This is a genomic window from Thalassotalea eurytherma (assembly GCF_030161415.1).
Classification (GTDB): Bacteria; Pseudomonadota; Gammaproteobacteria; order Enterobacterales; family Alteromonadaceae; genus Thalassotalea_G; species Thalassotalea_G eurytherma.
On sequence record NZ_BSSU01000016.1, the window covers coordinates 1 to 57,671 of the forward strand.

At 39.2% G+C, this 57,671-nt stretch carries 57 protein-coding genes and 8 tRNA genes (1 of these 65 running past the window's edge); 18 read left to right on the forward strand and 47 right to left on the reverse strand.

Features of this window, described 5'->3' with window-relative positions; all coding sequences use genetic code 11:
• Window positions 1-165: 165 nt before the first annotated feature.
• From QQK02_RS14935 to QQK02_RS14950, 4 genes are all read right to left on the reverse strand, one after another.
• Window positions 166-242: transfer RNA gene (locus QQK02_RS14935), tRNA-Pro, on the reverse strand.
• A 10-nt stretch (window positions 243-252) separates the two neighbouring features.
• A tRNA-His gene (locus tag QQK02_RS14940) sits at window positions 253-328 on the reverse strand.
• A 25-nt stretch (window positions 329-353) separates the two neighbouring features.
• Window positions 354-430: transfer RNA gene (locus tag QQK02_RS14945), tRNA-Arg, on the reverse strand.
• A 31-nt stretch (window positions 431-461) separates the two neighbouring features.
• Window positions 462-538 (reverse strand) — tRNA-Pro (locus tag QQK02_RS14950).
• Between the two features lie 292 nt (window positions 539-830).
• On the opposite strand from QQK02_RS14950, the gene folD reads away from it, so the two are divergent.
• The gene (gene folD / locus QQK02_RS14955) at window positions 831-1,688 is read left to right on the forward strand and encodes a bifunctional methylenetetrahydrofolate dehydrogenase/methenyltetrahydrofolate cyclohydrolase FolD (RefSeq protein WP_284208916.1); all 858 of its coding nucleotides are present in this window, start codon (window positions 831-833) and stop codon (window positions 1,686-1,688) included.
• 80 nt (window positions 1,689-1,768) lie between these two features.
• Here the strand turns inward: folD and QQK02_RS14960 are convergent, their stop codons facing one another.
• From QQK02_RS14960 to cysS, 7 genes are all read right to left on the reverse strand, one after another.
• Window positions 1,769-2,983, reverse strand: a complete 1,215-nt coding sequence (locus QQK02_RS14960) for an ABC transporter permease (RefSeq protein WP_284208917.1) — start codon at window positions 2,981-2,983, stop codon at window positions 1,769-1,771.
• Between the two features lie 10 nt (window positions 2,984-2,993).
• Window positions 2,994-4,310 carry an ABC transporter permease gene (locus QQK02_RS14965; protein WP_284208918.1) on the reverse strand — a complete coding sequence of 439 codons (1,317 nt, stop codon included), beginning with the start codon at window positions 4,308-4,310 and terminating at the stop codon, window positions 2,994-2,996.
• Window positions 4,311-4,319: 9 nt separating this feature from the next.
• Window positions 4,320-5,018 carry an ABC transporter ATP-binding protein gene (locus QQK02_RS14970; protein ID WP_284208919.1) on the reverse strand — a complete coding sequence of 233 codons (699 nt, stop codon included), beginning with the start codon at window positions 5,016-5,018 and terminating at the stop codon, window positions 4,320-4,322.
• Between the two features lie 35 nt (window positions 5,019-5,053).
• Window positions 5,054-6,343: an efflux RND transporter periplasmic adaptor subunit gene (locus QQK02_RS14975; RefSeq protein WP_284208920.1), complete on the reverse strand. Its 1,290-nt coding sequence runs from the start codon at window positions 6,341-6,343 to the stop codon at window positions 5,054-5,056.
• A 90-nt stretch (window positions 6,344-6,433) separates the two neighbouring features.
• The gene (locus tag QQK02_RS14980) at window positions 6,434-7,342 is read right to left on the reverse strand and encodes a bile acid:sodium symporter family protein (protein ID WP_284208921.1); all 909 of its coding nucleotides are present in this window, start codon (window positions 7,340-7,342) and stop codon (window positions 6,434-6,436) included.
• A gap of 81 nt (window positions 7,343-7,423) precedes the next feature.
• Window positions 7,424-8,380 (reverse strand): S41 family peptidase, encoded by a 957-nt coding sequence (locus tag QQK02_RS14985; RefSeq protein ID WP_284208922.1) that lies wholly within the window; start codon window positions 8,378-8,380, stop codon window positions 7,424-7,426.
• A 128-nt stretch (window positions 8,381-8,508) separates the two neighbouring features.
• Window positions 8,509-9,888 carry a cysteine--tRNA ligase gene (gene cysS, locus QQK02_RS14990; protein ID WP_284208923.1) on the reverse strand — a complete coding sequence of 460 codons (1,380 nt, stop codon included), beginning with the start codon at window positions 9,886-9,888 and terminating at the stop codon, window positions 8,509-8,511.
• 155 nt (window positions 9,889-10,043) lie between these two features.
• On the opposite strand from cysS, the gene QQK02_RS14995 reads away from it, so the two are divergent.
• The 3 genes from QQK02_RS14995 to QQK02_RS15005 all read left to right on the forward strand — a co-directional run bounded on the left by QQK02_RS14995 (window position 10,044) and on the right by QQK02_RS15005 (window position 12,574).
• Window positions 10,044-10,535, forward strand: coding sequence for a peptidylprolyl isomerase (locus QQK02_RS14995; RefSeq protein ID WP_284208924.1), 492 nt, complete (start codon window positions 10,044-10,046; stop codon window positions 10,533-10,535).
• Between the two features lie 18 nt (window positions 10,536-10,553).
• Window positions 10,554-11,300 carry a UDP-2,3-diacylglucosamine diphosphatase gene (gene lpxH / locus QQK02_RS15000; RefSeq protein WP_284208926.1) on the forward strand — a complete coding sequence of 249 codons (747 nt, stop codon included), beginning with the start codon at window positions 10,554-10,556 and terminating at the stop codon, window positions 11,298-11,300.
• 290 nt (window positions 11,301-11,590) lie between these two features.
• Window positions 11,591-12,574 (forward strand): PEP-CTERM sorting domain-containing protein, encoded by a 984-nt coding sequence (locus QQK02_RS15005; RefSeq protein WP_284208928.1) that lies wholly within the window; start codon window positions 11,591-11,593, stop codon window positions 12,572-12,574.
• Window positions 12,575-12,874: 300 nt separating this feature from the next.
• On the opposite strand, the gene QQK02_RS15010 is transcribed toward QQK02_RS15005, so the two are convergent.
• The 12 genes from QQK02_RS15010 to ybgC form a co-directional block, all read right to left on the reverse strand.
• Window positions 12,875-12,962, reverse strand: a tRNA-Ser gene (locus QQK02_RS15010).
• A 119-nt stretch (window positions 12,963-13,081) separates the two neighbouring features.
• A complete protein-coding gene (gene nadA / locus QQK02_RS15015) occupies window positions 13,082-14,122 on the reverse strand; it encodes a quinolinate synthase NadA (RefSeq protein WP_284208930.1) in 1,041 nt (346 codons plus the stop codon).
• A 130-nt stretch (window positions 14,123-14,252) separates the two neighbouring features.
• Window positions 14,253-14,328: transfer RNA gene (locus QQK02_RS15020), tRNA-Lys, on the reverse strand.
• Between the two features lie 33 nt (window positions 14,329-14,361).
• Window positions 14,362-14,437: transfer RNA gene (locus tag QQK02_RS15025), tRNA-Lys, on the reverse strand.
• A 45-nt stretch (window positions 14,438-14,482) separates the two neighbouring features.
• Window positions 14,483-14,558, reverse strand: a tRNA-Lys gene (locus QQK02_RS15030).
• A 154-nt stretch (window positions 14,559-14,712) separates the two neighbouring features.
• Entirely contained in the window at window positions 14,713-15,507 is a 795-nt protein-coding gene (gene ybgF, locus QQK02_RS15035) for a tol-pal system protein YbgF (protein ID WP_284208931.1), read from the reverse strand.
• Window positions 15,508-15,519: 12 nt separating this feature from the next.
• Window positions 15,520-16,071, reverse strand: a complete 552-nt coding sequence (gene pal, locus QQK02_RS15040; RefSeq protein ID WP_284208932.1) for a peptidoglycan-associated lipoprotein Pal — start codon at window positions 16,069-16,071, stop codon at window positions 15,520-15,522.
• 38 nt (window positions 16,072-16,109) lie between these two features.
• Window positions 16,110-17,456, reverse strand: a complete 1,347-nt coding sequence (gene tolB, locus QQK02_RS15045) for a Tol-Pal system beta propeller repeat protein TolB (protein ID WP_284208934.1) — start codon at window positions 17,454-17,456, stop codon at window positions 16,110-16,112.
• A 44-nt stretch (window positions 17,457-17,500) separates the two neighbouring features.
• Window positions 17,501-18,430, reverse strand: coding sequence for a cell envelope integrity protein TolA (gene tolA / locus QQK02_RS15050; protein WP_284208935.1), 930 nt, complete (start codon window positions 18,428-18,430; stop codon window positions 17,501-17,503).
• Between the two features lie 7 nt (window positions 18,431-18,437).
• Window positions 18,438-18,863 (reverse strand): protein TolR, encoded by a 426-nt coding sequence (gene tolR / locus QQK02_RS15055; protein ID WP_284208937.1) that lies wholly within the window; start codon window positions 18,861-18,863, stop codon window positions 18,438-18,440.
• Between the two features lie 10 nt (window positions 18,864-18,873).
• Window positions 18,874-19,551: a protein TolQ gene (gene tolQ, locus QQK02_RS15060; RefSeq protein WP_284208939.1), complete on the reverse strand. Its 678-nt coding sequence runs from the start codon at window positions 19,549-19,551 to the stop codon at window positions 18,874-18,876.
• The gene (gene ybgC, locus QQK02_RS15065) at window positions 19,541-19,951 is read right to left on the reverse strand and encodes a tol-pal system-associated acyl-CoA thioesterase (protein WP_284208940.1); all 411 of its coding nucleotides are present in this window, start codon (window positions 19,949-19,951) and stop codon (window positions 19,541-19,543) included. Before ybgC ends, tolQ begins: the two co-directional genes overlap by 11 nt.
• Window positions 19,952-20,569: 618 nt before the next feature.
• Here ybgC and QQK02_RS15070 point away from each other — a divergent pair.
• The gene (locus QQK02_RS15070) at window positions 20,570-21,109 is read left to right on the forward strand and encodes a tetratricopeptide repeat protein (RefSeq protein ID WP_284208941.1); all 540 of its coding nucleotides are present in this window, start codon (window positions 20,570-20,572) and stop codon (window positions 21,107-21,109) included.
• Window positions 21,106-21,348, forward strand: coding sequence for a hypothetical protein (locus tag QQK02_RS15075; RefSeq protein ID WP_284208942.1), 243 nt, complete (start codon window positions 21,106-21,108; stop codon window positions 21,346-21,348). Before QQK02_RS15070 ends, QQK02_RS15075 begins: the two co-directional genes overlap by 4 nt.
• A 25-nt stretch (window positions 21,349-21,373) precedes the next feature.
• Here QQK02_RS15075 and ruvB read toward each other — a convergent pair whose 3' ends face one another.
• The 5 genes from ruvB to QQK02_RS15100 form a co-directional block, all read right to left on the reverse strand.
• The gene (ruvB, locus tag QQK02_RS15080; protein ID WP_284208943.1) at window positions 21,374-22,378 is read right to left on the reverse strand and encodes a Holliday junction branch migration DNA helicase RuvB; all 1,005 of its coding nucleotides are present in this window, start codon (window positions 22,376-22,378) and stop codon (window positions 21,374-21,376) included.
• Window positions 22,379-22,388: 10 nt separating this feature from the next.
• Window positions 22,389-23,009, reverse strand: coding sequence for a Holliday junction branch migration protein RuvA (ruvA, locus tag QQK02_RS15085; protein ID WP_284208944.1), 621 nt, complete (start codon window positions 23,007-23,009; stop codon window positions 22,389-22,391).
• Window positions 23,010-23,099: 90 nt separating this feature from the next.
• Window positions 23,100-23,627 carry a crossover junction endodeoxyribonuclease RuvC gene (gene ruvC / locus QQK02_RS15090; RefSeq protein WP_284208945.1) on the reverse strand — a complete coding sequence of 176 codons (528 nt, stop codon included), beginning with the start codon at window positions 23,625-23,627 and terminating at the stop codon, window positions 23,100-23,102.
• Between the two features lie 104 nt (window positions 23,628-23,731).
• On the reverse strand, window positions 23,732-25,501 hold the full coding sequence (aspS, locus tag QQK02_RS15095) for an aspartate--tRNA ligase (RefSeq protein WP_284208946.1): 1,770 nt from the start codon (window positions 25,499-25,501) through the stop codon (window positions 23,732-23,734).
• Between the two features lie 120 nt (window positions 25,502-25,621).
• A complete protein-coding gene (locus tag QQK02_RS15100) occupies window positions 25,622-28,459 on the reverse strand; it encodes a transporter substrate-binding domain-containing protein (RefSeq protein ID WP_284208947.1) in 2,838 nt (945 codons plus the stop codon).
• A gap of 133 nt (window positions 28,460-28,592) precedes the next feature.
• On the opposite strand from QQK02_RS15100, the gene cmoA reads away from it, so the two are divergent.
• The gene (gene cmoA, locus QQK02_RS15105) at window positions 28,593-29,327 is read left to right on the forward strand and encodes a carboxy-S-adenosyl-L-methionine synthase CmoA (RefSeq protein WP_284208948.1); all 735 of its coding nucleotides are present in this window, start codon (window positions 28,593-28,595) and stop codon (window positions 29,325-29,327) included.
• Window positions 29,324-30,289, forward strand: a complete 966-nt coding sequence (gene cmoB / locus QQK02_RS15110) for a tRNA 5-methoxyuridine(34)/uridine 5-oxyacetic acid(34) synthase CmoB (protein WP_284208949.1) — start codon at window positions 29,324-29,326, stop codon at window positions 30,287-30,289. Before cmoA ends, cmoB begins: the two co-directional genes overlap by 4 nt.
• Window positions 30,290-30,591: 302 nt before the next feature.
• Here the strand turns inward: cmoB and QQK02_RS15115 are convergent, their stop codons facing one another.
• Window positions 30,592-31,059 carry a hypothetical protein gene (locus tag QQK02_RS15115; RefSeq protein WP_284208951.1) on the reverse strand — a complete coding sequence of 156 codons (468 nt, stop codon included), beginning with the start codon at window positions 31,057-31,059 and terminating at the stop codon, window positions 30,592-30,594.
• 74 nt (window positions 31,060-31,133) lie between these two features.
• The gene (locus tag QQK02_RS15120; RefSeq protein WP_456124062.1) at window positions 31,134-32,279 is read right to left on the reverse strand and encodes an HsdR family type I site-specific deoxyribonuclease; all 1,146 of its coding nucleotides are present in this window, start codon (window positions 32,277-32,279) and stop codon (window positions 31,134-31,136) included.
• 170 nt (window positions 32,280-32,449) lie between these two features.
• Here QQK02_RS15120 and QQK02_RS15125 point away from each other — a divergent pair, with 170 nt between their 5' ends.
• Window positions 32,450-32,794: an arsenate reductase/protein-tyrosine-phosphatase family protein gene (locus QQK02_RS15125; protein WP_284208953.1), complete on the forward strand. Its 345-nt coding sequence runs from the start codon at window positions 32,450-32,452 to the stop codon at window positions 32,792-32,794.
• Here the strand turns inward: QQK02_RS15125 and QQK02_RS15130 are convergent.
• Both QQK02_RS15130 and QQK02_RS15135 read right to left on the reverse strand, forming a co-directional pair.
• Window positions 32,787-33,005 (reverse strand): hypothetical protein, encoded by a 219-nt coding sequence (locus QQK02_RS15130; RefSeq protein ID WP_284208954.1) that lies wholly within the window; start codon window positions 33,003-33,005, stop codon window positions 32,787-32,789. The two genes, QQK02_RS15125 and QQK02_RS15130, sit on opposite strands and share 8 nt — an antisense overlap.
• 163 nt (window positions 33,006-33,168) lie before the next feature.
• Window positions 33,169-34,176, reverse strand: a complete 1,008-nt coding sequence (locus QQK02_RS15135) for a competence protein CoiA family protein (protein WP_284208955.1) — start codon at window positions 34,174-34,176, stop codon at window positions 33,169-33,171.
• Window positions 34,177-34,296: 120 nt separating this feature from the next.
• Between QQK02_RS15135 and QQK02_RS15140 the strand changes: the two genes are divergently transcribed.
• Window positions 34,297-35,241 carry a hypothetical protein gene (locus tag QQK02_RS15140; RefSeq protein WP_284208956.1) on the forward strand — a complete coding sequence of 315 codons (945 nt, stop codon included), beginning with the start codon at window positions 34,297-34,299 and terminating at the stop codon, window positions 35,239-35,241.
• Between the two features lie 62 nt (window positions 35,242-35,303).
• Here QQK02_RS15140 and QQK02_RS15145 read toward each other — a convergent pair whose 3' ends face one another.
• From QQK02_RS15145 to QQK02_RS15155, 3 genes are all read right to left on the reverse strand, one after another.
• Window positions 35,304-36,626, reverse strand: coding sequence for a Fic family protein (locus QQK02_RS15145; RefSeq protein ID WP_284208957.1), 1,323 nt, complete (start codon window positions 36,624-36,626; stop codon window positions 35,304-35,306).
• Between the two features lie 121 nt (window positions 36,627-36,747).
• The gene (locus tag QQK02_RS15150; RefSeq protein ID WP_284208958.1) at window positions 36,748-36,882 is read right to left on the reverse strand and encodes a hypothetical protein; all 135 of its coding nucleotides are present in this window, start codon (window positions 36,880-36,882) and stop codon (window positions 36,748-36,750) included.
• Between the two features lie 311 nt (window positions 36,883-37,193).
• Entirely contained in the window at window positions 37,194-37,931 is a 738-nt protein-coding gene (locus QQK02_RS15155; protein WP_284208959.1) for a substrate-binding periplasmic protein, read from the reverse strand.
• A gap of 169 nt (window positions 37,932-38,100) precedes the next feature.
• On the opposite strand from QQK02_RS15155, the gene QQK02_RS15160 reads away from it, so the two are divergent.
• Entirely contained in the window at window positions 38,101-39,459 is a 1,359-nt protein-coding gene (locus QQK02_RS15160; protein WP_284208960.1) for an anti-phage deoxyguanosine triphosphatase, read from the forward strand.
• A 6-nt stretch (window positions 39,460-39,465) separates the two neighbouring features.
• Here the strand turns inward: QQK02_RS15160 and QQK02_RS15165 are convergent, their stop codons facing one another.
• The 8 genes from QQK02_RS15165 to seqA all read right to left on the reverse strand — a co-directional run bounded on the left by QQK02_RS15165 (window position 39,466) and on the right by seqA (window position 49,666).
• On the reverse strand, window positions 39,466-39,843 hold the full coding sequence (locus QQK02_RS15165; protein WP_284208961.1) for a VOC family protein: 378 nt from the start codon (window positions 39,841-39,843) through the stop codon (window positions 39,466-39,468).
• A 37-nt stretch (window positions 39,844-39,880) separates the two neighbouring features.
• Window positions 39,881-41,704 (reverse strand): protein kinase domain-containing protein, encoded by a 1,824-nt coding sequence (locus QQK02_RS15170; protein ID WP_284208962.1) that lies wholly within the window; start codon window positions 41,702-41,704, stop codon window positions 39,881-39,883.
• 324 nt (window positions 41,705-42,028) lie between these two features.
• A complete protein-coding gene (locus QQK02_RS15175; protein ID WP_284208964.1) occupies window positions 42,029-43,609 on the reverse strand; it encodes a dihydrolipoyllysine-residue acetyltransferase in 1,581 nt (526 codons plus the stop codon).
• Window positions 43,610-43,619: 10 nt separating this feature from the next.
• Window positions 43,620-44,597, reverse strand: coding sequence for an alpha-ketoacid dehydrogenase subunit beta (locus QQK02_RS15180; RefSeq protein WP_284208965.1), 978 nt, complete (start codon window positions 44,595-44,597; stop codon window positions 43,620-43,622).
• A complete protein-coding gene (locus QQK02_RS15185; RefSeq protein ID WP_284208966.1) occupies window positions 44,597-45,781 on the reverse strand; it encodes a thiamine pyrophosphate-dependent dehydrogenase E1 component subunit alpha in 1,185 nt (394 codons plus the stop codon). Before QQK02_RS15185 ends, QQK02_RS15180 begins: the two co-directional genes overlap by 1 nt.
• A gap of 491 nt (window positions 45,782-46,272) precedes the next feature.
• A complete protein-coding gene (gene astE / locus QQK02_RS15190) occupies window positions 46,273-47,322 on the reverse strand; it encodes a succinylglutamate desuccinylase (RefSeq protein WP_284208967.1) in 1,050 nt (349 codons plus the stop codon).
• Window positions 47,323-47,434: 112 nt separating this feature from the next.
• Window positions 47,435-49,081 carry a phosphoglucomutase (alpha-D-glucose-1,6-bisphosphate-dependent) gene (gene pgm, locus QQK02_RS15195; RefSeq protein WP_284208968.1) on the reverse strand — a complete coding sequence of 549 codons (1,647 nt, stop codon included), beginning with the start codon at window positions 49,079-49,081 and terminating at the stop codon, window positions 47,435-47,437.
• Window positions 49,082-49,123: 42 nt separating this feature from the next.
• The gene (seqA, locus tag QQK02_RS15200; RefSeq protein ID WP_284208969.1) at window positions 49,124-49,666 is read right to left on the reverse strand and encodes a replication initiation negative regulator SeqA; all 543 of its coding nucleotides are present in this window, start codon (window positions 49,664-49,666) and stop codon (window positions 49,124-49,126) included.
• 206 nt (window positions 49,667-49,872) lie between these two features.
• Between seqA and QQK02_RS15205 the strand changes: the two genes are divergently transcribed.
• From QQK02_RS15205 to fldA, 4 genes are all read left to right on the forward strand, one after another.
• A complete protein-coding gene (locus tag QQK02_RS15205; RefSeq protein WP_284208970.1) occupies window positions 49,873-50,643 on the forward strand; it encodes an alpha/beta fold hydrolase in 771 nt (256 codons plus the stop codon).
• A 265-nt stretch (window positions 50,644-50,908) separates the two neighbouring features.
• Complete coding sequence (locus QQK02_RS15210) at window positions 50,909-51,130, forward strand: DUF2788 domain-containing protein (RefSeq protein WP_284208971.1); 222 nt, start codon at window positions 50,909-50,911, stop codon at window positions 51,128-51,130.
• 7 nt (window positions 51,131-51,137) lie between these two features.
• Window positions 51,138-51,419 (forward strand): LexA regulated protein, encoded by a 282-nt coding sequence (gene ybfE / locus QQK02_RS15215; RefSeq protein ID WP_284208973.1) that lies wholly within the window; start codon window positions 51,138-51,140, stop codon window positions 51,417-51,419.
• A gap of 28 nt (window positions 51,420-51,447) precedes the next feature.
• Window positions 51,448-51,975 carry a flavodoxin FldA gene (fldA, locus tag QQK02_RS15220; protein WP_284208975.1) on the forward strand — a complete coding sequence of 176 codons (528 nt, stop codon included), beginning with the start codon at window positions 51,448-51,450 and terminating at the stop codon, window positions 51,973-51,975.
• Window positions 51,976-52,040: 65 nt separating this feature from the next.
• Here fldA and QQK02_RS15225 read toward each other — a convergent pair whose 3' ends face one another.
• A complete protein-coding gene (locus tag QQK02_RS15225; RefSeq protein ID WP_284208976.1) occupies window positions 52,041-52,505 on the reverse strand; it encodes a DUF4442 domain-containing protein in 465 nt (154 codons plus the stop codon).
• Window positions 52,506-52,677: 172 nt separating this feature from the next.
• Between QQK02_RS15225 and fur the strand changes: the two genes are divergently transcribed.
• Window positions 52,678-53,121: a ferric iron uptake transcriptional regulator gene (fur, locus tag QQK02_RS15230; protein WP_284208977.1), complete on the forward strand. Its 444-nt coding sequence runs from the start codon at window positions 52,678-52,680 to the stop codon at window positions 53,119-53,121.
• Window positions 53,122-53,187: 66 nt separating this feature from the next.
• Here fur and glnS read toward each other — a convergent pair whose 3' ends face one another.
• Complete coding sequence (glnS, locus tag QQK02_RS15235; protein ID WP_284208978.1) at window positions 53,188-54,861, reverse strand: glutamine--tRNA ligase; 1,674 nt, start codon at window positions 54,859-54,861, stop codon at window positions 53,188-53,190.
• Between the two features lie 186 nt (window positions 54,862-55,047).
• Here glnS and QQK02_RS15240 point away from each other — a divergent pair, with 186 nt between their 5' ends.
• On the forward strand, window positions 55,048-56,085 hold the full coding sequence (locus QQK02_RS15240; protein WP_284208981.1) for an alkaline phosphatase D family protein: 1,038 nt from the start codon (window positions 55,048-55,050) through the stop codon (window positions 56,083-56,085).
• A 27-nt stretch (window positions 56,086-56,112) separates the two neighbouring features.
• Here QQK02_RS15240 and QQK02_RS15245 read toward each other — a convergent pair whose 3' ends face one another.
• Complete coding sequence (locus QQK02_RS15245; protein WP_284208982.1) at window positions 56,113-56,850, reverse strand: substrate-binding periplasmic protein; 738 nt, start codon at window positions 56,848-56,850, stop codon at window positions 56,113-56,115.
• Between the two features lie 131 nt (window positions 56,851-56,981).
• Window positions 56,982-57,245, reverse strand: a complete 264-nt coding sequence (locus QQK02_RS15250) for a DUF2999 family protein (RefSeq protein WP_284208984.1) — start codon at window positions 57,243-57,245, stop codon at window positions 56,982-56,984.
• 392 nt (window positions 57,246-57,637) lie between these two features.
• On the opposite strand from QQK02_RS15250, the gene QQK02_RS15255 reads away from it, so the two are divergent.
• On the forward strand, window positions 57,638-57,671 hold the 5' portion of the coding sequence (locus QQK02_RS15255; protein ID WP_284208985.1) for a DUF3718 domain-containing protein. It continues 356 nt past the right edge of the window; only the first 34 of its 390 coding nucleotides appear in the window; the start codon lies at window positions 57,638-57,640; its stop codon lies off the right edge, out of view.

The window sequence follows — 57,671 nt, forward strand, 5'->3', positions numbered from 1 at the left end:
AAATTAGAGATATAGAGATATAGAGATATAGAGATATATAAAAAGAGAAGTGGTCGGTGATGCAAGATTCTAACTAGCGACCGAGTGAGCAAATAAAAGTACCCAAACCACAGAGCTTGTAATTAGTTACAGATTTAAAGAATTAGAGACATATAGAAAGAGAAGTGGTCGGTGATGCAAGATTCGAACTTGCGACCCCTTGGACCCAAACCAAGTGCGCTACCAAGCTGCGCTAATCACCGACTATAAAATTGGGGTGGCTAATGGGATTTGAACCCACGACAACCGGAATCACAATCCGGGGCTCTACCAACTGAGCTATAGCCACCACAGATGAACATGCCTGTAGTAAATGGCACGCCCTAAAGGATTCGAACCTTTGACCCACGCCTTAGAAGGGCGTTGCTCTATCCAGCTGAGCTAAGGGCGCATTACCTACAAGGCTCACTTTCAAAAGAAAGTGGTCGGTGATGCAAGATTCGAACTTGCGACCCCTTGGACCCAAACCAAGTGCGCTACCAAGCTGCGCTAATCACCGACATATTGTTGAAACAGTACGTCGTTTCAACGGATGCGGATATTACCGAGTTGAATCTTACTCGTCAAACCTTTTTTATAAAAAAATGTTTGTTCGCTCACTTTTACAGCACCTTGATGAAAATAGGTATGATTTGCGTAAAATTCATCCGCATATTTGTAAATAAGATACAGACGAATAAACCGATCACCATCCCTATAATATTTTTAGCAACTTTAGTTGATAAAAGCTACACGCTAGATTGCTTTTATGCGAAAATAAACAAGATTCATTCATAACATTTCTCGAGACTATGACAGCACAACTTATTGATGGCAAGGCAACCGCACAGCAGATTCGTACTTCTGTTAAAGAGCGAGTAGCAAAACGTATAATCGCTGGTAAACGAGCGCCCGGCTTAGCCGTAGTATTAGTAGGCAGTGATCCTGCATCACAAGTATATGTAGGCAGTAAGCGTAAAGCCTGTGAAGAGGTTGGCTTCATTTCAAAGTCATACGACTTACCGGCAGACACCACTGAAACAAAACTCTTATCTTTAATCGATGAACTCAATAATGATGATCAAGTTGATGGTATTTTAGTACAATTACCGCTACCAGAAGGCTTAGATGCAAACTTAGTAATAGAGCATATTGACCCTAAAAAGGATGTAGACGGTTTCCATCCTTCTAATGTAGGTAAATTAGCATTACGTCAGCCTGGCTTAAGACCTTGTACGCCAAAAGGTATTATGTCGCTTATTGAATCTACCGGTGTTAAAACCCACGGTTTAGATGCTTTGGTTGTTGGCGCTTCAAATATTGTTGGCCGCCCAATGACACTCGAATTGTTGTTAGCTGGTTGTACTACCACCACAACGCATCGTTTTACTAAAGACCTAGAAAGTAAAGTTCGCCAAGCTGATTTAATCGTAGTTGCAGTCGGTAAACCGGCATTTATTCCTGGCGATTGGATAAAACCAGGCGCGATTGTTATTGATGTGGGTATTAACCGATTAGATACAGGCAAGCTCGTTGGCGATGTTGAGTTTGACGTAGCAAAAGATAAAGCGAGTTTCATTACACCTGTCCCGGGTGGTGTTGGCCCAATGACCGTAGCAAGCCTAATAGAGAACACATTAATCGCTTGTGAAGAATTCAACGACCTATAGATAGACAAGCTGTTAAAGCAAAGTTTAATTAAAAAAGCCCTCGTAAAAGGGCTTTTTTATTGGCTTAAATTAAAGGGGACTTATACAGTTCTGGTAGCAATCGCAGGCGCAATACCTGTCGCTTTTTTTGCAGGTCCATAGACAGCTAACTGTCCTATTAGACACAGAACAATCATGCCAATTGGGATATAAAACCAATCCATTGGTGTAATAGATAATGCTTTAACTAAAAGCATATTAAGCGCAATGGTTAAACCTGCGCCCAACAAGACACCAACACCGCTGATCATTAGGTTTTCAAGCATAAAATATTTGATAACATCAATCTTTCTCGCACCAAGCGCTCGACGAATGCCTATTTGTTTTTTACGTCGATTAACACTAAAGCTCGCCAAGCCAACGATACCTAAGCTCGTTACAATAGTCAGTGTAATGATTACCGTGGTCAGAATTTTGATCATTGCAGTATGACCACGATAACTTCGCTCTCTGACATACTCGATACTTCTCATGCCATCGACAACTCTTTCTTTATTTTTCGCTAAGAGCTCTTCGACTTGTTTCATAGTCGAATCTCGTTGTCCCGGCGCTGTTCGGATAAAGTAACGTACAGAGTCGGTCTCTTGGTGCTCCGGTGACAACATTGAATTCTCAACATTGTTCCAACCAACCCACGGCGCCTGTAACTTATCAATAATACCAACGATGATCATGGGTTCATTATCATTAATGTAAACCGTTTTACCGACTGACTGCCCATAGTCAATATCAGGAAATAAGCGCTCTGCCATAGCTTTAGTAACAATCACTTTGTCCGGCCATGTGCTTTCTGAGTTTTGTCGCCAGCGTATATCACTAGCAACGAAATTTTCGCCTGCTAGTAATTCTAAACCTAACGCATCAAGGCCATTTTCATTAACCATATAAACTGCTGTTCCGACGCCATCATGCTCTGCGCCCGGCTCAGTTTGAAGACTCATAGACCAACCACCACCACTTACAGGTATCGCATTGATCTGAATAGCGCTGACAACACCTGAAATAGCACGAATATCCGTCAAGTCTTTTTCAATAGTTGCTTTAGCACCAAAATTTTCGCCAAACCCACTGCTGCTAATAAAAAATGAATTTGCTTCATCTAAGCCGCTTGGCCTTTTCGTTTCTTGGCTGCGCTCATAAATTATAAAGACCGAATTAACAATAATCGCCATCGTAAATGCTATTTGCACCGCAATAAGCAAGGCGCCGACTTTGTTTCTTAGTAATGCTCTAAAAATAGGGCCGAGTTCTAACATAGTAACCTCCTTATTGACTCTTCAGTTGATTAGCGGGTGAAATATTGCAAGCTCGCCATGTTGGATATAAACCGGCAAGAATACTGGTTACTAACGCAATTAAAATACCCAGGCTAGCCATAGCGAAATCTAACTGAATAAGGTTATTTACAAAATCGCCATACAAGCTTTTTATCCCTTGTAAGCCGACAAAAGCAAGCAATAGCCCTACTAGGCCACCCAGTAAACCAACGCATGCTGCTTCAATAATGTGTTGCGTAAACACATCCCCTTTGGAGGCGCCTATTGCTCGTCTTAAACCAATCTCTGACGACTTGCCAATAAATTTAGCTAGCAATAGTCCTATGGTGTTCAGTAAACAAACCATTAAAAACATAAACGACATCCACATCATCATTTTTGCGTCGTCTTCAACAACTTCTTCACGTTCCATCCACTCCATCACATCAGATAATTGGTTGTTCATCGGCCTTGGGAATCGTCCAAAAGCTTTTTGATCGGCAACATAGTTATTTAGAAAACTGAAGTAGTCTGCTTTTTCAATGGGGTTATTTAGCTGTACCCACATTTGATAGTTAATACATTCTGATTGCAGGAACGCTTTAAAACCTTCCCCTTCAGGGCTTTTCCAACAGTTAGTATTTCCCCAGCTTGGTAATTCGAATGACTCTTTCAAGAAAAATGGCATAAAAACATCTTCTACCTCGTCAAATGCGCCATTGTTAACATCATAAAACTTCGGAACCGGCTGCCAAGTATCTAAAACACCAACCACCTGAAAATGTTGCCCGGCAATAAGGATGTTACGTCCAACAGAGTTTTCGCCGCCAAAAACTTTTTCGTTAAGTGTTCTTGTCAGTACAACCACTTGTTCATTATTTTGATCAACAGAAAGATCCCAACCTGCGCCATAGAGGAATGGCGTATTGAACATATTGAAGAATTCTCCAGTTGTTAATCGAATTTGTGTTTCAAATGGATTAACGTCTTGATTATCCGGAACGACAATGCCACCTGACTTCGCCATAACTACCTGCTTAGTAGCCTTTTGCGCATTAAACAGGTTACTCGCGTCTGTCCACGTCAATTGGTTAGGTGGCGCACCTGTTTCGTCATTAAATGCATTATGGGGATCCCAACTATCTACTTGTACATAGAAAAGTTGTTCGCTCTTCTCTGGTATAGGGTTTGCTGACATCAAGTAGTTGACGGTAATTGTTGTCATGCTCGCGCCAATTCCCAAGGCAATAGCGAAAACCATTAAACTACTTAGTAGTGGATTTTTCTTGATACTCTTAAAGGCGAGTTTTACGTAATAACCAAACATATTTAGCTCCTACGCATTTGCAACGTGCATTTTCAGCACGTCGTGTACTTCGCTAACCTGCCCGTCTTTAACATATATATTGCGAGCGGCTTGCTGTGCTAATTGCGGATCATGCGTCACCATGACGATAGTGGTGCCTGACTGATTAATGCTTTGCAATAACTCCATCACACTTTGCGCCATCGCTGAATCTAAGTTACCTGTTGGCTCATCGGCTAGTAAAAACCGAGGCTTACCAGCTAGCGCTCTAGCAATCGCAACACGTTGCTGTTGACCGCCTGATAATTGCGATGGCAAATGCTTCATTCGATTCGCTAAACCTACTGTTTCAAGGCTTTCTTCAATACGTTGTTTACGCTCTTTTGCGTCAAAACCTCGATACCTTAATGGCACGTCAACATTATCGAAAAGATTTAAATCAGGAATAAGGTTGTAGCTTTGGAAAATAAAACCAATTTTTTCGTTTCGTAATTTGCTTCGTTGATTATCGTTCAAATGACTCACATCTTGGCCATCAAGTACATAGCTGCCACCATTAAAGGTTTCAAGCATGCCTGCGATATTTAAAAACGTTGTTTTACCCGAACCTGACGGCCCGGTGACAGCAACAAATTCTCCCTCGTTGACCTGTAAATTAAAATCACGTAAAGCGTGTGTTTCGACTAAATCTGTGCGGAAAACTTTTTTCACATTTGTCATGGTTAACATAGCTATGCCCTCTTCCCTTTGTGTTATCTTTTTAATTAGTTTGAAATAATGACGCGCTCAGCATTATTGAATTGATCGGTACTAGAAATAATGATTGTGTCGCCTTGCGCTAAGCCGTCACTGATTTCAACATTCGACAAACTACGAACGCCTGTATTGATAGAAACGCGATGAGCAACATCATCAATGACTTTATAAGCGAATCTACCGCTAGAGCTTTCTAAAAATTGACCACGTTGAACCATTAACACGTCGTTTTTGCTTTCCATCAAAATGCGCGTAGTTAGGCGCTGATTTTGACGTAGACCAGCAGGATGCGCGTTTGCCTCCCCTGTGGTGGCGAAACGCACGCGGCCAGTAACTTGATTGTTCTCAATTTCGGGTGAGATAGTTACTAAATTGGCCGCGTACGTTTGGCCGTTAACACTCACTTGGGCGGACATACCTATCGCTAAGTCATCGGCGTAGCTCTCAGGTATATCGACCTCAAGTTCAAATTCAGACAAATCGACAACACTTAAAATGGGTTGATTTCGGCTAACCTGATTTTTCTGTTTGACGGCTAAATTCCCTGCAATACCGTTAACTGGTGAACGCAAAGTAAGCTCATCTACTTTTCGCTGCAGCTCTTTAACAAGTAGTGATTGGCGTTCGACTTGAAGCAAGCCGGTTTTGATATCAAACGCTAAACTTTCAGCATTTAATAATGCATCCTGCTCGGCATGTTTAAAGACAAGTTCTGCGTTTTGTAGATCATCTTGGGCTTTTTCAAAGTCGATCTGACTGATTGAATGATACTGATAAGCTTTATCTGCTCGGCGCTTTTCACGCTGAGCGGCGACAAGCACAACCTTAGCTAAATCAACTGATTTTTGATTAGCTAACGCTTGTTTTCGTGCTTGAATTTTTTGACGTTCTAACTCGAGTGTTTGACTTTGTAATGACGCCTGCTCTTGTTTAAGTTGGTTGGTAAGCTCAGGGCTTTCAATCACCGCCAATTCTTGATCTTTGGTGACGACATCACCGGCATCAATCATAAACGTTATCGTACCTTGGCCTGTTGCATAAAGCCTAGGGCTAACAGCCGCAACAACCCGTCCTTGAACGGATAAATCTCGAACGAGATCACCGCGAGTCACCGTTGCTAATCGAACCCGTTCTCTTGAAATGCTTGCATCGCCTGAAGACCAACTCGACAGTGCTGGAGCGGCGATGCTAAATAACATGACTAAAACGACTAAAGTAGTTATACCTATCAGCCAACTTTTTTTGGACGAAGGTTTGGCAAGCACGACGTCTTGCCCACTCGTATCTTCAATTTTCACAATACTTTCCCGAATATTTTTTTGAACAATCTTCAGCTAAGTAGTTAATTTGAAGTAAAAGGTTTAAATTTTTCGTTATTTATTTTTAATTTAGTTGTTTGTAACCATGTCTGTGGTGCTCGATTTTTTGCTTTTAAAAATGATAACGCCAGCAATGAGCATTTGAATTCCGCCAAATAACAACGCAGTAAACAACACCATATCGCCAATGTCTTGTAGCAATAATGCAGATGCAGGAAACATAGATGCTTTTATCAGTAGCGCCAAATTGACATTACGTACAACTAATTCAACATCAACCGCGATACGGTCCGGTTTAGATAGCCCTAAAAATTTAGTCAGCAGCACGCTGCCGATAAGCAGTGTAATGATAAAACAGCAGACAATCATGACATTCGTTGAACCAAATACCGATAGATTTAACCTGCCGGCGCTAGCAGAGCCAACAATAATGAATAAGATGCCAAGTAACGCGCCCCTGATACACCATTTAGAAATAGTATCGGCATACTTAGGCATTAATTTTAAAATCAGCATCCCCACGTAAAGCGGTAGTAACAAGGTAAAGCAAATATCAGATATTATTTGTTGGGTTGGCATAACAAAATCGCTTGGTAGGTGCTCAATAATCAGAAGCCCTAAAACAAAAGGGGTGAATACTAAACAACCTAGCGTGGTGATCCCTGTTATCGAAATAGACAGCGGTACGTTGCCACGAGCAAAATAGGTAAATACATTAGACGTTGTCCCGCCAGGAATAGCGGCCAATAGGGCTAAGCCGATAGCCACACCAACATGAAAATCAAAAAGTGAAATAAAACTAAACGCAATCAGTGGAGGTAAAACAAATTGAATACATGTTCCGATAAATACTGCTCGCGGCTCTTTAGCGATATCTTTAAAGTCAGCTAAGGTTAACGTTGCCCCCATACCTATCATCGCCAAAATAAGTTGCCCTGCAGCAAACCAGTATTCGTAGCTTACATATATTTCGCCCACGCCCTACTCCTTTTTATTCTTATTATTATTTATAATAAAGAATTTTATACCACTAAAACGTGGCTAATTAGCAGTATTATTTCAGTTAACTGATGAGTTTGCTAATTGGCTAGCTAAGCTAAGCGCCTCTTCTTTTGATGCAAAATAGTCTGGCGTTACGCCTGTATTTGCCCAACTGCCCTCCTCATGAGCATATTCAAGAACAGCAAAAGGAACCGACAATTCAAATGAACTTCCTATTGCAACTTGATTACTTAACGTTGCGTTGCCCATAGACTCTTCACCGACTATCACGGCATTGCCATATTGCTGCATACCGACAGTAAAAAGCTCCCATGCTTGTTCGTTAAAGGCTGATTGCAATATATAAACAGGGCGATCTGATTTGCTTTTTTCTATAACGTTTACATCGGCTGACAGTATCGGCGTTAACTCACTGAGTGAATCTTGTCTAACATTCGCAATATGAAGTTTTGGCGGCAGAAAAACACTAAGAAAGTGATGAGCAACTTTTAAGCTGGCATGTTGTGCATCAAATAAATCGATAATTAGCGTATTAGCGGAATGTAATTGGTTAATTGCATGATTAAATTGCTCAATACTCGCAGTATTTTGAAAATTTCCCGACAAACGTACATAACCAATATTATTTTCTTTACGTTGGTAATGTATTTCAAAATCAACGTCAGGTTGAACATCCGTTAGCAGTTTGACGCTAGATACCGATTTAGTTGCGCGATTAAGACTTAAAAAACCATCACCACTAACCGAAAAAAGTATGTGATTTAATCGGGTCTCTAATTCATCTTCTCTAAATGTACTGTAAAAGTAATCACCTTTTAGTAAAGCGTTGAGTTTGATAGCGATCTGAGCCCCTTTATCAGCATCGTAATAAGTGGATTGTATTTCTTGAGCGGCGTTTAAGACGATTACATCGACTTGCTCTTTCGTTAATTGAATCGGATTGTCATTGGCAAATGTTGCTCTAGCGAAGAGCACTGTCAGCAATAGCATTAGCAAAACAGATTTGAATCGCAAAATAAGACAACCTTTTTGAATATGAATATTTAGAAGATAACTAAAACATTGAGGCAAATATATTTTTTTCAATAAAAAAGCCCAAGCGTTTAGACTTGAGCTTATTGAATAATAAAAACGTGCTACGGCTATTTTTTACGCCACGTAGTTTTACCAGCGCTGTCTTCAAGGACAATATTCATCGCATTTAATTTATCACGAGCATCGTCAGCTAAGGCCCAGTTTTTATCGGCACGCGCTTGATTACGCTGAGCAATTAACGCCTCTATTTCAGCAACTTCATCATTATCGCCACTGCCTTGTAAGAAGCTTTCAGGATCATTTTGCGCGACACCAAGTACTTCACCAAGTTTGACTAAAATAAACGCTAACTCACCTGCTTGTTTATCATCTGTGCCTTTCAAACGGTTGATTTCTTTAGAAAGCTCAAATAACACTGGCATTGCTTCAGGGCAATTAAAGTCATCATCCATCGCTTTTTCAAAGCGTTCAACATACGGGTTACCCGCTAATGAAACTTCAACCGGCGTAACATCGCGCAGAGCAGTATAAATGCGCTCTAACGACGCACGCGCCTGAGTTAAATTCTCTTGAGAGTAATTTAACTGACTTCTATAGTGGCTTGACGTTAAGAAAAAGCGAACTGTTTCCGCATCATAAGTTTCTAACACACTGCGCAGTGTAAAGAAGTTGTTTAATGACTTAGACATCTTCTCTTTATTCACCTGCACCATACCACCGTGCATCCAGTAGTTAACGTACGGTGTATCGTAGGCACAGCAAGATTGTGCTATTTCATTTTCGTGATGTGGAAACTGTAAATCTGAACCGCCACCATGAATATCGAAATGGTTACCTAAGTGCTTTGAGTTCATTGCTGAACATTCAATATGCCAACCAGGACGACCTGCACCCCACGGTGACTCCCATGAAGGCTCTTCAGGCTTTGCCATTTTCCATAGGACAAAATCTAACGGATTCTTTTTCGCGTTATCAACATCAACGCGAGCGCCAGCTTGCAACATATCTAAATTTTGCAGGCTTAACTTGCCGTAATCTTTGTACGAGCTCACATCAAACATCACGTCGCCGTTGTCAGCAACATAGGCGTGGTTTCGCTCAATCAAACGTTCGACAAGTGCAATGATTTCATCCATATGCCCTGTAACCGTAGGGTCAATGTCTGGACGCATAATATTCAAATCATCAAAGTCTTTGTACATATCGGCTGTCATGCGGGTTGTTAAACTTTCACATGTTTCACCGTTTTCATTCGCACGTTTGATAATTTTATCGTCAACATCGGTAATATTGCGCACATGAGTTAGGTCGTAACCTAAATACTTGAAGTAACGCGCAATAATATCAAAGGCAACATATGTTCTTGCATGGCCAATATGGGCATGATCATAAATCGTAATACCACAGACGTATAAACCAACTTTACCTTCTTTAATTGGCTTAAATACTTCTTTCTTACGTGTCAGGGTATTGTAAATTTGTAACATCAGTGGCTATTCCGTCGACTGGTTGATAAAACTTCGAGAATCTCGAAAAATAAAGCGGGCATTGTACCCGAGATATTGAATTCGGTCACCACTTCCCTTTACAGAATCTTCCTTTAGGTTACAATTCTTGCAACTTCTATCGATGAGAAAATAAAATGATTACTTTTCAAACAAACCTTGGTGATATCAAAATCGAACTAAACTTCGACAAAGCACCAATTACCGCAGAAAACTTTAAGCAATATGCGAGCGATGGCTTTTACAACGGTACTATTTTCCACCGTGTAATTAAGGGCTTTATGGCTCAAGGTGGTGGTTTTTCTTCAGGTATGGAAGAGAAAGAAACACGTGAAACCATTAAAAATGAAGCAAATAACGGTTTAGAAAACAAACGTGGTACGTTAGCAATGGCTCGTACTCAAGCGCCTCATTCTGCTTCTGCACAGTTTTTCATTAACTTAACAGACAATGACTTTTTAAACTTTAAGTCTGAAGATATGCACGGCTGGGGTTACTGTGTATTTGGTGAAGTTGTCGAAGGCATGGATGTTGTGGACAAAATGACTTTAGTTGATACGGGTCGTAACGGTTTCCACGATGATGTTCCTTTAGAAGAAATCATCATTAATAACACCATTGTTGAATAATTGAGTTAATAAAACTAAATGACTACAACGGTTAAAAAGCAAGTTACCTACTTTATTGCTGACTTGCATTTAGCGCAGAACAGGCCTGATATTACGGCCTGTTTTTTATCTTTTTTAGAGACAGACGCAATCGAAGCTGAAAAGCTTTATATTCTTGGTGACCTTTTTGAGCTTTGGTTTGGTGATGATTTTAAATCGCCGCTAAATGATCAAGTCGCTAGCGCATTAACTCAACTTGCTCACTCGGGTACCGAAGTATTCTTTATTCATGGCAATCGAGATTTTGTTCTGGGTAACGACTACGCAAACCGTGCGGCAATGACCTTGCTACCAGAAAAAACCACCGTCGACCTATACGGGCAAAAAGCCTTGATCATGCATGGCGATACCCTGTGCACACGTGATGTTGATTACCAAAAATTTCGTAAAAAATCACGCTCTTGGTGGTGGATGGGCTTAGTTACAAATTTACCACTTTGGTACCGTAAGCGCCTTGCCGAAGGTTATCGAGAGAAAAGTAAAAACGCCCAACAGACAAAATCATTAGACATAATGGACGTTACGCCTAGCGAGGTTGTCACTGAACTTGAAGCTTATCATTGTCAATTGATGATTCATGGCCATACTCACAGGCCTGATGTCCATCATATTGAAGCTAACGGTAAACCCGCAAAACGCATCGTATTAGGTGATTGGTATGAGCAAGGTGCTTGGTTGAAAGTCACTCCAGAAGAAATGACACTAACGAACTCTCCGTTTGTTTGAAGCACCGCGGTTAACTCAGTCAATTTAGTAACCAATTTATCCGTGACGTTTTACTTGCATGATACAAGTACTAATAACTCGAATTTTCACCATCAAACCTTACTTTTTCTATTCTATTTATTCGAAAGCTCAAATTTGTCGAATAATTTTACAGTTAAGCTTTTCTCACATAAACACCAACCAACAAGAAAAATAAAAAAACAATTAAAAACAACAAACTAAACACAACGGCATAATTTGTGCTTTAGATTAACAAAGGCACCTAAAAGCTACGTAAGGCTAATAAAATCATGAAAAACACCTATAAATTACTTATATCATCAATGCTTCTTGCTATGTCTACAGGCAGCCAAGCTGGCTTAATCGATCTTATCGACAATACGACAGCAGCAACAGGCGATTACGGTAATGTTACAGTAACGTTTGGTGGTATCTTTCCAGAATATGATGCATCCGTATTAGATGAAAATGAATCAATGATTCGAACGAGCTACTTACTTGAAGGCGTGACTCAACAAAACCTACGAGATACTGGCCTTAACGGTATTGGTAGTGCTAATCCAGCTGACTTTACGGGCCTATACGTAGAGACATTTGATACAAGAACAACACTTGGCCAAGATTTAGATGATGCTGACCCTCTCAAATTCCCAGGTACTCCTCATTTAGGTAATAATACTCAAGGAGTAAATAGTGGATGTGGTGTCAATGGCGTTTCTTCAGGTGTAACTGTAGCGGGTGATTACGGTGTTACAAACCAAAACATTGGTGGAACCGCCGTGATAGATAGAGGTGTAAACGACAACAACCAAGGTATAAACACTACGTGTTTTGCTTATACACCAACCTCAAGAGCTGCTTTAAACCCAACGTCAGAGGTAGCACTTGATTTTAGCGGTATTTTAGATAGTGCGGGACAAATAACAAATAGCCAGATGTACGTTGACTATTTAGGTTTTTTCTGGGGAACGATAGATAGCTATAATAGCTTCGACTTTTATCGAGACAATGAACTTATCGCGCACATCGACGGCCTTGACTTATTTAATGATTTTGGTGGACTCAACCTTGGTCGCAATGGAGAATATGTAAACTTCATTTTTGACGAAGATGCTGGCTTTGACAAGCTTGTTGTTACCTCATCAGGCATAGCAACAGAGTTTGACAATATTGTAAATAGAATCGTTCCTGTGAATGTACCAGAGCCATCTACACTTGCTATTTTTGCATTAGGTTGCATGGGATTAGCACTTAGGAAGACTAAAAGAATATAGGTAGCTAACGTACCAATTAAGAAAGCACCTCTACATAGGTGCTTTTTTATTATCTGTCACTATCAATGACAGATAGTTAGTATTTTAAAAACAGAGTCTTAAATATCGTTATTTAGCTGCTTACAATTCAAATCATTCAAGCGACATATTCACACTACATGACCTTGTTTAAGGTGAGTTAGTCGTGTCTAAATAAGTTATTACGCAGGTATGCTTTGCATAACCTGAGATCGGAAATATATCCTATTAAGCGCTAGGTCGCACAACGGGCAATATTCAAAGATATCGGGATATTATGGATGGCGGTGACGGAGAGATTCGAACTCTCGATACGTTGCCGTATACACACTTTCCAGGCGTGCTCCTTCAGCCACTCGGACACGTCACCTTTTTGGAATCTTAAAAACGTTACCTTTTCAAGGCGGGCTATGGTAAAAAAAAAGCCTTGGCTAAGCAAGGCTTTATTCTATGTATTTTCAGCAAAATAACTTTTGCATCTAATTTACGTTACTTTTTAAGTGAAGATGTAAAATCTAGCATTCTGTTCGTTGATCTAAGCGCACCTATACGCACTTCATCGCTTACAAACACTTCTTTACCTGATGGGTCAATTAACGCTTCTTCGATTGCCTGAAGGCCATTCATCGCCATCCAAGGGCAATGTGCACAGCTTCTGCAAGTTGCACCTTCACCTGCGGTTGGTGCTTCAAAGAATTCTTTATCAGGGCACAACTGCTGCATCTTATAAAAAATGCCACGATCGGTCGCAACAATAAACTTTTTATTAGGTAAATCTTGCGCTGATTTGATTAGCATAGAGGTTGAACCAACAGCATCGGCTAAATCAACTATTTCACTAGGAGATTCTGGGTGAACTAAAACGGCCGCATCAGGATGCAGCTTTTTCATATCAAAAAGCGCTTTAGTTTTGAATTCATCATGAACAATACAAGCGCCCTGCCACATCAACATATCTGCATCAGTTTGCTTTTGAATATAATTGCCTAAGTGACGATCTGGGCCCCATATAATCTTTTCACCTTGATCATCTAGGTGTTCAACAATTTCAAGGGCGCAAGAAGAAGTTACGATCCAGTCAGCGCGCGCTTTAACAGCAGGTGAAGTATTGGCGTACACCACAACAGTACGATCTGGGTGCTCATTACAAAACGCATCAAATTGATCGATAGGACAACCTAAATCTAGAGAACACGTTGCTTCTAAAGTTGGCATCACTACGGTTTTTTCAGGCGTAAGAACTTTTGCTGTTTCGCCCATGAATTTAACACCGGCAATGATGAGAATGTCAGCTTCATGTTGATTGCCAAAACGAGCCATTTCCAATGAATCAGCAACGCAACCACCGGTTTCTTCAGCTAACGCCTGAATTTCAGGGTCGGTATAGTAATGAGCGATTAGAACCGCGTTTTTTTCTTTTAGCAAAGACTTGATGCGCGCTTTGTATGCTGATTTTTCATCAGCAGATAAGGTCGCGGGTTTCGCTGGAAACTGAAAATCGATATCTACAGCTAAATTGCTTTGGCTCATAATAAAACTAACTACCACTTGGAAATAAAAACGGCGGCAATTATACGTGATCGAGACGACAAAGTGTATAACTTGGTTGCAATTTTATTAAGACTTGATGACAGAATAAATAAGATACCACTTGAAAAAGTGGTCGGTCGTGAAGGATTTGAACCTTCGACAAATTGGTTAAAAGCCAACTGCTCTACCAACTGAGCTAACGACCGATATAGAAAATTTGTAGTAAGAAGTAAAAGGAGTGGTCGGTCGTGAAGGATTTGAACCTTCGACAAATTGGTTAAAAGCCAACTGCTCTACCAACTGAGCTAACGACCGATTACTAATTACTTTTTGATGGAATCCCAACGACTTTGGTGGAAGTGGTCGGTCGTGAAGGATTTGAACCTTCGACAAATTGGTTAAAAGCCAACTGCTCTACCAACTGAGCTAACGACCGATATCCATCATGCTTTGCACTACTCGTTCAAAGCGAGGCATATGATACTCATAATTTTATTCTGTGCAACAAGAAAATTCGCTTTTTTTGAATTTATTATTCTAATTGCACAAAAAGACCACAATACGATTACATTATCAGCAAATATAACTAATTACTGTAAACTTTCTAGTCGTGGTTTCGCTAATTGAGCTGCAGATGAACTCGGATATTCTGCCACTAATTGACGATATAAAACGACTGCGCGTGCGTTATCGTTTTGTTTTTGAGCAACCATACCAAGTTTTAGTAATGCATCACTGCGCTTACTTGACCCTTCATGTTGATTTACAACAATTGAGAATTCTTGTTTTGCTCGCTCTAAGTCGCCTTTATTAAACAATAATTGTCCTAACCAATAATGCGCGTTCGGTGCATATGATGACTCAGGGTACTTTTGATTAAAGGCTTCAAACTCAGGAATAGCTTCATCGTAGCGCTTATCCTTGAGCACCATATTAACTGCGCGATCATAAGCTTCATTTTCAGTAAGATCTGAACTGTAATTGATAGCAGGCGTTGATGGCGAAGTTACGGCGACAACAGACGGCACTGTAGGTGCTGGTTTGATTGCCTCTGTTACTCGTTTATCAAGCTCTTGGTATAGATCACGTTGACGTTCTAGGATTTGACTCAACTTATGAGAGTGTAATTCTGTGACGCCGCGAAGTTCATCAACTTCACTTTGTAATTCATTAAGTTGCTGTTGCATCATCACCTGGTTTTTATTACGCACACTAAGTTGGCGTTCTAAATTTTGTAAACGCTGCTCTACAGAAAGCGACGATAAGGTAGATGATGTCGTTGTCATAGATTGACCACTAGCATCAATAACTGGTGCTGGTGGCGCAGCTAGCGCCTGCGCGCTAACTGCCAATGAAACACCTAATAAAACGTTATTAAGATTCATTGAATAACCTGATTAGTATACTAATACTGCACGACGGTTTTTAGCAAACGCGTTTTCGCTGCGATCTTTAACCATCGGCTTTTCTTCACCATAGCTAACTACGTTAATTTGTGAAGAAGAAACACCTAACGTTTCTAAGTAAGTCGCAACAGCTTTAGCACGACGCTCGCCTAATGCAATGTTGTATTCAGGTGTACCGCGCTCATCAGCATGACCTTCAACTAATACGGTTGTATTTGGGTTAGCAGCTAAGAATTGTGCGTGCGCTTCTAAAACAGCAGCAAACGTTGAGCTTACAGAAGACTTATCAAAGTCGAAGTATACGATATGCTCAGAACGCAATTTAGCTAGTTCTTGACGCTTTTGCTCTTCAATTTCAGCAGCACGTTTTGCAGCAGCAACACGTACAGCTTCTGCTTCACGTTCTGCTTGAGCTTGTGCTTGTGCTTCAGCATTAGTGTCTACAGTGCTTTGTGTTTCAGTTTCGTCATTAGAGCTACAAGCGGCTAATGTGAACATTGGTAATGCGATAGCTAAGGCTTTAACTGTTTTGTTTAAGCGCATTTCATTTTCCTTTTTATTAATTTTAAATTAACTGTTAATTATAAAAATGGCGACCATGATGGTGATTTTACTTGACCATTTAATGCAGGTAAACGCGCTTTAAAGCGACCATCAACAGACACTAAACTCAACACTTGGCGGTTATTATGCATGGTCGAGTAAATAATAATGCCACCATTTGGTGACAAACTCGGCGATTCATCAAGTCTAGTTTTAGTTAACACTTGAAAAACGCCTGTATCAAATTCCTGTTTTGCTAAGTGGTATTGACCACGTGTGCGGTTAACCATAATCAACTGGCGACCATCGGGGGTAATTGAACCACCTAAATTCATTTCACCATCAAAGGTTAAGCGACGAATTTTTCCATCGAGTAAATTTACGCGATATAGCTGTGCTTTTCCACCCCGTTCTGAACTAAATACCAATGATTTTCCATCAGGTGACCAATTCGGCTCTGTATCAATAGCTCTATGACGTGTTACACGACGTAACCTTTTGGTGGCAATATCCATAATATACACTTCAGGGTTGCCATCTTTCGACAGCACCATCGCAAGCTTGGTTCCGTCTGGTGAGAACACGGGTGCTGAATTAATGCCTTTAAAAGAGCTTATTAATTGACGCTGTCCTGTGTAAATATCGATAGTAAAAATTTGGGCTTGATGATTTTCAAAGGTAACATAAGCAAGCTGTTCGCCATTTGGATGCCAGTTTGGTGACATAAGCGGTTCATTTGAACGTAATAATACCTGTTCATTTGCTCCATCATAGTCAGCAATTACTAACTGGTAAGGTCTATCCCCTTCATCACGGACAATGACATAAGCAATTTGCGTTAAAAAGGCACCACGCGTACCCGTTAATTGCTCATAAACTTTATTTGAAATGGTGTGAGCATAGCGACGGAATTGATCTGCGGCAATCTCAACCCCTGACTCAACCAAGATATGATCCTTAGCATTGACTAAGCGCCCACCTGACAACATTTGTGCTTCGCCACCAGTCACTTGACCACGAATAACATCAATTAGCTGAAAATTAATTTGATATCTGCCAATACTGGTTTCGTTAATTTCACCAATAACAATAGCTTCAACGCCCGTTGATGCCCATGCAGCATAGTCAACTTCTTTATCAGAAGCAGGAAGTTGTGGGTATTGAGAGGCATCAATTGGACTAAATTTACCACTAACAAGTAAATCGAAACTAACCACGTCAGCAATGCTCTCAGGTAGTGGATTAATACCGTTATATTTAAAAGGCAAAACCGCTATTGGGCGTGCGCTATCAATCCCTTCCGTTATGATAATTTCTAGGGTCGCTCTTGCTTGAGTAGACACAAGCGAGGCTATCAAAACAACTAGTAGGTAAATATGCTTCATAACAATTTTGTAAAACACTCTCAAAGTTAGTTTATATTATTTAATTAAAATTCAGGTCTAAAGGTAAAACTAATGTTACGCATTTCGTTGAACACTTCTGGATCTTTTGACACTGGCAAAGTGCCTGCTTTTAACACCGCAGTTTTCGCTGCATTACAAACGGTGGTATCACCACTTGTTGCTTGAACATTCGTAACAAAACCTGATGGTGCTAAACTTATTGCTAATTTACAAGACTTTCCTTCCATTGTGCTACGGTCTGTTATTAAATTGCGCTGAATGGTTTGCGTAATCAATGCAGTAAAACGCTGAATCTCAGTTTGCATTTGAGCGCGTCGTGCTTTTTGTCGCTCAGCCATCTCCTGCGCCATTTGTTCCGCAAGCATTTGTTCCTCGAGTGCACGTTCTCGAGCTTCTTGCTCTTTACGTTTGCGCTCAGCTTCTTTTTTCTTACGTAAATCTTCTGCTTTTTTCGCTTCAGCTTCTTCTCTTAATCGCTTGGCTTTAGCCGCAGCAGCCGCCTTTTCAGCTTGTTGTTGCTCTTGCTCTTTTGCCTTTCGTAATTTGTCGGCTTGTTCAGCTTTCGCTTTTGCTTGTCGCGCTGCTTCGTCGGCACGCTTTTTATCTTGCTCTTTCTGTTTGCGTTGTTTTTCTAATGACTTTATTCGCGCTTGTTCTTTCGCACGTTTTTTCTGAGCGTCAGACGCTCGTCTTTCCAAATCGCGAATACGCTTTGCTTCAGCGGCTTTTTCATCGGCTTTTTGCTTACGGATTTGCTTAACACGCGCTTCTAACTTCGTTTTATCAACGGTTACCGCTTTAATCGGTTCTATTTTGTCATTTTCTTGAGTTACTGCTGTGGCCGTCATTGTCGGTGTTGGCTTCTCATGTGACGAAAACTCACCAAATAATAAAACCACTGCGATAATACAGTGCAATATAAAACTTAATACTAATGCTGTTGAATACTTCAAGGCCAACTTAGTTCTCCGGTGTATCAGTCATTAAACCAACAGACGGCACGCCCGCTTGCTTTTGCAACATCACCATCAATTGCACAACCGCGTCGTAGCTCACGCTTCCATCACCGTTAACAACAACGGGGCGATCAGGTTCAACGACAAGACGTGCCGCTACTTCTTCCGCTAATGCTTGTACAGACATAGGAATGTTTTCCCCCACGCCATTTGCTAAATAGTAGTTTCCATCGGCATCAACTGACGCTACTAATGGGGTTTTACTATCTTTATCAAGAGGTTCTGCTTCAGCCTGTGGCAAGTCTACTTTAACGCCTTGCGTAATTAATGGTGCCGTCACCATAAAAATAATCAGTAGCACTAACATCACATCGATATACGGTACAACGTTGATTTCAGCAACTTTACGTCGTCTAACCCTTTGGTACATATCGGTAGCCTTAGTCTTCAGTCATTACTTGGCGTTGAAGAATACTAGAAAACTCTTCCATAAAATTGGCATATGAATTTTCTAACTTTTCTACTTTATGACTAAATCGGTTGTAAGCTATAACTGCTGGAATTGCCGCGAATAACCCCATTGCAGTAGCCACTAACGCTTCAGCAATACCAGGGGCAACCATAGCTAATGTCGCTTGTTTAACAGCGCCTAGAGCAATAAATGAATTCATAATACCCCATACGGTACCGAATAATCCGATATATGGACTAATTGAACCTACTGTTGCCATAAATGGTAAGTGCTTTTCTAGTTGATCAACTTCTCTTGATAATGCGACACGCATTGAACGATGTGTACCATCGACAATTAGACTTGGTGTTTGACTGCTAGATTTTCTAAGGCGAACAAATTCTTTAAAGCCTGCAACAAATAAACTTTCAATGCCTGAGATGTCTTGCTTACTGTTTACGTCATTATAAAGCTTGCTAAGGTCGGCACCTCCCCAAAAGGTATCTTCAAATTGGTGAAGTTTTGCTTGGGCGCTATTAAGTGCAGCGCGACGTTGAAAAATCATCGCCCAACAAATAACAGAAAAGCTCAGTAAAATAAGCATAACGACTTTTACTAATAAACTCGCTTGTAAAAACAGATCTAAAATTGAGAGTTCAGCTGACACTTTCTAAGGCTCCTAAGATAAAAGATGGTATGGCGACCGGTTTATTTTTATTAAAATCTACGCATGCAACGTTAACTTCTACTTCGCACAACTTAACCCCTTGCTCATTGACAATTTCTTGGTTAAAGACGATGGAAGCGCGTTTTAGTTTATTGATTTGCGTTTTTACCGTGAGTAAATCATCCAGCCGCGCTGATGCTAAGTTATTCATTGCTACTTTTGTGACCACAAAACCAATGCTTTGTTCTAAAAATTTTATTTGGCTTATACCTAAAGCACGCAACCATTCAGTACGAGCACGTTCACAAAATTTTAAGTAATTGGCATAGTAGACTATTCCACCGGCGTCTGTGTCTTCATAATAAACACGAATGGGGCATTGAAATAAGGATTCAGACATCTAGCTTTTTAATTATTTTTGGTTGATGCCTATCTTAATAGATTAGCTATATCAACGACAAGCTTTAGCGCAGTAATGCAACAAAAAGTCACAAATAATCTGCAAAAATAAAATTATTTAATTTATTTATTAACTAATCGGCATCCATTTAGCGATATACATTACCAATCAACGAGTGGCTTACCTGTAATGAATATTCAGAAACTAGCGCGAATTTAGCTTAAAAACCTATAAACACTCGAATATTTATTCACTTTCTAATTTTGATCTTAATCGCTATAACTTATTCATTAGTTTTTCTAATGCGAAAAACAAAATATTTTTTCTTGCCTAGTGAAGGAACTTCCCTATAATACACGCATCTTCTGAGCTAGCGCACTGATCTCACGATCATTAGCCAGATACTTTATTGAATAGATAATATTGAATTATCTCTTCTCTCTGACATGTTTCCTGGAATTTTATTTCCTTCTACAACTTGATTAGTTGAACCGCATTTTTTAAATGCGGTTTTTTTTTGCCTAAATTCATACTACGAAAAACCTGGTAGACAAGTTTGGTTTTGTTGCTATAGTAAAAGACAGGTCAAATATTAAACAAAAATAAAAGGACGATGCCATGCGCCAGCTAGCAATAGTGATAGCACTAAGTGTTGGGTTACTAGCAACATACGTGAACGCAAATGGATTACCGCAATGCAATGAAGGAAAATGCGTTGAACAATTTAAACAATTTAAAAAAGCAGCAAAACGCGGGCATGTAGGTGCTAACTATAATACAGGCAAGTTCTATTATTTTGGTTATGGTACCGATACCGATCATGAACTAGCACTAAAATATTATAGAAAAGCCGCCGTCCAGGGTGCGAAAGAAGCTCAATACATGACAGGTGTTATCTACTTAACTAATGATGAGCTGTACGACTTCAAGAAAGCTACCAAGTGGCTTAGTCGTGCAGACAAATTTAATCACCCCCATGCGCCTTTCTTGTTGGGCAAAGCATATATTTCAGATAACGACTACAAAGACTATCAAAAGGCAGATGCCTACTTATCGAAATCTTTCGATTTAACGTACGCTAAACTACCAACCTTAATTGAACAGTTAATAGCAACGAATGAATTTAATGAAACTAATTTCCCTGAACTCACAGATTGATTGAAGCTAATTTATGGATAGAAGATGGCAAACTTAGTGACTGGCTAACAAACGATTATGAACGCCTTACGGTAGCAGGAAATTCATTAGAAAATAGTTTAGATATGATTTTAGCGAGTTATCGAAACCGAAATAACACAACCGGTTCACGCCTTAACGGCGACTGTGTTCAAACAGCAAGCTGTAAGCGAAAATCACTCAATGAAATGAAAGACTCGATGTGGGTATCACGAAAATAAAGTAACTTAAAAAGGCTAGTAACTACTAGCCTTTTCTTTGTATATCGAAGTGTTGATATGCTCTATCTGTTGCTATACGCCCGCGTGGGGTTCTTTGTAAAAAGCCTTGTTGAATTAAAAAAGGTTCAATCACATCTTCAATCGTTTCACGCTCTTCACCAATTGCAGCTGCGATGTTGTCTAAACCAACCGGTCCGCCCATAAACTTGTCAATAATCGCTTCAAGTAATTTGCGATCCATAAGATCAAAACCTTCTGTATCAATTTCAAGCATATTAAGTGCTTTGGCAGCACATAGCTGATTAACAATACCGCCTGTTTTTACGTCAGCATAATCACGTACACGCCTTAATAACCTATTTGCGATACGCGGTGTTCCGCGAGAGCGCCGAGCGATTTCTACAGCCCCACCGTGATCTATGGTCAAATTAAGAAAATGAGCACTGCGAATAACAATATCGGTTAAGTCCTCTACCTTGTAAAATTCTAGGCGCTGGACAATACCAAAACGGTCACGAAGTGGAGAGGTTAACGCGCCTGCCCTTGTCGTTGCGCCGATTAAAGTAAAGGGCGGCAAGTCTAATTTAATTGAGCGTGCAGCTGGCCCTTCACCAATCATAATATCTAATTGGTAATCTTCCATCGCAGGATATAAGACTTCTTCCACCACTGGGCTTAGGCGATGAATCTCATCAATAAATAGTACGTCACCTTCTTCAAGGTTTGTTAGTAAAGCAGCTAAATCTCCCGCTTTTTCTAATACTGGGCCTGATGTCGTTCTAATACTGACGCCCATTTCATTGGCCACAATATTAGCGAGCGTTGTTTTACCTAAACCAGGAGGACCAAAAATTAACAGGTGATCTAAAGCCTCGTCACGCTTCTTGGCAGCAGAAATAAAAATTTCCATCTGTGATTTAACGTGATCTTGCCCTTTATAATCAGCCAAAAGTTTTGGCCTAATAGCGCGATCAACCCCTTCTTCTTCTGGAGCTGCTACAGGCTGGATCAGTCTATCTGCTTCAATCATGAATTACCTTTTAGAGCATTGCTTTTAATGAGTCGCGAATAAGTTCTTCTGAAGACTTATCTTCGCTAAAGACCGCTTTCACGGCTTTGTCTGCTTGGCCTTGAGTATACCCTAAAGAAATAAGCGCGTTAATGGCATCACCTTTATTATCGCTAATAACAAAGGTTGATTCTGTATTAGCAAGTATTGGTGTAGCGTCAGTTGCTGGTGTTGCACTCTCTGATTGCCAATCTTTTAGCCTATCGCGCATTTCAATTAACAACCTTTCAGCTGTCTTTTTACCTACGCCAGGGATCTTAACAATCGTTGTTATATCATCATGAGCAACACAACTAACAAATTGATTTGCAGACATACCCGATAAAATAGCTAAGCCGAGTTTAGGGCCAACACCGTTGACTTTGATTAACAAACGAAATAGCTTTCGCTCGGTTGTGTTGGCAAAACCGTATAACAACTGTGCATCTTCTCTCACCACAAAATGCGTATAAATTGTTGCTTCTTCATTGAGCTCAGGTAATGCGTAAATACTGGTCATCGGCATTGATACTTCATAGCCAACGCCTTGGCATTCAATTAATATTTCGGGTGCTGTTTTTTCGACAAGAATGCCGCGTAGTCGTCCAATCATAGGCTCTGATAATAATAGGTTATTATGAGTTTATGATCGCCAAGATACCACTATATGTTTATACAGTAAAGTGCTATTCGTATGTCAAACTTAACGTAGTCGACGACGTACAGTTTTTGTCGCTTGACCCTGAAGTTTAGTTATAGATTCGTAGGAATGCGCGTGACATAAAGCGACAGCTAACGCATCGGCAGCATCTGCTTGGGGTGTGCCCGGTAACTTTAAAATTGACGTTACCATGTGTTGCACTTGTTCTTTGCTCGCCCCCCCCGTGCCAACCACGGACTGTTTAATTTGGCGCGCCGAGTATTCAGCAATAGATAAGCCTGATTGGGTTGCTGCAACGATTGCCGCTCCTCGCGCTTGCCCGAGCTTTAGTGCGGAATCAGGATTTTTTGCCATAAAAACTTGCTCAATGGCAAATTGTTCAGGTTTAAATTGTACGATTAATTCTGAGACACCGGCAAAAATAGTTTGTAGGCGTGTACCTAAATCATCGCCTTGTGCAATGGCTTTAATACAGCCGCTACCTAAATAACTAAATTTTCTGCCTTCTTGTCTAATGACACCATAGCCAGTAAATCGAGAGCCTGGATCTATGCCTAAAATAATCGTCAAAATACGTCCTACTTAACTTATCGCATTATCAATGCTATTGAATTGTGTATTAAATAGCAAAAACGCGCACAAGGCGCGTTTTTATTTATTATGTGGAAAGCTGACTATTGTGCGTCTTCTTTCACATTACTTATAATACTCAACTCTTCAAGTTGAGTTGGGTTAGCTTGCCCCGGTGCGTTAGTTAATGGACACGCAGCTGTTGTTGTTTTCGGGAATGCCATCACATCACGAATTGAACTAGCCCCCGTCATTAACATTACGAGGCGATCTAAACCAAAAGCTAAACCAGCATGTGGTGGCGCACCATATTCTAATGCTTCAAGTAAGAAACCAAATTTCTCTTTAGCTTCTTCATCACTAATACCAAGAATTCTAAATACCGTTGCTTGCATTTCCTGATCGTAAATACGGACAGAGCCACCACCGAGTTCGCAACCATTTAACACCATGTCGTACGCATCTGATAGCGCGCCTACAGGGTTTTGAGCTAATTCTTCAGGCGTCATGTTGCTTGGCGCAGTGAATGGGTGGTGAATGGCATGAAGGTGACCATCTACTTCTTCAAACATTGGGAAGTCAACAACCCATAATGGTTTCCACTCATCAGCTACAATGCCTAAATCTTCACCGAGTTTTAAACGAAGTGCACCTAATGACTCTGTAACAACATTGTACGTATCTGAGCCGAAGAAGATAATATCGCCAGACTTAGCGTTCACGCGAGAAAGTAACGCGTTTACTGATTCTTCGTTTAAGAACTTAAGAATGGGTGACTGCAAACCTTCAAGGCCAGCATCAATATCATTAACTTTCATCCACGGCATGCCTTTCGCACCGTAAATGCCGACAAACTTAGTCAAATCATCAATATTTTTACGAGAGAATTTTGCAGCGCCATCTGGTACACAAATGACAGAAACACGTCCTTTAGGGTCATTAGCTGGGCCAGCAAACACTTTAAATTCTACGTCTTTAAAAATATCGGCAACATCAACGATTTCTAATGGGTTACGTAAATCAGGCTTGTCAGAGCCAAAACGCTTCATTGCTTCGGCATAGGTCATGCGAGGGAAGTCACCTAAATCAACACCCATCAACTTAACGAATAACTCTCGAATCATCGTTTCTGCTACGCTCATCACTTGCTCAGCAGACATGAATGATGTTTCGATATCAATTTGGGTAAATTCTGGCTGACGATCAGCACGTAAATCTTCATCACGGAAACATTTTACGATTTGATAGTAACGATCCATACCAGACATCATCAACAACTGCTTAAAAAGTTGTGGTGATTGCGGAAGCGCGAAGAACTTCCCTTTATGCGTGCGACTTGGTACTAAATAATCACGCGCACCTTCAGGTGTAGCAGCCGTTAAAATTGGTGTTTCAATGTCTAAAAAGCCTTGGTTTTCTAGTGATTGACGAACAGCTGACGTTACTTTTGCACGAAACTTTAAACGCTCTGTCATTTCGACACGACGCAAGTCTAAATAACGGTATTTTAAACGATTCTCTTCCGAATTCTCTTGATTGAAATCAAGCGGCAATGGTGCAGATTTATTTAAAATGGTTAACTCTAAACCAAGGACTTCAATCGCACCTGTTGCCATTTCTTTATTTACTTGGCCTTCAGGACGCGCACGCACTTTACCTTTTACTTGAACACAAAACTCATTACGTAAGGTATTTGCTTTTTCTAGTACTTCAGGTAAGTCTGGATCGTATACGACTTGCACTAAACCTTCACGGTCACGTAAATCAAGAAAGATAACGGCACCTAAATCACGACGACGGTTTACCCAACCAGTTAAAGAAATTTCTTGGCCAATGTGAGATTCATTCACCTCACCACAATAAAGAGTTCGCATTAAATATTCCTGACAAAAATTATGACCGCCAAATGCGGTTAAATAGACAGTGCTAAAAATGCTCGACATTATAAAGCAATGTCGGGCAATGTCACCTACAATCAGCACACTATGGGCGGGTTAATTAAATTGGTAATGATTCTTACCGTTGGCTTTGACGCAATACATCAGCGTATCGGCAACTTTTAGTAATTCGACATCATCGGTACCGTCTTCTGGGTACATTGCAATGCCAATACTACAACCAACACTTGCGCTCCCCGACGATAAATCAAATGGTTGTTGAGTAATTTTCAAGATTTTTTCCGCAATGAAACCAGCTTCGTCTTTATTGTTTAGCCCGGTAAGTAATAAAATAAATTCATCACCACCAAAGCGCGCTAACGTATCAGACTTTCTCACACAACTGCTAAGACGCTGACCTAACATGATAAGTAATTCATCGCCGACATCGTGGCCATGTGTATCGTTAATGATTTTAAAACCATCTAAATCGATAAATAGCATGGCCATCAATTGGTGTTGGCGTTGATGAATAGCAATAGCTTGCGTAACACGATCTTTTAATAAGTTTCGATTCGGTAAACCGGTTAAAGAATCGTGCGTGGCAAGGTGTTTCATTTCCAATTCCAGCTTTTCACGACGTCTAATTTCAACATATAAACGACGATTCCACATAATAATGATAATGATAATGATAATAACGAAGCCACCGATTTGAGAGGCTATACGAACAACATAGTTTTTGTCTAACCCGGTATTAATTTGAATATCAAACCATCGTTCATAGATCTCATCGGTTTCTTGCTGTGAAATAGATGCTAATGCTTTATTGATAATGGAATGTAAAATTGCGTTGTCTTTGGTTGTCGCTAAGCTTGAATTATCTAACGGTAAGTCTTCCATAACTTCCATTGAAATTAGACTAAGCGTTTCGCGCTTACGAAACTCTGCTGCTGAAGCTAATGGCTCGATCAACGCATCGGCTTTATTTTGCTGTATCGCTAAATAGCCCTCTTCTGGATTATCCACAAGTAATATATTCACGTCGGAAAAATTTTCACGCATAAATGAGGTCAAATGATAACCTTTGGTAATAGCAATGCGCTCGCCTCTAAAGTCCGATATTTTTGTCCGTGTACCTAATCGACTTGGATAAAGTGCAACCCAAGGCATTTCCCAATATTGCTGAGTAAATAGCAACGCATCTTTACGCTCTTCAGTTTCTGTTATCCCGGCAACAAGCAATACATCACCATTAAGTAAGCTGTCATATACTTGTTGCCATGAATCGTAAAGGTTAAATTTGAAATCTATCCCTGTGCGCTTAGCAAGTAGCTCATAAATATCTACATTAATACCTTCTATTTCGCCATTCTCATTCACTCGTTCAAAAGGTACGAAATTTTTATCAATTGCAACTTCAACGACCGGATGATCGAGCAACCATGCTTGTTCTTGCTGCGTTAAGTTTATTTTTTTCGATAACTGCTCAAAGTAACTAAAACCTTTGTGCTGAGACCAAACTTTTTCCAACTCGATTAACTCTTCTGTTGGTATTAAAGAGAAGCCTTCACGAATTCGCGTTAATAACGCATCATTAAATGGGCTGATTAAAGAAAACACCTTTGCCGTAAATATTGGCTCTTTAAGCGTGTAATAGCTATTTTGAAGGTGCTGATTAATCAACTTAGCCATCATATTTTCAAAAGAGCTGATCATGCCATTAATTTCATCTTTTTCCGCGGCAGCAATCATATCTTCATGGTTAGTGAAAAGAATAAACTCAATGTTAGGGTAGGCTCTTCTTAACTTAGGTAAGTAAGGTGCAGTGGTAAACACGCCGACACGCATGCCAGCCAGTTGGCTTAATTGAGTAAACTCAAATTTACGATCAACAAAAACAGTCGATGTCACACCATAAAGCTCAAAGGCCGCTGTTAGCCCACTTGGTTCAAGCATATTTTCAGGATAAGCAATATGAACATCTGCCAGACCATTTTTCACCAGCTCAACTGACGCCGCTTGTTCATCACCAATAAACTCAACTTTTTCACCTGAATATTTAGACCACAGGCGCCAAATATCAATAAACATTCCTTGCGGTTTACCTGTTGGCGAGGTCGCCATATAAGGAGGTAAATTATTAGAAAATGCTAACTTTAAAACGTCTCTATTTTTCTCTACGCCAAACCATTTTCGTTCTAACGCATTGCGTTCATTCTCAGTATAAAGCGCAAAACCATGATTAATCGTTTCCAATAATGCACTATTCCCTTTTTTAACAGCTCCAACAAAGGCGTTTTTATAGTATTCAATACGTTTATGAGCAGGAAAAACGCTAATTAATTCACTATGTTTTTCAAATTGTTTAGACAGCTGATCGACACCAGCTACCGCCACAAGCTCACCATTTAACGCCGCTTGATAAAGCTCGTATCGCGAATCATAGGTTCTTTGCGTTAATTTAGGCCACAGTTTATTCAGGATCTCAACATGGGCAGAGTTTTTGACTACGCCTACCGTATATGGAGCGAGCTGATTTAAATTATTTACGTTAGCTAAATCACCTCTTAAAAAGATGTAACTATTTGAATCGAAAAACTTATCAGTAAAGTCAAAATATCGAGAACGTTTAACCGATGATGCTAAGCCCGCATGAATATCTATTTGACCGCTAGCGACTTTATCAATGGTGTGGCTCCATTCCATGATTTGAAAATCAACCGCGATGCCTGTTTTTTGAGACCATCCTTTCCAATAATCGATAATCAGACCGTCTGGTTGGCCTTGTTTATTTTTAAAATGATAGGGATATGAGGAGTGGTTTAGCGCAATAGATACTGAGTTTATCGGCACACTAGCTGGCTTGAGGCGCTCAACTACCTCTTGAGACCAAACAAAGGGCAAATGAAATAAAGCACTTACCAACAACAGGACACCAATTGCATTTTTCAATTACACATACCTTAAATTAAGTGAGCAGAGCATCCATTCATACAATGTTAGCGAGAATAAATTTCCCAAGATGTTTTCGCTATCTTTTATTTTAGTTTAAAATATTACAATAATTTTCAATGACAACCAACAAATGCAATCTTCTGATACAGATATCATCTATTCAAATCCTCACGCTAAGGTAAAAGACTTCAATTTTGATGAACAAGTTGTTGAAGTATTTCCCGACATGATCTCTCGTTCGGTACCTGGCTATAATACCATCATTGATACGATTGGTCGTTTAAGTCAACAATATGTTCAAGATAATACTTATGTTTATGACTTAGGCTGCTCACTTGGCGCCGCTACCTTAGCAATGAGAAAAGCGATTGCGGCATCAGGTTGTCAAATCATTGGTATGGATACTTCAACAGCGATGGTAGAAAGGTGCCAACGTCATGTCGCCGCATTTAAAGGCGAAACGCCGGTTGAAATCCTTGAGCAGGACATTTTAAAAGCGCAACTCAAACCAGCCTCGATGATCGTTTTAAATTTCACGTTACAGTTCGTTGAAAAAGAGCAGCGTCAATCACTGATAGATAAAATATCAAAAGCCTTAGTGCCTGGTGGAATTTTAGTTATTTCCGAGAAAATCAACCATCAGAATGAGGTTTGTCGTGACTTATTGATCGATTTACATCACGATTTTAAACGTGCAAATGGATATAGCGAATTAGAAATAGCACAAAAACGTACAGCACTCGAAAATGTCATGAAAACAGATAGTTTAGAAGTACAACTAGACCGTTTAAAACAAGCAGGTTTTTCTCATGCTACCCAATGGTTTCAATGCTTTAACTTTACGTCTTTGGTGGCAATTAAATGATTTCTTTTAACTCCTTTTACCAACAAATCGCTGGCAATCGTTTAAATCATTGGCTATTGAATTTGCCTCAGCAACTCGATGATTGGAATAAAAACCACTTGCATGGTGAGTTTGCCCAATGGCACAAAGCACTTGATAACTTGCCTACGCCATCGCAAACAACAACAGATATAACAACACAGGTACAAGCAGGTTTACCTGAAGAATTAAGTGACGGTGAACGTAAAAAGCTTGAGCATTTATTAATGAAGCTCAAACCTTGGCGCAAAGGGCCTTATCATATTCATGGTTTACATGTTGATACGGAATGGCGCTCTGATTTCAAGTGGGATCGATTAGAAAGCCACATTAGTGACTTATCGAACCGTTATGTTTTAGACATTGGCTGTGGCAGTGGCTATCACCTTTGGCGAATGCGAGGTGCCGGCGCTAAATTTGTCGTTGGTATAGACCCAACACAATTATTTTTAATGCAATTTCAAGCGTTACAACATTTTATCAAAGATGACGCTGTAAACCTTTTACCGCTTGGCGTTGAACAACTTCCCGAATTAAAAGCGTTTGATACGGTTTTTGCAATGGGCGTGTTATACCACAGACGCTCGCCAATAGATTTCATTTACCAGCTGAAAAACCAGCTTACCAAGGGCGGAGAACTGGTATTAGAAACGTTAATTGTAGATGGTGATGAGAACACTGTACTTGTGCCCGGTGAACGCTATGCAAAAATGCGCAATGTATGGTTTTTACCTAGTGGTAAAGCGATGTGTGCCTGGTTAGAACGCTGTGGCTTTAAAAATGTACGCTGGGTAAACACAGACCAAACAGCCTTTGAAGAGCAACGAAAAACAAAATGGATAGATACAGAATCATTACAGGACTTTTTAGATCCAATTGACCCTAATAGAACCATTGAAGGTTACCCTGCCCCTAAACGGGCAATTTTTATTGCTAATACATAAAAGAAAAAGCTACTTACCTTGGGGTAAGTAGCTTTTTAAGTTTTATGGGCTTTAAAAACTGTTAATCCAAATTAAGAACTAGATCGGATCCACTCTTCACTGGTAATTCATCTTATTGAATTAGTTAAAGTATTTGATGTTTTGGCTTGCTGACACTTTAGCGTTTGCAAGTTAACAACTAGATCCAATTTTACGTAACGCTACGTGCATGAAATATATTTTTACGACTATTCCCTAGTAGATTTCACGTAGCGTTAATTTTATGTCTGCGATTAAATGCCAATTATTGTTTAAAGAAAATATCACTTTAAATATTTTTCAACTTCTTTTAGCGTTAAGCCATAGTTAACTTTATTTCTTACAGTCTTATTCCAATAGTTTTGAATTAGTTCGTGACTTCTAACTGTTGCGCTAATTCCATGTGCCCAATTACGCCAAATCTCTAAAGAAATTCTACCTTTTTTAAAATAAAAGTATTCTTCAACACACAAAGAAAAATACTCATCAAGTATTTCTTTTTCATCATCTGTTAAGTCATTACCTTCATCCTTATTTAGAATGAGTTCGATTTTTGAAGCTAATTTAAAGTATCGACTATTAAAGCTAGAGAAAGCTTCTAGTTCTAATTTGTCTTCTTCCATACTTTGTTTTTGAACAAAGTATACGAATGAAATAATTGCTGTAATTATTGTTATTAGATTCTTTGTATCTAAATTTTCAATTAACAGTAATGGCGCTATAACTAAAGGAACTAGCCATACAATTTTCATTTTTATCAGTTTTATAATCTTTCTATGCATTTTATTTAGTTTTGTAACTCAAACATTAATAACCGCCCTGCTTTTTATAATCCTACACTGCGCTGAATACTCTGCGTCCACGACGTGTTAAATGCGTTGTCTCCAGCGTATAATTTATACAGCTCTAACTCATCTCTACGCCTTGCTAACATCACTTCTTTTAATATTTTTTGAAAGGCTAACTCACGGTTATGTGGGTCGGGATTATCTTTGCATTTCGCTTCAAAATCAGGGTGAGTTTCAACACCATTAACAATATTAATAAACTTAACCTTTTGCTCCTCAGGTGTTGCACTCCAGCCTTGAAACCATCTTTCGTTAAAGTTTTTAATGATTTCGTCTAGTGGATCTTTTTCATCATCACCGCCGTGAGCACCACGAGGGTTTGGGTTTTGAGGATCTAATTCCGTTTCCCCATCATCTAAGCCAATGCCGTAATTTAGTTTTACGCGCTGTAAGCCGTAAGAGCTTAAATCTACGGAATCTAACAATGCATCAAGCTTCTCTGAATCAGGATCTTTAACGATTAACTTTGGAATTAAGAACTTAAGGAACCAAAATAACTTTTCCCAGGCAACAATTTCATAAGGCATGATTGAAGCCATCTGCCCGTAAATTTTCACAAATTGTTTAGCTTTGATCTTAAAATCGACTTTATCATCATCTTCTAGCTCTAACTCAAAATTAAAACGGTTTGCCGCAGTATCAATTATTGGGCTTAAGGTTTGAGCGTCTTCATTATCAAAATAGCGTTTAACAAAATCTTCAACCTCGTACCATTCATAAACGCCAATATCATCCATTGCATCTTTTAGCTCGTGTAATACATTTACATCGGTTGCTTCAGATAAAGTCGTTGAAGTATAAAATGGGTCAAATGCCGTTTTTATTTCATCAACACTATTAAAGAAATCAAGTACAAATAAGTCCTCAGTCTTTTTACCAAGCTTAGGTGCCGAACGGTTTAAGCGAGATAATGTTTGCACACAAAGCACACTCGCTAACTTTTTATCTACGTACATAGAACAAAGCTTTGGCTGATCAAAACCCGTTAGGTATTTTGATAAGTTTATAGAACTGAGCCAAGATTGATGAACGACATCAAATGAAAGTGACTGGTATTGGTCAAATAATGCTGTTGAGTTTTCACTATAAAACGAGATATTTTTATTATTACTGTGCTCTTCCACTGACGGTTCTCGTTTGTATATTTTAGTTGATAGGCTTTATACGTGAGTCATCTTAAGACTAAATTTTATTGCTGTAAATACGGTAATGAGGTTATCAGACGTTATAGGTTTTAATATTCGAACTTGGTAGTATCATTGATATAAACCCTACGCTTTTATGCAATTACCTTATGAAAATTTTATTCCTATGCACTGCTAACATCCAGCGCTCTAGAACTGCTGAGGACCACTTTCGTGAAAATTACCCAGAGCACAGCTATAAATCAGCGGGTCTGAGTGATAAGTATTGTAAGCAGCACGGCACAACAATTTGTACTACAACGTTATTAGATTGGGCAGACAAGGTATTTGCTATGGAGACCATGCATTTACAAAGAATTGAAGAGTATGCCGGCAAACATTACCTAGACAAGGTTGAGAATTTAACAATAGAAGATGTTTATCAATACATGCAATCTGACTTGGTTAAAATACTTGATACACATGAAAAGCTTCAGTTCCTTAAACCTAACTAAAATCGCCAGTATCTGAACGAGTTAACAATTCTCTAATTCTATCTCCATCGTCACCTGATTCAAGTAACTCAATGGCTGACTTTCCGAATAGAAATGGGCGCTGTATGTGTACCCAAGTAACGATACGTTCATGCTGTTTTAACATTCTCATTAAATGTTGATAGATATCATCAGGTATACCATCAATCCCTTCTTTACTTTGTTCATTCATGTCGCTCTCCAAATATTAAACTAAACATTTACGTACCACCAATCATCAACTGTAAATATATACAGCTACGTTCTAAAAGTACAGTTGAAACAAAGTAATTAAACGAGAGTTCAGGACACTATATTCTGAAACTCTCTATTTTCACCTGTGTTATTTATCAGTTTTACGTATCTTCGGGTTTAATGCCTGTCACAATAAATTTGGTGTTGTGACCGATTGAATGTTTCGCTTCAAAGGTTAAAGAGACTAACGCTGGTAACTCTAGACCTTCTAGTTGTTCTAATACATTTTCGTGAACATCTCGTGTAGCCAATTCATTGCCACCGCTCGCTTTAAGAGTAAAATTCTTAGTGCTTGTGCTTTGAACTGGTTTTATAAAGAAAAGATGGCCAAGCGCAAATTGAGATTTATACCTCGGTGAGTACCCTTCTCCAAATTTATACCCCATTAAAAGTACTTTTCCTTCAGTCGGTGATTGCATTGCCTTTATTTTTGCATGACTTGAGTGACTTTGGTTGATGATATCCACCTTGTCTGTTATCTCAGCTTTTAAATGCTTTTCATCACCACTAATAAATCTTCGCGGCGCTTCATATAGCGTTGCTATGATAATCTCATCGTAACTGCTTGTGCGAGGTAACATTGATAAATCAATTTCTATCATTTTTCTGTTAGATAGCGCCTGTAATTCAGATTTCTCTTCATCAACAGCGTGAGTTACAAGTATTTCAATATCCAAAGGCTCCCCACCTTCAGTAATTGCGGAAACATCAGGTTGGTAGCCTTCAAGTGGTTTCTCAATTTCAACCTGGTTTAAATGAGTGATGCTTTGTTTTATGTAAGTAGAGTTTTGGTGATTAATACCTAGTGAGTCTTCTAGTTCATAGTTGTCAAAGTGTGATGGCATTAATACCTTCTCATGCTCTTTTATCACTTGCTTTGCCAGTAGGTGTAATGCTGTTTCAGGGCCATGCTGACAATCATCACTTTCGTAATGAGCAAAATGATGTTGACGTATGCTTCCTTTTTTAGCGACTAGGCGTGAATTACAGTGTGGGCAAAAACAGCCACAATCGAGCCCCTGTTCAACATCATTAACTGATACGATTTTCTCGTCCTTTAATCCAAATAGTAGTTCTACATTTTGTGATTCAACAGATTGATTGTTCATTAGTTTATCTCCAATATTTAAAATAATAGTGGCGGTTACTCCGCTCGAAGTGGATAATCAACCAGAACAAAAAATTAATCGTGAAATTCCAGAAATACCGGAAAATGGAACTAGTAAGTTATGGAAAACAATAAGATTTCTTATTTAAGTAATGCAGTAGAGTTTTTAGAGGACGAGATAAATAACCAGGATGTTGAAGCGTTTTATCGTGCCTGCATCACACACTTAAGTAAAAATGAACGACTAGAAAAGCCTAAGTTAAGAAACTTTTATTCAGGTAAAGAGAAGTCAGAAAAGACTTACGGAAATTACATGGATAAGTTAATTCATCTGCTCGATAAATTTCAAGAAGAAATACAGAGTAGAAATGCTGAATTAGCTTTAACCAAAAGACCCATTATTAAAACACATATTGGTGGTGGCTCTGGTAATCCAACTTATTACTACATCGATTTTGAGGACTGGGAAACACCCCCTTCATTTAATCAAAATACTGGACTCCAAAAAACTGAAACCATCAGTCAAGACATCATCTACAGAACGAAGACACTAAAACGTACACCTTGGTATTTAAAATTTGCGGCGAAGTTTTTTGCTAAAACAAGACAACGACAAGCATTTTTATTAGCAGTATTGATATATTTCATCGCTGCACCGATTGCACTTGGCTTTTTGATGCAATTGATCCCGTTAACTTATTGGGGACTTCTGGTATTAGGTTACTTTTTACTATTCAACCCTGTCTGGAATGTTATTAAACTGGCAACACATAAAATTGCCTTAATAGAACATGTTTTTCAACCTATTGGCGCTGTTTGTATCTCTAAGGTAAAAAACGTAAAAGACTCAGATAGTTTTTTAGATATTGAACGGGAGATTTTATCAGTCGTCGTTGATGGCACTTGCCCAATTTGTAACCACAAATACAATCTTAAGAACTCAGTTCAACTTGAAAGCCAGTCGTTATTTAACCGGCGTATCATAGGTAAATGCTTAAACAACCCTAAAGAGCATAGGTTTACTTTTGATAAGGATTTAATGACTGGAACCTCGTTAAATACTTAGGTTTTAGTGAGGTGCCAACCATTTTAAAAAACACATTCATAAACTCGCAAATGTAAACCGCTTTAGCTGTTTTTCCTTAAGAGGTTTTCAAGCTTTTTCTTCGATGCCTCATCATCTAATGACAATGCTTTATATTCGTCAATCAGTTTTGTTAATCCTGGGTTTTTCTCACCACGAAAATACTCAAGGTTACGCTCTATTTTCTTTAAGATTTTGCTTAAGCTAACATCATCCATCAATGGAGCATCTTCTTTACCTACAAACAGATTGTTATCTTGTGGGAAGTTAACAAAATAACGTAAGCCACGCTTACCTTCACCTGATGGATAAAGTAAGCCATTATCAACCAATGATTTTAAATCCCTTGTAGCGGTTGCTGGTGGCGCACCAGTAATCGCTCGATATTTCTCATTGGTTAAACCATCACGCACAAAGCCATCAGCGCCTACTGTGAAGATTTTTTTCATCACCTTATCTTGGCGTTGGTTGAGCTTGACCTCTCCATATTCCGCCCAAAACTTTGATTTTTGCAATACAAATTCAACAGACTCAAGTGACTTATCTTGCGAGGTTTTCACTAGCTCAACAAACCAGGCTATCCACTCATTTATTTGCAAACTGGAATTGGTGTTTCTAAGTTGCTGGTAATACTCCATACGATGAGCATTTATCATGCTCGACATACTAAAAAGTGGTGGTTTCGAAAAATCTTGAAATAAGGCATGCTCAGCAATCGCTCTACCTACTCGGCCATTACCGTCTTGAAACGGGTGAATAGCAACAAACCATAAATGAGCAATTGCAGCTTTTATCGGTCCTGAACAATTGGCGTTGTTATACCACTGTATAAACGCATCCATTTCCCGTTCAACCTCAAAGCGATTATTACCTGGTGCTTTGTATATGATTTCACTGTCACCGTATAAATCTTCTCTTATGACATCTATGGACGAGTCACGATAATCACCTTTAGTGATTGGATTTACATAATAATCTTCACTGCCGTGTAGTAGCAGCGTGTGCCAATGGCACAGTAAGGTTTTAGACATGGCGCTTTTAATGCTTTTACGCACATCAACTAACATTGCAGCAATGCCTTTTTCTTTGGGAAAGTAACCACCACGCTCCGGTTCTTTTAATCCAAGAAAACGTGCAACTGATGAGCGCACTTCCTCACGGTTAAGATTTTCACCTTCGATAGCGCTAGTGCTTAATGCTTCTTCTACCAGTAAATGAACAAAGGCAGCGTTATGGTCATTTGTGGGAATTTGAGATAATGCCCCCTCAATGCTGTAGGCCTTTTTCGAATACTCGCTGACACTCGACTCAAAGCGCGCCGCATCATAATCAAATTGAGGCCAGTTTGTATGTTGCCAGTGATACATATGATTTAAATCCTTACTCGTTATAAATCACTTTATAACGTATTCTGATTTAAGAGTCCATGTTTTATAAATCATTAATCTCATTATTTTGATTTATAAATTTTAGGGGGTTTAAATCATCTTAATAGTTTTTAGCAAACGGATGCATTTTCTGAAGCTCTTCTTTTAGTTCACTAATGATTACGTAAGTATATTCTTGTGTAATGGATAAGGCAGCAGCCGAATTGTGAGTATATGAGAAATCATGTGACTGCATATATGCGCTATTACAACTTAGAAAAGCTTTCAACTTGTGGACATTATTAGCATTTGTATATATTATATTTACACAAGTGCGATTCCTCGTAGCCCTTTCTGTGTATAGGTTTCTTTGAACGATATTGAAGATCTAGTCGTTAACTTGCAAACGCTATGAAGATCTATCTGTTAGCTTGGAAATAGTAAAAAAAGATCTTTGCAAAATCCACGTAACCTCTTGAATCTAAAAAGCCCAAGATCTACTTCTTAACTTGGATTAACAAAACCCTTTTTTCTAAGCTAGATAAATATCTTCAAAGAGCAATTACCCTATAGTAAATAATTGTCTAAAATCACTTGATACGTACCATTTTCAATGATTGTTTGCAGGCCCTCATTAAACGCCTCCATATGTTCTTTTTTCTTAAACCCGATTGAATACTCACGTTCTGGAAATAAGTAATGCATTTCAAACGCTGAATTAACGACATCGCTGCCATACTTTCGAACAAAGTATTTAAAAATATTTACATCCAAAATAATCACTTCGGTACGTCGAGAAAATAGCATGTCAAACTGCTGTTTTTGATTAGCAAGCTCACGGTAATCAACTGAGTAGGCTGCAATATCAGCAAACTCATCACCTAAAAACTTTTTCGCATTTTGAAAGGCGATAATGCTATAAGCACTTAAATCCTTTAAAGACGCTAATTCAATATGGCTATCCGATAACGTTACCGCAATATCCTGATAGTTAATATAGGGTTCTGAAACGTGCATGCTTGGGTATTTATACGAAGGAGGAACAGTAATTACACCGTCAACATTGCCACGTTGAAAGCCTGTAATATTTCGCCCTAAAGGCATAGAAACATAGTCAATATTCATATTCTGTGTAGCAAACGCTTCGCTAATGAGGTCAAGTTGCAAGCCAGTCTTAGAGTTTTCAAGAATGAAGGGAGGTTTAGGGAGCCCTGTGACTAATTCTAAGTCGTTAGGAGATCTTTCTTGAGCAGTCAACTGCCATGACAAACAGAAGAACCAAAATAAGGTAAAAATAATTCTCACGATACTATCCATGTGTTTAGGTATAAAAGAAATTGACTTGGCTTACTTAGCCTGATTCTATATTGTTAATAACAACCCTATAAATTCTAGCAAAGATTTTCAAACCTTTAGTTAAAATAAAGTTAAATCAATGTAAAGTTTGTAACAAAACATGGAAAACGTTTAAAACATGAGCGAACTCAAAGAGCATACGTGGTACCAAAGGCACTTAGTTAAAGTGTCTAAACGTCAAGATGATCACAGAAGTCCTTTTCAAAGAGATAGAGCACGCATTTTACATTCCGCTGCTTTTCGTCGATTACAATCAAAAACACAAGTAATGGGCAGTGGACAAAGTGACTTTTTTAGAACACGTTTAACCCATTCATTAGAAGCCGCACAAATTGGTTCTGGCATTACTGCTCAATTACGTTCTAAATTTTCTTTCTTATGTGAAAAACTCAAAATTAACGATGATGCCTTGGTAGAATCTATTTGCTTAGCCCATGATATTGGTCATCCGCCTTTCGGTCACGGTGGTGAAATAGCACTTCATTATATGATGCGAGAACATGGTGGCTTTGAAGGTAATGGTCAAACCTTGCGTATCGTTGCCAAACTAGAACCATTTAGTGAACGTGATGGTATGAACCTTTCGCGAAGAACCTTACTTGGTTTAATAAAATACCCAAATACCCTATGTCGGTTAGCAGATAAAAAAGATCAAACACCTGTTACTAACTTTAGGCAATTAAAAGCCGATCAATGGCACCCTCCCAAAGGTTACTACCAAGATGATCAGGACTTAATTGATTGGCTTCTTGAACCGTTATCTGATCAAGATAGAGAGCTTTTTCAGTCCCACACTTCACCAACATCTGGTCATGCAAAAACTAAATTCAAATCAATAGATTGCTCTATCATGGAATTGGCAGATGATATCGCCTACGGTATTCATGATATGGAAGATGCAATTGTGACAGGCGTTGTCACCAAACGCGATTTCATCACCCATGCAATCGAGCCATTGAAAAAAATTGATGATGATTGGTTACAAAATTTACTTGAACAATTAGCTGAGAATTTATTTAGCGATGAACATTACAGACAAAAAGATGCGATCGGCGCACTCGTCAACTTTTTGATCACAAGTATTGTCATTCACGATTTAAATGAGACTCGCGGTACAAGGTTTGAAGAGCCATTACTAAGGTACAATGCCGTTTTACCTGATGTTGCCAATAAAGTACTTAAAGTATTTAAAAGCTTTGTTTTTACTTGTGTGATTAAGCAACCACACATCCAGCGAATAGAATATCGTGGCCAACAAATTGTGATGGAATTATTTGAAGCGTTATCGAGTGATCCGCAACGACTGCTTCCAAATAACACTCTAAAACGCTATCAAGCAGCACAAGAAACAGGAACAAACGCTTATCGTGTCATCGCCGACTATGTCGCCGGCATGACAGACGATTATGCTACCCGTTTATATCGTACGTTGTTTGCACCAAGCATGTCGCAAGGATTCTACGAATCCAATAGATAAACAATATTAACCGCGTTGATACAATGCACAACAGGCTCCAGCGGGGTCTTTGATGACTACAAAACTGTCTTTACTAATAGACTTTACTTCATCAAGCTGCTCTGCTCCCATAGCTAAGGCATCTTTTAATGCTTTCTCAACATCGTCGACTAAAAAATAGGGTAACCACATCGGTGGCATTTTAGCGTTGTAACCTTTAGCGTGACAGATACCACTGACCGCCTCTTTAGTATTTGGATTAACCATAGAGTAATCGCTATAGGTACCCATTGAAATCCCTTCAACTTCCCACCCTAAGACTTTTTGATAGAAGCTGCTTAATTCATCGGCATTATCTACACTGATATCTAGCCAAGCGTAATCCCCCGCTTTTTTATTTGGCATATCGAGATCCTTTGTTTTTTTAATGATTAACTAAAGGTTAACCGATTTTTGGGTTTTTGCGGTAAAACTTATCAGGCAATGTTGAGATATGCTCAAAGAATCGCGTATCTTTGTAGGGTAACTTCATAAAACCAGAAATACCGATACCATCAATCTTTGGCAATAATTTCAATATGTCAGCTAAACAATTAGTAAACTCTTGTTGTTTTTGATGATCCAATAGCATTAGATAACTATGAATTTTAAGATGGGTAGGTAAAACCTCAAAAATGATACAACCGGTGTGGTGAATTAGATTTAGCTTTGCTAAAACCGCCATCAGCTCATCTGGCAAATATAGATATTCATCGGGATCTTTGCCGTCTTCAAAATAAGAATGTAAACGACTTACATCATCAACTTCGGTGATCGCACTCACTTCAAATGAGATTATCATCTCATCAGGGGCGAAAAACCTTTCCTCTGCACTGTCACGATATATGTGTATGGTATTGCGCGCATCAAACAGGCAACTCTTAAACATACCAATACGGAAGATACCCTGAGCAAGGTGAACCATATTATTGACCGCACTTTGGAATGAATGACGCAAAGACTCTTCAAACAAGCTCAAATTTGAATCAATATAAACACCGTCTTTTTCCCATCGAATGGCAAGTCCACCAACGACGGGAAAATCACCTAGTCGACTAACGGCTGCAACGAAAGCTTTTTCTGTATCGCCCATACCCACAAGGTAGTTTTTATAATATTTTTCAAGTTGTACATCATCTATTGTATTTAGCTCATCATTGTCAGAAGACTCTCTTAGAAATGATTTCCGCGAACCATAAACTACGGTATCAATAGCGCCTTGTTCTTTGCGAAGCCATACAGGAATAAGCGGTTCTAATGGCTCGACGGTTGGTGTATCAGCCAAAACAGTGTTTTTTAATAACGATAGATGATTAAAGAAGTAATCGCCGGCTTTTTGCCGCAAGCTATCATCGTCACTCAACATACCTGAAAGTACGTTAGCGAGCATTTTTGGCAAGCCTAACGAGTTAGGTGTGATGACATTAAAGCCATAGCGGCATGACTGCCCTGACGCGAGAGCATACAAGGTAGCCGCTAATCCTTGTTCATCAAATCGAGGAGTTGATAAACCACCTGATATTTGTTCGGGCCCGATAAAATATACATCGCCCAACCGCGCGTTTGTGTGCTGCAAATCACTACTCATTAAATCCATAACATTATTAGCAGTACTTTGACCGTTAGTGTCGAGTTGAGCATGCACAGCCGAGCCCCAATCAATCAGAGTAACCATGCCTGTGGTTTCATCATAAACAATATTGGAAGGTTTTATATCGCCATGAACGATAGGTTTGCCCTTTAAATGCTGTTTGCTATCACGTAAATAAAGCAGAATATCAGCAATCGCTAAGGCTATTTTGACAACTAACTCAGGGGGTAACGGGCCTACTTGATGAGAATACTTTTCTAAATCAACACCCGGTGCGCGAGACATTTGCAATATACATTGGCGCTTGATTCGATGAAAGTCATGGACAGCAGGAATATTTGGATGGCTCAGCTCTTGTTGAATTTCCGACTCTTCAATCAGCCTATCTTGCACGTGTTGAGGCAACGTAATGCGAGAAAACTTAAAGACTACTGGTTGGCTATTATCATCAAGCGCATTAAATACAAAGCCATAAGCGCCCTTACCTAGCAATTCAACATGATGATAACCAAGCTCAGTGAGTTGCCTTTCGCAAAGCTCAACCCACTGCTTTAACTTTTCAGCATCTTTATGACTTAATAAATAAATCGATTGCTCTTCAGCGATGTAGAAATGCTGTAATTTTTTATGACTCAACGTAGACCTTTACTAAACTTCAACTAACATTAAATATTGTTAGCCTATCAAGATATTGTCACCTAGTTTATGACAAAAACCCGCAAAAAACTTATTTTATTGGTCATCATTTTGTCATCTACATTCGATAAATTTTACCCCGTGTTCAGAACACAAATTTTGACAGATTCCCAACGTTAAATTTATTACGTGTGATTAGCGTATTTTTTGGTAAAATAACCTCCTCAGGTGCCCCTTTTATAGGGGCATTTTTTTATCCAAATTTTTCCAATAAAAAAGGGCTGAGTAATGGATTACTCAGCCCTTTTCGTTATTTATTCTTTACTAAGACATATGCATTAGCATCTTAGTTGGCTCCTCTAAAAAGGCTTTCCACAAATTAGAAAAACGAGCGATTGTCCCGCCATCAATGATACGGTGATCGCCAGACCAGCTAACTTGCATAATACTGCGAGCCTCAACCTCTCCTTTCTCATTAAAACGAGGCAGCGTTTGTACTTTACCTAACGCAACAATTGCTGACTCGGGCTTGTTAATGATAGGTGTAGCCACCGTACCACCAATAGCACCAATATTTGAAATTGAAATCGTACCGCCTTTTAAATCATCTGGTGATACACGACCAGAACGCGCATCATTTGTTAAGCGCATAATATCTTGTGCTAAATCAACAATAGACTTTGTTTGAACTTGCTTAACATTTGGTACAAGTAAGCCAACTTTAGAGTCAACAGCCATACCAATATTATGATCATCAAAAAACGTAAGTTCAGTACAGGCATCATTTGCACGCGCATTAACTAACGGAAATTCTTTTAACGCTAATGACATTGCTTTCATAAAGAAAGGCATCATGGTTAGCTTGATATCTTGCTTAGCGTATTCTTCTTTTAATGATAAACGTAACGCAATTAATGCAGTTAAATCAATCTCTTCACAGTACGTAAAGTGAGGGATCGTTGACACTGACGCTACCATTGCTTTTGCCATAGCCGCTTTTACGCCACGAATTGGTTCAACACGGCTACCACCAGCAACGGGTGTTACATTAGCGATTACTGAAGTAGCGACTTGACCTTTATTGTTATTAAAAGAAATCACATCTTCTTTATAAACACGGCCTTTCTTACCACTACCTGGCACTTCATGAATATTGACATTTAATTCACGAGCAACGCGTCGAACGGCTGGGCTTGCCAGCACTTTACCATTGACAGTTTTTGCAACAACTTTGTTTTCATTTGCAGACGTTACTGGCGCTTGAACAGATTTAGCTTCAGTAGGTGTTGGCGCAGTTTCAACGGGTGCTTCAAGAGTTTTAACGCTGGATACATCACCTCTTCGTTCAAGTGCAAATAGTGGTGCGTGTACTTGTGCTATCTCGCCTTTGGCATAATGCAATTTAACCACTTTACCATTATGCATCGCAGGAATTTGAACAAGTGCTTTATCGGTCATTACATCAGCTACAGGCTGATCTTCAACGATCACGTCGCCCTCAGCAACTAACCAATCAACAATTTCACATTCTACGATACCTTCACCAATATCAGGTAAAATAAAGTCTTCAATGATTAAGCCACCGCTTGCTTGCGCCGCAGGCTCAGTTGTTACTTCAGTTGTTTTAGTTACTTCTGGGGATGCTTCAGTTTGTGTTGCATTATCACCACTAGGTGTCATTGCGAACAAAGGTGCATGTACTTTAGCGATATCGCCTTTTTCATAATATAGCTTGTCCACTTTACCAGCGTGCATCGCCGGAATTTGAACTAAGGCTTTATCTGTCATCACATCAGCGATTGGCTGATCTTCTTCAATCACATCGCCTTCAGCAACCAACCAGTCTACAATTTCACACTCAACAATACCTTCGCCAATATCAGGTAAAATAAAATCTATACTCATGATTTAGCTCCTAGTAGTTGATTGAAGCTTTAATCGCTTCATAAACTTTTAAGTGATCTGCCATATGCTCTTTCTCAAGCGAAAGTGGATAAGGTGTATCTACACCACAAACGCGCGCTATTGGCGATTCTAGTGATAAGAAACACTCTTGCTGGATAGTTGCGGATATTTCACCAGCAAAACCTGCAGTTATTGGTGCTTCATGACTGATCAACAAGCGACCGGTTTTACGCACTGAGTTAGCAATAGTCTCGACATCCCAAGGCAAAATGCTACGAAGATCTATGATTTCGCATGAAATGCCATCGGCTTGTGCCATTTCAGCAGCTTTTTCGATGATTTCCATTTGTGCGCCCCAAGCGAGTAATGAAATATCGCTACCTTGCTGAGTCACTTCTGCTTTACCTAATGGTAATTGGTAGTCTTCTTCAGGCACTTCACCAATTGAAGCACGATATAAACGTTTTGGTTCAAAAAATATTACCGGATTATCATCACGAATAGCCGCTAGTAGTAGCCCTTTCGCTTGATACGGATTACGTGGCACAACAACTTTTAAGCCGGGTGTATGAGCAAAATAAGCTTCTGGCGATTGGCTATGATATAAACCACCAGCAATCCCCCCACCATATGGCGTACGAATCGTTAATCGACCCACGTTAAATTCATTGCCGCTACGGTATCTGAATTTAGCTGACTCATTCACAATTTGGTCAAAGGCCGGAAAAATATAATCAGCAAACTGAATTTCAGCAATGGGTCGAGAGCCTTGAGCAGCTAAGCCATTAGCAAAGCCAATAATGCCTTGCTCAACTAGCGGCGTATTAAAACAACGGTTGTTGCCATATTTTTCTTGTAAGCCAGATGTCGCACGGAAAACACCACCAAAATGGCCAACATCTTCACCAAAACACATGGTAGAGTCGTCTTCAGCCATCGCAATATCGAGGGCATTATTAATAGCTTGGAGTAAATTCATTTGAGCCATTATTTAATTCTCCCTGCAGTAAATGGGTAAGCTTCTGGATATTTTTTAATATGAGTTTTAAGCGCTTGCAACTGCTTTTCTAAGTGCTCTGGCACGGTGTCATAAACGTCAGTAACTAAGTCTTCAACTGGCGGCTTATCAATTTTTTCAGCAACTTTTACTGCTGCTAACACTTCTTCACGAAGCTTGTCGAAAAGCGTTTCTTCTTGCGCTTCGCTCCACCAATTTTGTTTGAGCATCCAGTTTTTCATCCGTAAAATTGGATCATGCTCGTGCCATTTAGCTTCTTCTTCTTTGGTGCGGTAGCCTGACGGATCATCTGACGTAGAGTGTGCACCTAAGCGATAAGACATTGCTTCAATGATAACTGGCGCGTTTTCTTTAAGTGCATATTCACGTGCCCATTGTGTGGCTTTGATTACGGCTAAAATGTCATTGCCATCTATACGGATAGTTTTAATGCCATAACCGACACCACGCGATGCAATGCCATTACCTTTAAATTGCTCATCTGCAGGTGTTGAAATCGCGTAACCATTGTTACGACAGAAGAAAATACAAGGCGCACCATGAACGGCAGCCATGTTTAAACCCGCATGGAAGTCACCTTCTGATGCGGCGCCTTCACCAAAGAAACAAATCGTTACTTCATCTTTACCCTGCAGCCTTTGACCGTAGGCATAACCAGCAGCTTGTGGGATTTGCGTGCCTAACGGGCTTGAAATCGTCATATAGTTCAATGCATTTGAACCATAGTGAATTGGCATTTGACGACCTTTACCTAAATCTTTCTCGTTTGAGAACATTTGGTTCATGAAATCTTCTAAGGCAAACCCTCTGAAAATTAACGCACCTTGTTCACGGTATTGTCCGATAAACATATCTGCATCTTTTAAACCTGCAGCTGCGCCAACACTTGTTGCCTCTTCACCTAGTGCTGCCATATAGAAACTGATACGACCTTGACGCTGTGCTGCGATCATGCGCTCATCAAGTACACGGTGAAAAGCTAATGCTTCGTAAGTTTTAACCGCAAGTGCTTTGTCAATGTCTGGCATTTCTGCGCCAGCATATACATCACCGTCTTGGTTAAGAATTTTCAGGGTAGGAATTTCTACTGAATGCCCATCAATAAATGCAGGCTCGTGAACCACTGGCCCTTCATTATATATTTCAGTGCTCATAATATTCTCTTTTCGTTGAACCAATAATCATTGGCTTCTACCATCTCACTTACATCAGTATAGAAAGTCGATGCAAGTCGTGTAGATATTTATTATATATACCAAGTGAAATAAATACTTAGCCAACTCAGAGCTGCGTCAGGGCGGTTGAACGAACTGACGAGTTCCTAGGGGCGAGTTTAAAAGGCTGATATACTTCGATGGTCAACTCAACAAGGGAATAACCATTCTTTTCGTTAAGCGCCTTGCCTGTGAGCCTTTTAATTCTCGCTGAGTAATTAAATATTCGCTTTACTTGGTTTATTTGTTGTAACGCGCTGACTTTACCTTTGCGTAAACGTAGATTCAAGAAAACGGTGAAGTGCCTTTGCTCATAAGCCATGCTAGGTGCTAAGAAATGTTTACACTCGGGCTTGAACAGGTGGCTAGACGTATAAATAGGGTGAAGGGCAGCTAGATATTTATGCTGCCCAAAAAGTTGACGTTAACGATTAAAGCTTAGTCGGTTTCACGGTAAGTAATGCACGTTGGCCAAGCGCTACATTCGCATTCGGGAAGATAATTGCCTCACCTTCCGTACGCACGTGATATTGTTTATCACCGTCAGTTGCTAATAAATAGCCAACAGGATAATCGGTAAAGTTTTTAGCATCGTCGGGAAAATGTAAAACAAAGTTTTGTTCGGTACGGTTTATTGTTTGATCAATCTCATAGATACTAAAATCGTCTTCAACAAACGGGGTTGAGTTGATTGATTGCCCTGTAATAAGCGCTTTTAAGGTTGTTTTAACGTCGCTAAATTGCGTCATATCATTCTCACCAAATGGCCTGACTTTCCCTAGTTCAACGGTAAAAGCATCAGCGCCAAAGTTATTTGATGAAAAGTAACTAAAGGTGGTTGTTGGCGAATGAGATAATAAAATCGTACTTACGCCGCAAGCTTGCAAAAATGAAAGCTCTGTTGTTTTCCAAGGCTTGCCATGTCGAAATGGATAGACAGCAAACTTAGCATTTTTAGATTCACGAATTGCCGTGTGCAGATCGTAATGTTTACGCTCTCGATTGTCGCCACCTGCGGTAAAAAAGTTACGCACCGCATCTTCTAAATCTTTTGCTCGAATACGCTCTTTGTTTTTCAAGCCGCCATCTTCGCTATGGGCACCTGAAAATAGTCGATTAAGGTTCTCTTCAACAAAGCGCTCAGCAATATTCATCGCAGCCGGATTACCAAATAAAAATAGTACACGCTGCGTTAACGTGATTTCACCTTTAATGGCCTTTTCTACGAGTTCAGCGCAAATCTCAATAGGCGCGGTTTCATTGCCATGTACCGCACAAGATAAAACAACATCTTTAGAGGTTGCGGTTTGTGGTTCAAAGACAATAATGCCTGTATCTAAAACAGATACCTGCGTTGAATGCTGTGCTCCGTTTACCTCAAATTCAAAAGCTGGCATATGCCATTCATGGGCACGGGTCATTGATAAGAAATCACCAGTAGCTTGCAAAGCTGCTGATAATTCTTGGGCTGATTTCGTCATAAACTAACTTACTCTCATTGCGATTGATGTTGTTTTTATTTTTTTTCAATCATTTACTTGTTATAAAAACTAAAAAAGCCACACTAGGTGACTTTTTTAGAACTCGAGTAGATTATACGCCAGCTTGTTCAAAAAGCGTATTGACCATTTCTTGAGCTTCGTCAAAAATTTGAGCCAAATGAGCTTCATCAATAAAGCTTTCTGCGTAAATCTTATAAATATCTTCTGTGCCTGAAGGTCTTGCTGCAAACCAACCATTTTTAGTTGTTACTTTTAAGCCACCAATCGCAGCATTGTTGCCAGGTGCGTGACTTAACTTCGCTTGGATTTCTTCACCGGCTAGTTGTGTTGCTTTGATATCGTCTGGTGACAATGCCGTTAATACCGCTTTTTGTGCAAGGCTAGCAACCGCTTCTTTTCGTCCATAACAAGGCTCGCCTAATTCATTGGCAAGATCTTGATAGTATTGGTAGGGATCTTTGCCGGTAACAGCCAAGATTTCTGCTGCCAATAACGCCATGACAAAGCCATCTTTGTCTGTTGTCCAACATTCACCATTTTTTTGAATGAATGATGCACCGGCACTTTCTTCACCACCAAAGGCATATTCACCGTTTTTTAAACCGTCGACAAACCATTTAAAACCAACAGGTACTTCTGATAATGGTCGGTTGATTTGATGAGCGACGCGATCAATCATTGAGCTAGACACTAAGGTTTTACCTATTTTTGCATCAGCAGACCAATCTCTATGCGTCATTAGGTAATGAATCGCTACAGCTAAAAAATGGTTTGGATTCATTAACCCACCAGATTTAGTGACGATACCGTGGCGATCAAAGTCTGGATCGTTACCAACGGCAATGTCAAAATCATCTTTCATCGCAATTAAACCCGCCATAGCATACGGCGATGAGCAGTCCATACGGATTTTTCCGTCTTTATCCAACGACATAAATGCAAAGCTAGCATCGACCACTTGGTTGACAACAGTCAATTCGATGCCGTATAGCTTTGCAATTTCTGGCCAGTAAGCAATACCAGAACCACCTAGTGGATCTACGCCTAGTTTAATCTTAGCGTCAGCAATTGCCGCCATATCAACGACTTTGTCTAAATCACTAACATAGTGATGAATAAAGTCTTGCTTGGTTAACTTTTCAGATGCAAGCGCTTCACCTACAGGCATCATAGTTACGCCTTGCAGCCCATTGCTAATCATGTCATTCGCTTTGGCTTCAATTTGTTTCGTAATGTCGCCTTCAGCAGGTCCACCATGTGGAGGGTTATATTTTATGCCACCATCAGTTGGAGGGTTATGAGATGGTGTAATAATTAAGCCGTCTGCTTGTGATTGATTAGCGCGGTTATGATTAATGATCAAACGAGAGATAACAGGTGTTGGCGTAAAGCCTAAATCATCTTGAACAATAACATCGACACCGTTAGCAACTAATACACTAATTGCTGAACTAAATGCAGGTTCAGAAAGCGCATGTGTATCCTTACCTAAAAACAATGGCCCCGTGATACCCGCATGAGCACGATAATCACACACGGCCTGACAAATAGTTAAAATATGTTGTTCATTAAAGCTCACATTAGATGCGCAGCCCCGGTGGCCTGACGTACCAAATGTTACCTTTTGGGTAGGTTCACTAACATCAGGAGTAAGCAAATAATAATCGCTGACTAAACGCCCAAGGTTAATACGATCTTCTGGTCTTACACTTTTGCCAGCATGTGGATGAACTGCCATAATTTCCCTACCCTTTTCCTTGTTACTGTTTTTAAATTTTTTTTAAAGTAGCTCTCTGATTTGCTCGGCTTCCTGCACGTTATAACCTAGTGCTATTGCCACTTCTGTTAACATCATCTTTTTACGCGTTGTATTTGAGTTAGTGATAACCCAAAACGGACTTTCAGGAATTTGCCTAGGCTTGGTGCTGCTGCCACTTTGCTCTAGCTCTTGTTCACTTAACGCAAAATACAAGCGATCGCGTCCGCGAATATCGTTAACAACGTTAAATTGTTTTTGATGGACACGATAAAGCGCCGCTAAAATCAATAAAAAACGCCCAACAGCGCCACGCTGATGCGCCAATTCTTCTTTATTAATGTAATTGAACACACTTTCATTAATCGGTGAAGTTTCGTCAAGTTCTGTTTCAGCTTTCTGCTCAACAGGCGCAACGTTTTCAACAGTTTCTTGAGGCTGATCTTTAATGTCTTCTGGAGATAACTCTAACAAGCGAGTTAGTATCGATGAAGCACTTTCACCAATAGTTTGTGTATTACTTAAAATGTATTGATATAAATCGTCGTCAATTTCTATTGTTTTCATGTAATGCCTAGACAATGTTGCTCAAGAATCAGCGTGATTATACGTGGCAAAAAAAGAAGGTGCTAGCAAAGCACGCAATAAGTTAAATAAATTCAACTAACCGTTCATTTATTAAACAAGCATAACGACTAAAATTTTTTGGCGATTGAATTATTGCCGACTTTTAAGGAAAATGTCGTTGAAACTGATTGACTCAAAGGCAACGCTTGAATACTCAAATTCTCAATTATAAACAAGTTGGCATAGGCGACCATGTCATCCTCATTCATGGTCTATTTGGTTCCATGGAAAACTTGAATATGGTAGCTAAAGGCTTGGTTGATAAATACTGTGTCACGAGTATTGATGTCAGAAACCATGGCTCATCTTTTCATGAGAACAACATGGAATATCCGCAACTCGCTGCTGATGTTATCGCCGTAATGGACACATTAAATATTGAATCAGCTCATGTGCTAGGCCACTCTATGGGTGGCAAAATCGCCATGGAGTTAGCGTTAACTTACTCGCAACGCGTCAATAAATTGATGATTGCCGATATTGCTCCGATAAAATATCCGGCCCACCATCAGCAAATCATCAATGGCCTAAAATCAATTGATTTTAGCCAGGTACATAGCCGTAAAGATGCCGATAATCAGTTATCAAACTATGTTGATGATGCATCAGTTCGCCCATTTTTATTGCGAAATTTAGCAACAACAAATGGTCACTACCATTTTAAATGCGCCCTTGAATTTATTGATAACTGCTATGATCAAATAATGTCTGGTTACCTTGGCAACAATCAATTTTTAGGTGATACCTTATTTATCAAGGGTGGAAATTCAGACTATATAACCTCAGCTCACCGAGCACGTATCAATGAACTTTTTCCGAATGTATCTGCGAAAATCATCCAAGGTGCTGGCCATTGGCTACATGCCGAGAAAACAACGGCATTTAATAAAATTGTTAACGACTTTCTCGACCAATAAAAATACAGGTATTTATCATACCCATTTAGGTTAATTTGACTGAAATACCATGTCAGCCAATGACATTTTTAAACGCGCGACATTGCACTTAATAGACACTTATTTAGCTAATATTAAAGAGCACAATATCACTAAAGCATACTGTCTTTCGATAAAGGTCAAAAAAAGTTAATTCGCCTAGAATTTAACAATATTTTTGCCTTGGATTGCTGTGATTAATTGCCCCTTGTGCTATAGTGCGCCGTGAATTTTTGAAGGTGGCGCTATGTTAGCAGAATATTTAGAAGTTATTGAAGCTGTAGGCTTGAATTTATTTTTTGCTTTTATTTTTATTTTCATAGGGTTATCTATTCACGACGTAATGAAAAAAAACGACGTGCCTAAAATGGGCCAATATGTTGTGTATTTCGTATTGGTGCTAGGTTGCGCAGGTTTTATTGCGAAAGGTCTTATCCAGTTTTTCTGGGAAAGCCAAGGAATTGGTTAAGTAGTTCATGGCAAAAGAAGTTTCAGACGTAACAACGATAGATTTGTTCTCAGAGGAAAAACGCCCAGGGCGACCTAGAACAAATCCACACTCTCGTAGTGTGCAAGTTAAAATCAACAAGCGTAATCAAGTAAAGCGTGATAAGAAGCGTGGCTTGAAACGTGTTGAGTTTAAAATGCACCAAAGTTTATTTGAAAAACTTGATGCAATGGCGCAAACACAAAATGTTAGTCGTGGCGAGTTGATCGAGTCAATTTTAGCTGATGTGTTAGAAAGTGACGAATGTTAATAATTTTATGAGTAAAAGGTAAAACTTAATGGCAATTGTAGGTTTATTCTTTGGTAGCGATACAGGCAATACTGAAGCTGTAAGTAAAATGATCCAGAAAAAACTAGGTAAAAAGCTAGTTGAAGTAAAGGATATCGCTAAGAGTACAAAAGAAGAAATCGCAGAATTCGATCTGATTATTTTAGGTATTCCAACGTGGTACTATGGTGAAAACCAATGTGATTGGGATGACTTTTTACCAGACTTAGAAGAAGTTGATTTCACTGACAAGTTAGTCGCTATTTTTGGTTTAGGTGATCAAGAAGATTATGCAGAGTACTTCTGTGATGCAATGCAACCATTACGCGATATTGCTGAATCAAAAGGAGCGATAATCGTAGGTAACTGGTCTACAGAAGGTTATGAATTCGAAGCATCTAAAGCGTTAGTTGATGACAACACTTTCATTGGCTTATGTATTGACGAAGATCGTCAACCAGAACTTACTGAAGAACGTGTAGACAAGTGGGTTACGCAAATCTACGACGAAATGTGTTTAGCAGAGTTAGCTGACTAACCATTAAACGAATAAAAAAAGGGGTCCGAGTATTTTTACTCTGACCCCTTTTTATTTACCTAAAATTATTTTCTTTGTTTCTTGCGTATATATAACGTACGCATAACCTTCGCAACAACATCGCCCGATTCATCTTTTATATAGACAGGGATCACAGGTAGATACTTTCCACCGTTGGCGGTCTGTTTTGCTATTTCATCTAGCAACTCATCAGTAATTATGAAGTCTGCATAAACTTTACCACGCCCAGGCTTAATGAAATCGATATCGGCGTATTTATCCCAAATCACATATTCTTTTCCTAGCCGTGCCATTAGCATCATCATATAAAAAGGATCGGTAAGCGAGAATAAGGCCCCGCCAAAGATACTACCTACACCATTTCTATTCCAAGCACTTAAACGCATTGATGCCCGTGCCTGTCTGAAATCGTCAGACAACGAAATTAACTTGATTCGAGAAAAAAACATCGGTGGCCATAAGTTAATAAATAACTTAAATACCCATGCTTTAGAAAACATTATATTCATTGATAAACCCTTCAACTCATCGTACCAGTCAATTATCCCAGAAATAGCCAATAAAAAGCAAAGATTAATAAAGAATTAACAATAAATATTACTTGAGTAATTAACTAAGGCTTTCATCATTGCCGATAAGTCTCTATAATTTTCCCTAGAGTATTAATAACAAATAAAATCTATGCCTGACCAAAATGAAGAACTAAAACGTGCTGGCCTGAAAATAACGTTACCACGAGTTAAAATTTTAGGTATTTTACAATGTCCTGATAATCAGCACATCAGTGCTGAAGATGTATATAAAATTCTTTTAGAGCAAAATGAAGAGATTGGCTTAGCAACAGTCTATCGCGTATTAAACCAATTTGATGATGCTGGTATTGTTACACGTCACCACTTTGAAGGTGGTAAATCTGTATTTGAATTATCACATAAGAAACATCACGACCATTTAGTATGTCTTAAGTGTGGTAAGGTTGTGGAGTTTGAAGATGACGTTATAGAAACTCGCCAACTTGATATTGCGAAGTCTCACAACATTAAACTAACGAATCACAGTCTATACTTATACGGTGAATGCGAAGACGAAGATGCCTGTGAAGCATACCGCAAAAGCAATCTATAGATAAAAGTGATTAAAAAAAGGAGCGTTTAGCTCCTTTTTTATTGTTTGCTGTTTAGCTGACTCAAATTATTTGCCTGCTATTTTAGCCCATGTGTCACGTAAACCTACCGTACGATTAAATACAAGATGTTCTGATGTTGCATCTTTGTTATCAAGACAGAAATACCCTTGACGCTCAAATTGAAATGCTTGCTCAGGTTGAGCGTTTGCTAAATAAGGCTCTACTTTAGCCTTTGCTATCACAGTTAATGACTCAGGGTTCATCACGCTATGGAAGTCTTCAGCAGCTGCTGGATTTTCCACGTTAAATAAACGATCGTATAAGCGAACTTCTGCATCAATGCTTTGCGCTGCACTTACCCAATGAATAACACCTTTTGGTTTAGTACCGTCTTCTGGGTTTTTACCTAGTGTTTTGTCATCGTATGTGCAGTATACCGTAGTCACATTGCCATCAGCGTCCTTGTCACAACGGGTAGCTGTGACAACGTAAGCACCACGTAAACGAACAGCTTTATCAAGTACTAAACGTTTATATTTCTTATTTGCTTCTTCTCTAAAGTCTTCAGCTTCAATATAAAGCTCTTTAGAAAATGGCACAATACGTGAACCTTGGCTTTCATCACTTGGGTGATTTTTAACGGTTAGCTCTTCTACTTTAGCTTCGTCATAATTTTCGATCACAAGCTTAATTGGGTCTAAAACAGCCATTGCTCGCGGTGCATTATCGTTTAAGTCTTCGCGAATACATGCTTCTAATACACCCATCTCAACCGTATTATCCATTTTAGTCACGCCAATACGCTTAGCGAATTCACGAATTGAACCTGGGGTATAGCCGCGGCGTCTAAAACCAGCAATAGTTGGCATACGAGGATCATCCCAACCATTAACAAGGTTTTCTTCAACTAACGCATTTAACTTTCGCTTACTCATGACTGTGTATTCAAGATTTAAGCGAGAAAACTCATACTGACGAGGTTGAGATTCAATTGAAATGTTATCAATGACCCAATCGTATAAACGACGGTTGTCTTGGAATTCCAAAGTACATAATGAGTGTGTTATGTTTTCAATCGCATCAGAAATACAATGCGTAAAATCATACATTGGATAAATGCACCACTTATCACCTGTTTGGTGGTGATGAGCAAATTTAACGCGATAAATTACCGGGTCACGCATACACATAAAGCTTGATGACATGTCGATCTTTGCTCGTAGTGAACACTCACCTTCTTTAAATTCACCTTTACGCATTTTTTCAAATAAGACGAGGTTTTCTTCAACCGATGTATCACGATACGGGCTATTTTTACCCGGTTGCTTCAACGTGCCACGATACTCGCGCATTTCTTCGCCGTTAAGGAAACAGACATAGGCTAAACCCTTCTCAATTAACTCGACAGCATAACCATGAAGTTGATCAAAATAGTCAGATGAATAATGAATATCGCCAGCCCACTCAAAACCAAGCCATTTTACGTCTTCTTGAATTGAGTTTACGTAATCGATGTCTTCTTTTTCAGGGTTTGTGTCGTCAAAACGTAAGTTACATAAACCTTGGTAATCTTGAGCAATCCCAAAATTTAAGCAAATTGATTTAGCATGACCAATGTGCAAAAAGCCATTAGGCTCAGGTGGGAATCTCGTCTGTACTCCCGTATGTTTGCCGCTTGCTAGATCTGCATCAATGATTTGACGAATAAAATTTGTTGGACGGTTTTCAGCTTCCGACATCCACGCAACCTCAAAAAAGATAATTAGAATTTGAATAATCCGACATTATAGCAATACTTGGCCTAGTGATATAGTCATTAGAATTGATATTTATGTTTAATATTTTGCTAATATGAGTGAGTTAATGTCATGATAAAACACATCAACTCACCTTGTTTATTTTCCTGTTTTTGTAAAAGGACTTTCATGTTTAAGAATCTTGCACTTAGTGTTTTGCTAATGTCGTTTTCACTGCAAGCCGCACCGATAGAAAAAATCTATTTCGGCTCTTGTGCCAAACAACACAAACCCATGCCTATATTTGATGCCATTAATGCTGATAAACCCGACGTATTTGTTTTTCTTGGTGACAATATTTACAGCTCTTATTTTGATATTTCAGAAATGGCTGAACAATATAAAAAGCTTGCTCACAATAAAGGCTTTCAACAACTAAAAAGTCAAAGTGATTTAGTCGCAATCTGGGATGATCACGATTATGGTAAGGGCGATGGCGGAAAAGAGTTCAAACACAAAGAGCAAAGCCGTCAAATCATGTTAGATTTTTGGCAAGAGCCAAAACACTCAGTTCGTTATACTCAAGAGGGGATTTATACATCTTACTTATACGGTGAAGGCGCTCATACCATTCGTGTCATCTTGCCCGACCTTAGATGGAACCGCGACAGTTTACATCGAGTAGATGACGATACAAGAGCAAAAGAACGAACACCTAAATTTATGGGCCCTTATTTACCGTCGCCTGATAAAAGTGATCAATTGCTAGGTGAGCAACAGTGGCAATGGCTAGAAGCTGAACTTAAAAAGCCTGCTGCCATTAAAGTGATAGGTTCAGGAATACAGTTACTTAATAAGTTTTCTGGTTGGGAGACTTGGGCAAACTTTCCACATGAGCGAAAACGCCTGCTCGACTTTATTACTAACGAAAAAATTGACGGAGTATTATTTATCTCCGGCGATACACACTTTGGTGACGTATCGAGAATCACCGATAATACACCTTATCCTTTTTGGGAAATAACTAGTTCAGGCCTAAGTGAAAAATGGAAAGAAGTTAGCCCGAATAAACACCGTATTGCAAAAGGTGTTAATGAAGTAAATTATGGTTTTATTGAGGTAGACTGGCAGCAAGCTGACCCAATTATAGAGATGGGCTTAAAAGGCAAGGAAGGTAATGTCATTCATCAATTTCAACTTACGCTTTCAGAAATTAGTAACAAATAACTTGTGCTACGCTCTTACAATCAACATTTAACGAGAACGTAATACTTTTTTTATCACTTTTTTTTCAGCGTCACTTATCATTGTTGGCAGTTCACCACTTTTTGCTAACCGTTGAATTTCAGCATCGACTTTAGGCACTAAATGAGCATGTGTTTTATGGACGTAGTGATATAAAGGCAATTTTGCTAACGGCTTACCGGTTGCGACGATATTACTAAAACCATAGCGAGCTCGCATCAACTCACCATCTAATGTATTGGTTAACGCAATATCAACGCGGCGATTACTTAATAACGTGAACATTCGTTTAGTGCTATTCACTTCGTATATTCTCGACATCCCCTTAGTGATGTTATCGGTATGTTTTACGCCACGAACCTTTGTTAGCTCATAGCCTGATAAATCTGACTTATCTTCTATTGTGATGCGCCGCCCCTTTAAAATAAAAGGCATGGTTTCTAAGTAATAGTATGGCGTAGGAACTCTGACTGTATTTTGGTTTTCATCACCATAAGTCCATATACGCATAATCTCCCCGGCTTTTGTTCCAGCGTTAGCGTGTTGCTGTGCTCTTGGAGCAGGCAATGGCTCTATGGATATATCAATACCGATATTTTTATAAATTTGAGGAAGTACGTGACGACCAACTTCTTGCTCAATCAAAAACTCAATAGAGGCAAAATCATAGTCATTAGAAAAAACAGAGGAAGAAAAAAGAAAAGCAATACATAACAAAAAACCACTACTACTATGTAACCACGTCATATCATACTCATAATTAAGACATTACCTTTAACTATAGCATAACTTCAATATTTAGCTGTATATTGACAACAGTAGTGAATATCAGGTTTTAAATAAAATAATCGTGAGTCCAGGACTCACGACTAAAAAACTTATTTTTGATTACTTTCATCAAGTTGAGCTTTTGCTTTTTCTACAGCTTCCATATCTAGACCAAGCTCAACAACTGCTTCTTTGATTAATGCAGGGTTTGTCATTACTTGCATCATCACTGGCTGCAGTTCTTCTTGTGGAATACCTAAACTACCAATAGTGGCCATTGCCATGATTGGGTTTTGCGTTAATTCAGTAAAAATAGCAGAGATTTGCTCGTTAGATATGTTGTTATCTTTTAATACTTTAATAATTGGGTTCATAGTGACTCTTTTGTTCATTTATTCATTGTGATAATTATAAATGAACATAACCTTCGCAATACAGTGCTTTCGTTAATCTTTTCTATTTGTTTCATAAAAGGCAGCAGTGTTAATCAATGTGTCAATAACACAACGATGACACAACTCTTCCTGATTAATGCCGTTGTCCTATTTTATTTAATAACGATTAATCATTTAGTTATCTAACAAGCCTTTAGAAAAAGGTATGTGTCAAATAACAATGTTTGATTACACCTAGACACACAAATACATAATGTATTGGTTCATGATTAGGCTAACAAAGGATTGTTCAATGCCCGCATCGCTTTATTGCTGTAGTTGATTGCAGGAGAGATTACCAATAGGACGTTTACCACCAGAAGGAATTAATTATGTCTAAAGTAACCAATTATACGGCAATTATCG

Excerpts from the sequence above, each read along its gene's own strand:
- folD (WP_284208916.1), top strand. The coding sequence starts at position 831 with ATGACAGCACAACTTATTGATGGCAAGGCAACCGCACAGCAGATTCGT.
- QQK02_RS14960 (WP_284208917.1), bottom strand. The coding sequence starts at position 2,983 with ATGTTAGAACTCGGCCCTATTTTTAGAGCATTACTAAGAAACAAAGTC.
- QQK02_RS14965 (WP_284208918.1), bottom strand. The coding sequence starts at position 4,310 with ATGTTTGGTTATTACGTAAAACTCGCCTTTAAGAGTATCAAGAAAAAT.
- QQK02_RS14970 (WP_284208919.1), bottom strand. The coding sequence starts at position 5,018 with ATGTTAACCATGACAAATGTGAAAAAAGTTTTCCGCACAGATTTAGTC.
- cysS (WP_284208923.1), bottom strand. The coding sequence starts at position 9,888 with ATGTTACAAATTTACAATACCCTGACACGTAAGAAAGAAGTATTTAAG.
- QQK02_RS14995 (WP_284208924.1), top strand. The coding sequence starts at position 10,044 with ATGATTACTTTTCAAACAAACCTTGGTGATATCAAAATCGAACTAAAC.
- lpxH (WP_284208926.1), top strand. The coding sequence starts at position 10,554 with ATGACTACAACGGTTAAAAAGCAAGTTACCTACTTTATTGCTGACTTG.
- QQK02_RS15005 (WP_284208928.1), top strand. The coding sequence starts at position 11,591 with ATGAAAAACACCTATAAATTACTTATATCATCAATGCTTCTTGCTATG.
- nadA (WP_284208930.1), bottom strand. The coding sequence starts at position 14,122 with ATGAGCCAAAGCAATTTAGCTGTAGATATCGATTTTCAGTTTCCAGCG.
- ybgF (WP_284208931.1), bottom strand. The coding sequence starts at position 15,507 with ATGAATCTTAATAACGTTTTATTAGGTGTTTCATTGGCAGTTAGCGCG.
- pal (WP_284208932.1), bottom strand. The coding sequence starts at position 16,071 with ATGCGCTTAAACAAAACAGTTAAAGCCTTAGCTATCGCATTACCAATG.
- tolB (WP_284208934.1), bottom strand. The coding sequence starts at position 17,456 with ATGAAGCATATTTACCTACTAGTTGTTTTGATAGCCTCGCTTGTGTCT.
- tolR (WP_284208937.1), bottom strand. The coding sequence starts at position 18,863 with ATGTACCAAAGGGTTAGACGACGTAAAGTTGCTGAAATCAACGTTGTA.
- ybgC (WP_284208940.1), bottom strand. The coding sequence starts at position 19,951 with ATGTCTGAATCCTTATTTCAATGCCCCATTCGTGTTTATTATGAAGAC.
- QQK02_RS15070 (WP_284208941.1), top strand. The coding sequence starts at position 20,570 with ATGCGCCAGCTAGCAATAGTGATAGCACTAAGTGTTGGGTTACTAGCA.
- ruvB (WP_284208943.1), bottom strand. The coding sequence starts at position 22,378 with ATGATTGAAGCAGATAGACTGATCCAGCCTGTAGCAGCTCCAGAAGAA.
- ruvA (WP_284208944.1), bottom strand. The coding sequence starts at position 23,009 with ATGATTGGACGACTACGCGGCATTCTTGTCGAAAAAACAGCACCCGAA.
- aspS (WP_284208946.1), bottom strand. The coding sequence starts at position 25,501 with ATGCGAACTCTTTATTGTGGTGAGGTGAATGAATCTCACATTGGCCAA.
- cmoA (WP_284208948.1), top strand. The coding sequence starts at position 28,593 with ATGCAATCTTCTGATACAGATATCATCTATTCAAATCCTCACGCTAAG.
- cmoB (WP_284208949.1), top strand. The coding sequence starts at position 29,324 with ATGATTTCTTTTAACTCCTTTTACCAACAAATCGCTGGCAATCGTTTA.
- QQK02_RS15115 (WP_284208951.1), bottom strand. The coding sequence starts at position 31,059 with ATGAAAATTGTATGGCTAGTTCCTTTAGTTATAGCGCCATTACTGTTA.
- QQK02_RS15125 (WP_284208953.1), top strand. The coding sequence starts at position 32,450 with ATGAAAATTTTATTCCTATGCACTGCTAACATCCAGCGCTCTAGAACT.
- QQK02_RS15130 (WP_284208954.1), bottom strand. The coding sequence starts at position 33,005 with ATGAATGAACAAAGTAAAGAAGGGATTGATGGTATACCTGATGATATC.
- QQK02_RS15135 (WP_284208955.1), bottom strand. The coding sequence starts at position 34,176 with ATGAACAATCAATCTGTTGAATCACAAAATGTAGAACTACTATTTGGA.
- QQK02_RS15140 (WP_284208956.1), top strand. The coding sequence starts at position 34,297 with ATGGAAAACAATAAGATTTCTTATTTAAGTAATGCAGTAGAGTTTTTA.
- QQK02_RS15145 (WP_284208957.1), bottom strand. The coding sequence starts at position 36,626 with ATGTATCACTGGCAACATACAAACTGGCCTCAATTTGATTATGATGCG.
- QQK02_RS15150 (WP_284208958.1), bottom strand. The coding sequence starts at position 36,882 with ATGCAGTCACATGATTTCTCATATACTCACAATTCGGCTGCTGCCTTA.
- QQK02_RS15160 (WP_284208960.1), top strand. The coding sequence starts at position 38,101 with ATGAGCGAACTCAAAGAGCATACGTGGTACCAAAGGCACTTAGTTAAA.
- QQK02_RS15165 (WP_284208961.1), bottom strand. The coding sequence starts at position 39,843 with ATGCCAAATAAAAAAGCGGGGGATTACGCTTGGCTAGATATCAGTGTA.
- QQK02_RS15175 (WP_284208964.1), bottom strand. The coding sequence starts at position 43,609 with ATGAGTATAGATTTTATTTTACCTGATATTGGCGAAGGTATTGTTGAG.
- QQK02_RS15180 (WP_284208965.1), bottom strand. The coding sequence starts at position 44,597 with ATGGCTCAAATGAATTTACTCCAAGCTATTAATAATGCCCTCGATATT.
- QQK02_RS15185 (WP_284208966.1), bottom strand. The coding sequence starts at position 45,781 with ATGAGCACTGAAATATATAATGAAGGGCCAGTGGTTCACGAGCCTGCA.
- astE (WP_284208967.1), bottom strand. The coding sequence starts at position 47,322 with ATGACGAAATCAGCCCAAGAATTATCAGCAGCTTTGCAAGCTACTGGT.
- pgm (WP_284208968.1), bottom strand. The coding sequence starts at position 49,081 with ATGGCAGTTCATCCACATGCTGGCAAAAGTGTAAGACCAGAAGATCGT.
- seqA (WP_284208969.1), bottom strand. The coding sequence starts at position 49,666 with ATGAAAACAATAGAAATTGACGACGATTTATATCAATACATTTTAAGT.
- QQK02_RS15210 (WP_284208971.1), top strand. The coding sequence starts at position 50,909 with ATGTTAGCAGAATATTTAGAAGTTATTGAAGCTGTAGGCTTGAATTTA.
- ybfE (WP_284208973.1), top strand. The coding sequence starts at position 51,138 with ATGGCAAAAGAAGTTTCAGACGTAACAACGATAGATTTGTTCTCAGAG.
- fldA (WP_284208975.1), top strand. The coding sequence starts at position 51,448 with ATGGCAATTGTAGGTTTATTCTTTGGTAGCGATACAGGCAATACTGAA.
- QQK02_RS15225 (WP_284208976.1), bottom strand. The coding sequence starts at position 52,505 with ATGAATATAATGTTTTCTAAAGCATGGGTATTTAAGTTATTTATTAAC.
- fur (WP_284208977.1), top strand. The coding sequence starts at position 52,678 with ATGCCTGACCAAAATGAAGAACTAAAACGTGCTGGCCTGAAAATAACG.
- glnS (WP_284208978.1), bottom strand. The coding sequence starts at position 54,861 with ATGTCGGAAGCTGAAAACCGTCCAACAAATTTTATTCGTCAAATCATT.
- QQK02_RS15240 (WP_284208981.1), top strand. The coding sequence starts at position 55,048 with ATGTTTAAGAATCTTGCACTTAGTGTTTTGCTAATGTCGTTTTCACTG.
- QQK02_RS15245 (WP_284208982.1), bottom strand. The coding sequence starts at position 56,850 with ATGACGTGGTTACATAGTAGTAGTGGTTTTTTGTTATGTATTGCTTTT.
- QQK02_RS15250 (WP_284208984.1), bottom strand. The coding sequence starts at position 57,245 with ATGAACCCAATTATTAAAGTATTAAAAGATAACAACATATCTAACGAG.